Genomic DNA, 56,319 nt, shown 5'->3' with positions numbered 1-56,319 from the left:
CCCTCCAGCATGTTCGGCAGGCGTACCAGCACCAGCACCGCGACCACCGCGCCGATGCCGCTGAACAGGCCGAGCCAGCCGTAGGCCTTGCCGCGCGCGCGGTCGCGCACGTAGTCGGCGGTGATCGCGGACATGGTGACGTTCAGCGCGGCGATCCCCAGGGCGAACACGACGCGCAGGGCGACCAGGACGGCGACGTTGCCCGCGAACGGGTAGAGCGCCGCGCCGAGCGCGCACAGCAGCAGCCCCGCCACGGCGACCGGCCGCCGGCCGATCCGGTCGGCGAGCGCGCCGTACCAGGCCAGGCTCAGGATGAGCGCCGCCTCCGCGGCGACCTGGAGGTAGCCGGTCGTGCGGCCCAGGTCGTCGCCGGACAACCCCAGCGCGTCGGTGAGCAGGTACGGCTGGGCGGCCGGCAGGAACGTGATGACCGCCGTGCCGAGGAGCCCGAGCCCCATGCATGCCCAGAGGTTGGTCCTGCTGATGCCCGCCGCGGGGTCGAGACCTAACATGGCAGAGATCATCCCAACGTCAGCCCTAGATCGTCTAGGTTTGGCACATGATGAGTGACCGAGTCCCGCCGGGCGTCAGCGCCGCGGTGCCCAACGTGGCGCGGATGTACGACTACTACCTCGGCGGGAAGGACAACTTCGCGTCCGACCGGGCCGCCGCGGAGAAGGTGCTGTCGATCATCCCCGAGATCAGGGGCGACGCCCGCAACAGCCGGGCCTTCCTGCAGCGCGCCGTGCGCCACCTGCGGCAGGCGGGCGTCGACCAGTTCCTCGACATCGGGTCGGGGCTGCCGACCGCGGGCCACGTGCACGAGGTGATCGACGGCGCCAAGATCGTCTACGTGGACAACGACTCGGTCGTGCTCACCCACTCCCGCGCCCTGCTCGGCCACTCGCCCGACGTCACCGTCCAGGAGGGCGACCTGCGGCGGCCGGAGGCCGTCATGGAACGGGCGGCGGAGGTGCTGGACTTCTCCCGGCCGATCGCGCTGCTGGTGGTCTCGCTGCTGCACTTCGTCACCGACGACGAGGACCCGGTGGGCGTCGTCCACCGCTACCGCGACCTGCTGCCCGCCGGCAGCCACATCGTGCTGACGCACGTCGCCCCCGACACCATGCCGAGCAAGGCCGACGACGTCAGCGCCGTCTACCGCAACGCGACCTCGCCGTTCACGGCCCGCAGGCGGTCGGTGTTCGCCTCCATGCTGGACGGCTTCGACCTCCTGGAGCCGGGCATCGTCAACACCCGCGAGTGGCGTCCCGACGCCGACACCGACCCGTCCCCGATCGACGGCGACTACCACCTGTGCGCGGTGGGCCGCAAGCGCTCCTGACCCGCGCGGCTCCGCTCCGGCCTGGCCCATCACCCTCCGGGTGGTGGGCCATACGTGTGCCGGTCGCCACACCGTTTCGAACATGTGATCCAAAACTTGTGGGTTTCCGTCGCCGGTCGTGCTTACGATCTTGGTGTTCGCCGGCCGGGTCGTCCGGCCGGCCCTACCGGACGGAGAGATGTCCTTGAGGCGTGCAATGATCACGTCGGCCGCCGCGCTGAGCCTGCTGGCCCCCGTCGTCGTGGCCGGGCCCGCACGGGCGGCCACCGTCGCGACGGTCCCGCTGGCCACCGTCGTGGACAAGGCCAGGGAGGTGGCCGGGTTCTGGCTCGCCGACGACGCGGCCAACCTGCGGGCCGCCACGCCGTACACCGTGCCGGCCGCGGCGACGGGGGGCGAACGCCTGTCCACCGGCGTCGTCCCGGACGGGCCCGCGGTCAGCACCCCGCCGATCGGGGCCGAGAACCCGCCGCCTGGCGACGAGGTCGTGACGTCCGGCAAGGTGTTCTTCATCGGCAGCGACGGCCTGCCCCACTGGTGCACCGGCACCTCGGTGCAGTCGGCCTACCGCAACCTGGTGGCCACCGCGGGCCACTGCGTGTTCGACATCGAGGCCCCGATGGGCGCGCTCGGCAAGTGGGTCTTCGTCCCGGCCTACTCCGACGGCGCCACCCCCTACGGCCTGTACGTCGGCAAGCAGGGCGTCACTCACTACGACTTCGAGGACCTGCACGACTTCGACCGGGACTACGCCTTCGCCACCGTCCACAGCGGCGTCGTCCTGTCCGCCCCGGGCACGCTGACCACGGTCGGCCGCCTCGGCGACAACGTCGGCGGCCTCGGGATCGCGGCCAACCAGCCGCTCCCGCCCGCGGCCGACGTCTTCGGCCACCCCTCCGGGCCGCACCCCGACGGCTCGAGCCCGTACGGGGGCGGGGGCCTCGAACGCTCGACCGGGCCGACGTTCGCGGTGAAGCCCTCCGGCCTGCGCGTGGACCGGCCCGTCGGCGTGGACTCGCCGTTCACGGCCTCGCCCGGGGCGGCGTGGGTGACCGGCTACGACGCCGGGACCCGGGCCGGCTACCTGAACGGCCTGACGATCAGCGTCGCCGACACCGACGCCGACGGGCGGTACGACACCGGCGTCTCCCCGTACTTCGACACCGGGCTGTTCCAGGTCTACCGGGACGCGGCCAACCGCTGGACCGGCTCCATCACCTACGTCTCCGGCTGACGGGAGCCGCCGGGCCGGCTGGTCGGGCGTCAGGAGCTCGCGGCCGGGACCGCGCCGGCGTCCGGCAGGCCGTGGGCCTCGGCGGACAGGTCCTGCCAGTCGTCCCACATCTTGAGCCGGTCGGCGTACGCCTTCTGGACCATCGGGTAGAAGCCCTGGCCGAACAGCACGCGCAGGGGCGGGTTCTCGGCGTCGACGAGCTTGAGCAGGGCCCGGGCGGCGGCCTTGGGGTCGCCGGCCGGCTGCTTGCCCGTCATCGCGGCCAGACGTCGGCGCAGGTCGTCGTAGGCCGGGTCCGGCGTGGCCAGGTGGCCGTTGGCGAGCGGGTCGGGGTTCTTGCCGTTCCTGGTGGCGAAGCCGCCGGGCTCGATGATGGTCACCTTGACGCCGAACTCGGCGACCTCGCCGGCGAGCGCCTCGTTCAGCCCTTCCAGGGCCCACTTGGAGGCGTGGTAGGCGCCGCCGAGGGGGACGGCGATGAGCCCGGCGGCCGAGGACAGCTGGATGATGTGGCCGCTGCCCTGGGCGCGCAGGTGGGGCAGGACGGCCTGGATCACCCACACCGCGCCGAACAGGTTGGTCTCCAGCTGGTCGCGCAGGTCCTGCTCGGTCAGCTCCTCGACCGCGCCGACCTGGGCGTAACCGGCGTTGTTGACGACGACGTCCAGGCGGCCGAAGTGGCCGACGGCCCGCCGCACCGCCTCGGCGACGGCGGCCCTGTCCGTGACGTCCATCGCCAGCGGGAGTATCGCCTCGCCGTGGGCGGCCACCAGGTCCTGGAGGTCGTCGGCGCGGCGCGCGGTGGCGGCCACCCTGTCGCCGCGGGAGAGCGCGGCCTCGACGAACTCGCGGCCCAGGCCGCGGGATGAACCGGTGACGAACCAGATCTTGCTCATGGTGACCTTCTGTCCTTCCGTTGCTGGGTGCCGGGCACGGGACATCGATTTCTCGGTTGTGCATTGATTGCACTCCCGTGCAGCGACTGCACATAGATATACTCAGCTCGCGAGTGGTCGTCAACACGGCCGCGCACCGAACAGACCGGCGGCCCAAAGGAGTGACAGACGGCATCATGACCAGTGACGATCCGGTCCGCGGCGGCGGACGAGAAGCGCAGCGCCGCCGCACCCGCAAGGCGATCATCGACGCGGCGATCCGGCTGAGCGCCGGGGGCGCCACCCCGTCCATCGACGAGGTGGCGGCCGCCGCCGACGTGTCCCGCCGCACGGTCTACACGTACTTCCCGACGCTGGACCACCTGCTGATCGACGCGACCGCGGGGGCGATCAACGATCCGCCGGTCGAGCAGGCGCTGGCCGACCCCGCGCTGGCCGGCGACCCCGCCGCCCGCGTCGACGCCCTCATCAGGACCCTGCTGGAGCACTCCCCGCAGTCGCTGCCCCTCGGGCGCCGGCTGATCCGCCTGACCGTCGACCCGCCGGTGGGCGGCTCGCCAGGGGCGACCGGCCCGCGCCGCACCCAGCGGCGGGTGGGCTGGCTGGAGCAGGCCTGCGCGCCGCTGCGTGACACCCTGAGCGAGGAGGCGTTCCAGCGGCTGATCTCGGCGCTGACCGTCGTGGTCGGCTGGGAGGCGCAGATCGCCCTGCGTGACGTCCGCGGCCTGGACGCCGAGGCCGAACGGGAGACCGTCCGCTGGGCCGCGCGTGCCCTGGTGAACGCGGCCATCAGCGAGAACGGCCGCGGTCCCGGCGCGACCGCCTGAGCCCGCGCCGGCCGTCTCGGGGACGGCCGGCGCCGGGCCCTCGTCCTCCGCCTGGTGGCGGCCGTGCGAAGATCAGGCTCCCTTGTGTGTGCGGGTCATGGAGGCGACGCGGTGCTGAACGAGCGGGAGCGGACGCGAGGCGGCCGGACGGCGTTACGTCCGAGGCTGGTGGCGGCCGGCTGGGACTACCTCGTGATCGCCGCCTGGCTGACGGTGCTGGCCGGAGTGTTCGTCCCGCTGAGCCGCGCGGGAGCGGGGTTCGGCGGGCTCGGCGCCCTGGGCACCGACCTGCTGATCACCGCGCTGAGCGTGCTGCCCCTCGGGGCGTACCTGGTCATCGGGGAGGCGGGGCGGCGGCAGGCCACGTGGGGCAAGCGGCGGGCGGGGCTCGTCGTGGCACTGGACGGCGGGGGCGGCCCGGCGTGGCGCGGATCGCAGCGCGCGCCCTGGTGAAGCTGCTTCCGTGGCAGTGCGCGCACATGGCGGTCTCCCGGCTGGTCCGCGACCCGGACTCGGCGATCGCCATGCCGCTTCTGATCGCGGCGTACGCCCTGGCCGGGGCCTCGGTCGTGCTGGTGCTGACCCGCCGCGACCGGGCCGCCCTGCACGACCTCGTGACGGCCACACGGGTGGTGCCGTCGCCCTGATCACACCTCCGGCAGGGAGGGGTCGGGCCGCCAGGGGCTCGGCGCGGTGATGGACCAGCGTTCGTGGTCGCGCCAGGCGCCGTCGATGTAGAGGTAGTCCGGCGACAGCCCCTCGTACCGGAAGCCCAGGCGCCGGGCCAGGGCCAGGGACGCCTTGTTCGCCGGCTGGATGTTGGCCTCCAGGCGGTGGAGCCGCAGGTCGTCGAACGCGTGCCGCAGGGCGAGGGTCAGCCCGTCGGTCATGTAGCCGCGCCCGGCGGACGGGGCGAAGGCCGCGTAGCCGAGGGACGCCCCCTGGTAGCGGCCCCGCGGGTGCAGCTCCACCCGTGACGGCATGTCGGACATGGGGCAACCTTAGGGCGTGCCGCGCGCGGCGTCGTCCCCGTCAGCTCGCCGTGGTGGTCCAGGAGCGGTGGGCCGTCTCGCGGATCTCCTCGTCGGCCGTCTGCTCCACCCGGGCCATCGCCGCGCGCAGGATGGGCGGCGTCATCAGCGAGGTGACGATCGCGACCAGCACCACCAGCGTGTACGCCTCGACGCTGAGGATGCCCAGCCGCAGGCCGACCATGGCCACCACGACCTCGATCACGCCGCGCGCGTTGAGCCCGGCGCCCAGGGCCAGCGCCTCCCAGCGGTTGAGCCGGCTCAGCCGGGCTCCGGCGTACGCGCCGGCGAACTTGCCGACGATCGCGACGGCCAGCACCGCGAGCCCGGCCAGCAGCACCGGCGGCCGGGTCAGCGCGGTCAGGTCCATCCGCAGCCCGGCGGTGGCGAAGAAGACGGGGGCGAAGCCGGACAGCGTCACGGTGCGCAGCGGCGCCAGCCGGGCCGGGTCCACCCGTCCCGCGCCGCCGATGAGCATGCCCATCACGAACGCGCCGAAGACCGACTCCAGGCCGAGCGCGTGCGTCCCGGCCGAGGCCAGCACGATCAGCATGATCGCCATGCCGACCGTCGGGCCCGCCTCGGGCGACCGGGCCGCCAGCCGCATCGCGCCGCGCACCAGCGGACGCCCGACGGTCAGGGCCGCCACGACGATGGCCACGAGGTAGGCCAGCGAGGTGAGCACGGTGCCGGTGCTGACCGCGTTGACGGCCATGGCGCTGACGATCGAGAGCATGAACCAGCCGAACGCGTCGTCGATCATCCCGGCGGTGAGCGTCAGCTGGCCGATGTTGCGGTGCAGCAGGCGCATGTCCATCAGCGTCTTGGCCAGCACGGGGATCGCGCTCACGCACATCGCCACGCCCATGAACAGCGCGAACACCGTCCCGTCGGTGCCGTCGGGCACGATCATCCGGGGCAGCAGGAACCCGGTGGCGATGCCGAGCCCGAGCGGGATGACCAGGCCGCCCACGCTGATCCCGGCCGCGGTGGCCGCCCGCCGGCGCACCAGGTTCAGGTCCATGTGGATGCCGGTCAGGCCGACCAGCAGCAGCACGCCGACCTGCCCGACGGCGTCCAGGAGGTGGAACTGGCCGGGGTCGGCGGGGAAGAGCCAGCGCTGGAGGCCCGGCGCGACGTGCGCCAGGATCGACGGCCCGAGCACGACGCCGGCGAACAGCTCGCCCACCACGGCGGGCAGCCGGAACCGGGCCGCCAGCGCCCCGAGCCCCAGGGCCAGGCCGAGCAGCACTCCGATCTGCAACAGGAACACGAGCATGCCGTGCGCGCCGATGGGGGCGATGGGCGTCTGCATGAATACCCCTGGAGGTCGATCCTGGTTTCCGAACCTGGATATTCAGCAAAGAACGCCCGGCGCGGGCGCCGCAACGGGCCCGTTCACATGCGGCAATCTCCGAGAAAGCAGCCCATGAAGATCCGCAATCACGGAGAAACCGGCGGAGCTCAGCCGACGGAGCTCAGCCGGTGGCGCGCGGGCCGAGCAGCACCGGCAGGGCGCGCACGCCGTTGTCCAGCAGCGAGGTGAGCCGGGGCAGGTCGTCCAGCGGCCCGGCGGCCCGGATGCCGGGGAACGTCGCGAACAGGGCCGGCAGCGCCACCTCGGCCTGCAGCCGGGCCAGCGGCGCGCCCAGGCAGAAGTGCGGCCCGTGCCCGAACGCCAGATGCGGCACGGCCGGCCTGGTCACGTCGAAGTCGGCGGCGTTCTCGCCGAACCGCTCGGGGTCACGGCCGGCGGCGGAGAAGCAGGCCAGCACCGCCTCGCCCGCCCGCAGCCGGACGCCCTCGATCTCCAGGTCCTCCATGGCGTAGCGCATCGGGAAGTAGGCGTTGGGCGACTCCCAGCGCAGCGCCTCCTCCACCGCCGCGCTCCACGGCACGGCCCCCGAGCGCAGCAGTTCGAGCTGCTCGGGCCGTTCGAGCAGGGCGCGCACGGCGTGCGCGATGAGGTTGATCGTCGTGACGTGGCCGGCGATCAGCAGCACCTGCACGGTGTCCCGCAGCTCGGCGTCGTCCAGCCGGCCCTGGGCGTGCAGCGCGATCAGCTCGCTCGTCAGGTCCTCGCCGGGCGTGCCGCGCCGCACCTCGATGATCTCGCCGACCAGCTCGAACAACGCCCTGCGCCCCTCCGGGCTGTCCGGCGGGCTCTGGTCGAGCTGCACCACCTCGTCGGTGAGCGCGCGCAGGCGCTCGCGGTGGGACTCGGGCACGCCCAGCATCTCGACGATGACGCGCAACGGCAGCGGGTAGGCGTACTCGGCGCGCAGGTCGACCGGCTCGCCCGGCGGCCGGGCCGCCAGGTCCTCCAGCAGGTCGCCGACGATGGAGGTGATCCACGGCTCCATCCGCTGCACCTGGCGCGCGCTGAACAGCTTGACCAGCGGGCCGCGCAGCCGCCGGTGGTCCTCGCCGTCGGCGTTGAGCATGGACGCGTCGGTGACGAGCCGCATCAGCGACGTGCCCTGCGGGGCCGCGGCGCGGGCCGCCGGGTCCCAGTACCGGATGTCGCGCGTCATCGCCGGGTGCGACAGCACCGCCTCCAGCGTCGCGTGGCTGGTGGCGGCCCAGGCCAGCACCCCCTCGACCCGTACCGGGACGAGCGGGCCGGCCCGGCGCAGCCGCTCGTCGCTGTCGTGCAGGTCGAGGGTGGCCGGGTCGAGGACGAACTCGGGTTCCATGGTCATCCTGTCTGTCTGGTGCGGTCGGGCGGTCATCGGCTCGACGTCGCCCCGCTGTAGCGGCGGGGGAGGACCATGACCGGGTTGTCGTCGAGGATCACGTCCGGCGGCCCGAAGCGTTCGGCCACCCGGCGGATCTCGGGGTCGTCGAGCAGCAGCAGCCGGCCGTCGAGGACGAGCGGCTCGTCGTCGGCGTACAGGGTGGGCCGGTCGACCTGGCAGTCGCAGTGGGCGAAACCGGGCGCGGTGGTGACGGCCACGCCGTCGGTGAGCGCGTCGAGCCCGCAGTAGAACGCGCCGGCGTGCTTCTCCCGCTCGAACTGGCTGCCGCCCGCCACCCGCACCTTCGGGTTCAGCCCGATCAGGGCGTGCCGCAGGTAGAAGCCGCCGGGGGAGAAGCGGCGCAGCCGGTCGGCGTCCGCCCCGCCCTCGATCTTCTGCACGACGTTGCCGGCCAGGTGGACGCTCAGCGGCTCCTCGGGCACGCCGGTCACCGTGCAGTCCTCGACGACGAGCACGCCCTCGGTGTCGGCGGGCCAGAAGTTGACGCCCCCGTACGGGAAGGGCCGCCACTGGCCGGGGCCCGGCGGCTCGGCGTCCGGCATGAGGGTCAGCCCGGACAGCGTCAGGTCCGTGCCGGCCGTCGAGGTGACCCGGATCCTGCTGGTCGCGGCCAGCTTCTCCAGCGTGCGGTGCGCCAGGGCGTAGAAGACCTCGTTGGGCAGGCGGGCGCCGGTGAGCAGCGCCCCGGCCGTGGCGCTCATGTGCAGGGACGCGAACCTGACCGGCAGGGCGGCGATCTCGTCGAAGAACAGCGGCGCGGTGTGCACCTCGCCCCACCAGGTGCAGGCGATGACGACGTCGGACGCCCCGACGGCGGCCCGCTCGACGTGGTGCCCGGCCCCGCTGTCCCAGCCGCCCGGGCTGAACGGCGCCACCGACAGGATGTGCACGTCGGCGTCCCGGTAGGCCGCCGCGGCCGCGATGGCCTGGACGACCACCGGGTCGACGGTGTGCTCGGCCAGCACCAGCACCCGCTCGCCCGGCGCCACCCGCAGGTAGTGCACCAGGTTGCGGGCGCCGGGCATGAGCTCGACGATCGAGTACGGCGCGGCCGTCGGCTCGGCCGCGTAGCCGAAGGGCGCAGTGGCGTACGGATTCGTGGTCATCGTTGTCTCCCCCGGTGCCGGTCGTACCCGCTGCCGTGCCAACCCGCGGCAACGCCACGCCTCGATCACGGAAAGGATGCGGCGTCGGCGCGGGCGGCACCACTGCGGGCGCGGTGTCAGCGCGAGCGCCGCCGCGACCCGGCCGACAGCTCGATCGGGTCGAAGCCGAACGCGTCCGCCGGGTCGTGGCCCAGGTACAGGTCACGGACCAGCTCGCCGGCCGCCGGGGCGTTGCACAGCCCGTGGCCGGAGAACCCGGTGGCGTACAGGAACGCCGGCGATCCGGGCAGCCGGCCGATGAAGGCCGACCGGTCGGGGCTGGCGTCCCTGGGGCCGCGCACCGCCGTCTCCAGCCCGGACAGGTCCAGGCCGGGGTAGGTGGTGGCGAGCTGCGCCCTGGCCTTGACGAACCAGGCGTCCCGGTCGGTGCCGGGGTTGCCCATGCCGATCAGGACCCGGTCGCCGCGCCGGCGGATCAGCAGCCCGCTGGCGGCGTGCAGGGTGACCGGGATGTCCGGCACCTCGGGCAGCGGGCCGGTGGTGAGCAGCTCCTGCACCGCCGGGCCGGTCAGCGGCAGGTCCACGCCCGCCGCCGAGGCGATCCAGCCCGACCAGGCCCCGGCCGCGCACACGATCGCCTGCGCGGTGAGCGTGCCGTCCGCGGTCTCGACCCGCCCGGTGGCCGGATCGACGGCGGTGACCGGGCAGCCGGTGCGCAGCGAGGCCCCCGCCCGCGCCGCCCCCTCCGCGTACGCCTCCACGATGGCGGCCGTGTCGCTCACGAACGCCTGCGGCGACCACGCGGCCGCCAGCAGCGACGGCTCCTCGACCAGCGGGTTGAGCCGCCGGGCCTCCTCGGCGCCGATCAGCGACACGTCCACGCCCGCGGCCCGCTGCGCCGGCAGCTCGTCCTCGAACCTGTTCACCTGCTCCCGTTCGGTGAACAGCACGAGGTAGCCGACCTGCCGCATCGGCAGCTCGACGCCGGGCCAGCGCGGGAACGACTGGTACGCCGACAGGCTGCGCACCGCCATCGCGGAGCTGACCGGGTCGCCGGAGAAGTAGGCGCGCAGCACGTCCGCGGTGGCCCGCGAGGCGCCGGAGGCCAGGTCGTCGCGTTCCAGGACGACGGTCTCCACCCCCGCCTCGGCCAGGTGGGCCGCGATCGACAGGCCGATCACGCCGCCGCCGATGACCACCACCTCGGCCCGGTCGGCCTGGCTCATGCCGGCGCCACCGTCCCGCCCTCGAAGGGAGTCAGCATCGAGCCGGAGATCGGGGCCACCGAGCCGTCCGCGCGCAGGTGCTCGTCGACCTGCCACGGGAAGAGCTGGAGGTTCCAGGCGCCCAGGCAGTTGACGTACAGGGCCATGTGGCTCATGAGCGCGACGAAGTCCTCGCGGTCCTGGAGCTGGTCGGCGACCTCCAGGGCGCGCTCGGTGAACTGGTGCAGCTTGTTCAGCCCGCAGTAGCCGAGGAACTCGGCCGGGGTGGCGGCCATGATGCGCGCCATCTGCTGCAGGAACTCCAGCGGGAGCTGTTGTTGCTGGGCGGCCCTGACCAGGCCGGAGTAGCAGCAGTAGCCCAGCGGGCGGGTCTCGCCGTTGACGAACAGCATCGTGGTCAGCGTGGTGCCGAAGCTGCCCGCGCCCGAGGCGATCCGGCCCTCGTGCAGGTCGACCAGCTCCTGGGGCGGGTCGAGCCAGATGCGCTCGATCTCCTCGTGCAGCTCGGCGAGGAGCTGCTCGGCCTCGGCGTGCCGGGCCGTCGGGCGCCGCAGCTGGTGTCCGCCGCCGTCGCCGGCCCTGCGCACCTCGACGATCACGGGCTCGCCGCCGGAGTACACCGACTGCCACACCGCCTGCCCGGCCTCGGCGAGCGCGTCGAGGTCCTCCTCGCGGACGGTGCCGATGGGCGTGGCGGGCATGGGCTCGCTCAGCGGGCCGTACTTGATGCCGAGGTGCTGGAGGCGGGAGCAGAACACCGATCCGTCGGGCGCGATCCGCCGGTCGATCTTGTGGACGCCCGGGACGTGCAGCAACTCGGGCATCGGGGCCAGGTGGTAGAGATGGTGGCCCGCCACGAGGGCGTGGCCTTGCAGGCTGCGGTAGGGCAGGGTCCGCCACAACGCGTCGGCGAGGTCGCGGTTGCGTCCGTCAAGGTCTGCTGTGACCGATACGCCGATGGTGGGCCAGAGAATTTCGATCTGCCGCTCAGTGGCCGATTTGTTCATAACGCGGACAGTAACACAGCCGTTACGACACGTAATTGAGGGGGCGGGCGGCACCCCGAAGGGGAATTGCCCGAAAATGTGGCCCTATGGGCGGCCGGTGCGCACGCCGGCGGAAGAAGTTTTGGCGCCCCAGTCGCTTCCGACTGGGGCGATGCCCACATTAGGGCGTTTTGTCTGTTTTGTATAGGTTCTTTTACGCGAACGTGCGGGCCGCGCCTGGACGCGGCCCGCACGCGGATCGGCTCACCCGCCGTCAGCGGCCGATCAGAAGACGTTCACCCCGTAGGCGCTCAGCGCCTCGGTGACCGGCTGGAAGAACGTCGTCCCGCCGCTGGAGCAGTTGCCGCTGCCGCCGGAGGTCAGGCCGAGCGCGACGCCGCCGGAGAACAGCGCGCCGCCGCTGTCGCCGCCCTCGGCGCAGACGTTGGTCTTGATCATCTGGCGTACGGTGCCCTCGGCGTAGTTCACGGTGGCGTTGAGCGCCGTCACCGAGCCGCTGTGCACGTGCGTCGTGCTGCCGCTGCGCTGCACGGACTGGCCGACGTAGGCGTTGCCCGCGCTGGTGATGTCGCGCGAGCCGCTGTAGAGGTCCACGCCGCCCGGGTGGGCGATGCTGGTGTTGGTGTACTTGACGATCGCGTAGTCGTTGCCCGGGAAGCTGGACCCCGTCGTGTTGCCCAGGGTCGTAGTCTTCGCGGAGTTGGCGTACCACGTGGAGGCGATGTTGCCGCAGTGACCGGCGGTCAGGAAGTAGTAGGTCGAACCGCTGACCACGTTGAAGCCCAGCGAGCAGCGGTACTGGCCGCCGTAGATCGCGTCGCCGCCCTGGATGAAGAGGCTGAACCTGCCGGGCTCGTTCTCGACGCGCACCGCGGGCGTGGCCGCCTCGGCGCTCTGGCCCTGCGCCGCGGCCGCCTGGGTGTTGGCCTGCTGGACCGCGATCTGGACCTTGGTGCGCGCGCTGCTCGCGACGGTGCTGTCCACCCAGACGACGACCTGGTTGGAGGCCGGGTCGACGGCCCACGCGGTGCCGGGGACGGCGGCCGTGCGGTCGAGGAAGGACATGATGGCCTCAAGTGCGGGGCCGCTGCGGGACACGACCCGCGGCACGGCGCCCGAGGCGGTGATGGCCTCGGCGTCGGCCGGATCGGTGGTGGTGACCACCATCTTGCCCTGTGCCTGGTCGAAGTAGGAGCCGGCGGTGCGGGCGCCGAGCTGCCCCTCCAGCCTGGCCGCGGCGGCGGCCGGGTCGGCGGCGGGCTGGGCCGGCGCGGGCGATGCCTGGGCCGGTACGCCCGTGACCGCGCCGGTGAGGAGTCCGGCGGTGGCGACGATCAGTGCGGCGCGCCGGATCCGTAAGCCATGGATGCTCACTGGAGCCTCCTGAGGGTGGGGTGACTTGCCCGCAAATATGAACAAAATCCCTAAGGAGGGCAAGGGGCTGTCATACTGATTTTTTGACCGGGAGTAATAGATCAAGGAAGGGGCGTCGCCGCTTCAGGTGCGCCGCTGACCTGGCCTTACGTCCCGGAGAATGAGATCGCATCGGCCCGAGCAGGACTCATGAAAAGTTCGACCCGGCAGTTTCGGCGATGTCAAGAAAGTTGTTTGTGCCGTGCAGGAACGTCTCGGCGAAGGCGTCCCGGCCCAGCACGGCGACGGCGGACGCGGTGATCCGCTCCACGTCGCCGCGTTCGGCGTCCGGCAGCCGGGCGCCCACGCTGCCGCGCAGCCCGTCGGCCGCGCCGAGCAGCAGCGCGGCCCGGTCCGCCGCCCCCACCAGCGCCGCCGCTCCGGCCAGCCCCTCCAGGGAGAGCGCCAGGGGCCGCGGCTCACCGGTCGAGCGGGCGATCTCCAGGCCGCGCCGGTGGCGGGCGGCGGCCGACTCGTGATCGCCGCGCAGCTCGGCCACGAACCCCAGCTCGGCGTGGACCAGGTGCGCGCCCGCGGGTGAGGAGGGATAGACGTCGCGCAGCCGGCCAGGAAGGACTCGGCGGCGTCGAGATCCCCGGACCGCCGCGCGCCCAGGGCCAGGCCCATCACCGCGTGCACCTCGCCGTAGAGGTGGCCCTGCCGCGCGGCCAGGTCCCGCGCGCGCTCGTGCAGGTCGCGGGCCAGCCCTGGCCCGGCCCGCTGCCCGCCGACGGCGGCCGGCGCGAGGCGGAACGGCTGCTCGACGCGGGCGCCGACCTGGTGTCGCTGGGACGCGCCTTCCTGGCCAACCCTGACCTGCCCGACAGTCTGGCCGCCGGGGCCCCGCTGAACCCCGTCCGCATCGAGCACTGGTACGGCGGCGACCACACCGGCTACACCGACTACCCGGCCCTGCGCCGGCCTGCTCTGGCCTGAGACCACCTCCTCGCACCGGCGGCGTGGCCGCGGCTCCCAGCTGCGGTCACGCCGCCTTTTCGCGTCTCCGACCTGCGGTGACATCCCCGATCTCGCTCCTCACGCGGCCTTCCGGACGGTTCTCCCCGGGTCCGGACGGCGGTCTTGACAGACGGTCTCTTTGCCTTCAAATTAGGCAAGGCTTACCTAACTAAAGCATTCGGGGAGGACGTGCCGCAATGGACGGGATCGACGGCGGGATCGCCTTGGTGACCGGCGCGGCCCGCGGCATCGGGGCGGCCGTCTGCGCCGCCCTGGCCGGGGCCGGGGCCGTGGTCGCCGCGACCGACCTGCGACCGGTGACCGGCGGCGACGGGCGGCCGTACCGCGTGGACGTGCGCGACCCCCACGACGTCGAGCACGTCGTCGCGGCGGTCGAGCGGGACCTCGGCCCGATCGCGATCCTCGTCAACACCGCCGGCGTGCTGCTGCCCGGCGAGGTGGACGGCACCGGCGACGACCACTGGAGGCAGAGCTTCGCCGTCAACGCCGACGGCGTCTTCCACGTCTCGCGCGCCGTCGCCCGGCGCATGACGCCGCGGCGGCGGGGCGTGATCGTCACCGTCGGCTCCAACGCGGCCGGCGTGCCGCGCGTCGGCATGGCCGCCTACGCCGCCTCCAAGGCGGCGGCCCGGATGTTCACCCGCTGCCTCGGCCTGGAGGTCGCCAGGCACGGCATCAGGTGCAACGTCGTCTCACCCGGCTCCACCGACACCGCCATGCTGCGCACCCTGTGGGACGGCGCCGACCCCGACGAGGCGCTGTCGGCCACCCTGCACGGCGACCCGGCCGCCTTCCGCGTCGGCATCCCGCTCGGCCGGGTGGCCGACCCGGCCGACGTGGCCGACGCGGTGCTGTTCCTGTGCTCGGAACGCGCCAGGCACATCACCATGCACGACCTCCTCGTGGACGGCGGCGCCACCCTCCGCGCCTGACCCGTCCCTCCTGCCCGCGGCCTCCCGACCCGGACGGCCCGGCGTCGGGCCGAACCAGATGGGCCGAACCAGATGGACCGACCGAGATTGGACCGATCGAGATTGGACCTCCCTTGCATCTGCTGACAACCGCGGCGGATCCGCTCGCGGGCTACGACCGCGCGGAGTCGGTGCTGTTCGCCTCCGCCCGCGGCACGCTGCTCACCCGCGGGGTGCGCGGCGTCGCCGCCGGCGACCTGGCCACGCTGGCCGGCAGGGTGGACGGCCCGGCAGCCGGGGCCATCGGCTTCGACGGCACGGCCCACCTGATCCTGCCCGAGTCCGAGACCTGGTCGCCGCCGCTGCCGCCGGGCGCCGCCCCCCTGGTCAGCGGCGGCTGGTGGAGCAGGCGGGTGCCCGAGCCGGCCGCGTACGCCGCCGCGGTGCGCCGGGCCCTGGCCGAGCTGGAGCGCGGCGGCCTGGCCAAGGTGGTGCTCGCCAGGACCGTGGAGCTGCGCTCGGACGAGCCGATCGACCTGCCGGGGCTGCTGCGTCCGCTGCTCGGGCACGGCTACTCCTTCGCCGCGCCGCTGCCCGGCGGCCGCACGCTCACCGGCGCCAGCCCCGAGCTGCTGGTCTCCCGTCACGGACGGGCCGTGGTCAGCAACCCGCTGGCCGGCTCGGCGGCCCGCTGCGCCGACCCCGCCGAGGACCGGCGCAGGGCCGCCGCGCTGGCCGCCTCCGCCAAGGACCTGCGCGAGCACCGGCTGGTCGTGGAGGCCGTCGCAGACGCGCTCGCGCCGTACTGCGCGGGCCTGGAGGTGCCCGGCACGCCTGAGCTGACCTCCACCGAGACCATGTGGCACCTGTCCACCCGCGTCACCGGCACGCTGCGCGACCCCGACACCCGCGTGCTCGCGCTGGCCGCCGCCCTGCATCCGACGCCCGCCGTCTGCGGCACGCCCGAGGCGGGGGCGCGCCGGATGATCGAGGAGCTGGAGCCGTTCGACCGCGGCTTCTACGCCGGGCTGGCCGGCTGGACCGACGCCGCGGGCGACGGCGAGTGGGCCGTGGCGATCCGCTGCGCCGAGGTGGCCGAGCACACCCTGCGCCTGTACGCCGGCGCCGGCATCGTCACCGGCTCCGACCCCGAGGCCGAGCTGGCCGAGACCGCCGCCAAGTTCCGCACCATGCTGCGCGCCCTGGGGGTCTCCGATGCACTGGCCTGAGCAGGAGGCCGCGCGCTACCGGGCGGCCGGTTACTGGCGCGGCGAGACGTTCGGCGGCCTGCTGCGCGACCTGGCCGCCGCGCACGGCCCCCGCCCCGCCCTGATCTCACCCACCGCCCGCTGGACCTTCCGCGACCTGGACGAGCGCGCCGACCGCCTGGCCGCCGGGCTGCGGGCGAGCGGCATCCGCCGCGGCGACCGCGTCGTGGTGCAGCTCCCCAACGTGCCCGAGTTCCACCAGGTGTGCTTCGCGCTGTTCCGGATCGGCGCCTGGCCGGTGTTCGCGCTGCCCGCCCACCGCTCGGCCGAGATCTCCTACTTCTGCTCCTTCACCGAGGCCGCCGCCTACATCTGCCCCGACGACGAGCACCGGGCCTTCGCCCCCGGCACGCCCGCGCACGTCCTCGGCGAGCTCCCCGAGACCGAGCCGGACGAGGACGGCCCGGACGAGGACGGCCCGGACGAGGACGGCCCGGACGAGGAAGACCCCGGCGGCCCGCACCGCCCCGCGCCCGGCGACGTCGCGTTCCTGCAGCTCTCCGGCGGCAGCACCGGCCTGCCCAAGCTCATCCCGCGCACCCACGACGACTACATCTACAGCTTCCGCGCCAGCGCCGAGATCTGCGCGCTGCGGCCGGACAGCGTCTACCTGTGCGCGCTGCCCGCCGCGCACAACTTCCCGATGAGCTCGCCCGGCGTGTTCGGGGCGCTGAGCGCCGGGGCCGCGTCCGTGCTGGCCCCCGATCCCAGCCCCGGCACCTGCTTCCCGCTCGTCGAGCGCGAGCGCGTCACGATCGCGGCCCTCGTCCCGCCGCTCGCCCTGGTCTGGCTGGACGCCGCCGCCACCACCGGCCACGACCTGTCCAGCCTGGAGGTGCTCCAGGTCGGCGGCGCCAAGTTCAGCCGGGAGGCGGCCAGACGCGTGCGGCCCGAGCTCGGCTGCACGCTCCAGCAGGTGTTCGGCATGGCCGAGGGCCTGGTCAACTACACCCGCCTGGACGACGACGAGGAGACCATCGTCACCACCCAGGGACGTCCCATCTCGCCCGACGACGAGATCCGCGTCCTGGACGACGACGGCCGCGACAGCGACCACGGCCACCTGCTGACCCGCGGCCCGTACACCATCCGCGGCTACTGGCGGGCCGAGGAGCACAACAGGACCGCCTTCACCGACGACGGCTTCTACCGCACCGGCGACATCGTCCGCCGCACCCCCACCGGCCACCTGATCGTCGAGGGACGCGCCAAGGACCAGATCAACCGGGGCGGCGAGAAGATCGCGGGCGAGGAGGTCGAGAACCACCTCCTGGCCCACCCGGCGGTCCACGACGCCAGCGTGGTCGCCGTGCCCGACCCCTACCTGGGGGAGCGGGCCTGCGCCTACGTCATCTGCCGCGGCGACCCGCCCAGCAGGGCCGAGCTGCGCGCGTTCCTGCGCGGGCGCGGCATCGCCGTCTTCAAGATCCCTGACCGGTTCGAGTTCGTCGACGCCTTCCCGCAGACCGCGGTCGGCAAGGTCAGCAAGCGCCACCTCCGCGAAAGGACATGACATGCCGATCCCCAGGATCGAACCGTACGCCATGCCGTCCGAGCTCCCGGCCAACCGGGTCGACTGGCGGCCCGACCCGCGCCGGGCCGTGCTCCTCGTGCACGACATGCAGAACTACTTCCTGCGCGCCTTCACCCCCGGCCGCTCGCCGATGGTCGAGCTGATGGCCAACGTGCTGGCGCTGCGCGAGCGGTGCGCCGAGCTGGGCGTGCCCGTCGTCTACTCGGCCCAGCCCGGCGCCCAGAGCGCCGAGCAGCGCGGCCTGCTGCTGGACTTCTGGGGCACCGGCATCGGCGCCGACCCGCGCGAGGCCGCGATCGCCGACGAGCTGACGCCCGGCGACGGCGACGTGCTGCTCACCAAGTGGCGCTACAGCGCCTACCAGCGCACCGGGCTCGCCGAGCTGATGGCCGGGCAGGGCCGCGACCAGCTCGTCATCTGCGGCGTGTACGCCCACATCGGCGTGCTGATGACCGCCTGCGAGGCGTTCATGCGGGACGTGCAGGCGTTCGTGGTCGCCGACGCCGTCGCCGACTTCTCCCGGCAGCACCACGAGATGGCCCTCACCTACGCCGCCGAGCGGTGCGCCGTCACCACCACGACCACGCGCGTCAGCCGCGCCCTGTCGGGGGCGGTGGCCGGTGTCTGAGGCCGAGGAGCGCCTGCGCGCCCAGATCGCCGGCCTGCTGTACGTCGAGCCCGCCGAGCTCGGCCCGCACGACGACCTGCTGGACGCCGGCCTGGACTCCATCAGGGTGATGACGCTCATCGAGGCGTGGAGGCGGGAGGGCCGCGACATCGGCTTCCCCGACCTCGTGGACCGGCCCACCATCGCGGCCTGGGCGGAGCTGCTCACGTGACCGTGCAGACCAGGCCGCTCACGGGCGCCCAGGCCGGGATCTGGCTCGCCCAGCGCCTGGACCCCGAGAACCCCGTCTACAACGCCGCGGACCGCATCGACCTGCGCGGCCCGCTCGACCCCGCCCTCTTCGCGCGGGCGCTGGAACGCTGCCTGGCCGAGGCCGAGCCGCTGCGCCTGCGCTTCACCGCCGAACCCGCCCAGTACCTGCCGGACTACGACTCGCTGCGTGGCTGCCTCACCGTGCTGGACCTGCGCGGCGAGCCCGACCCCGAGGCCGCGGCCGACGCCTGGATGCGGGCCGACCTGGCCGCGCCCGTGGACGTCGTCACCGGCCCCCTGTCGCGGCACGCGCTGCTGCGCCTGGCCGGCGACCACCACGTCTGGTACCTGCGGGCCCACCACATCCTCATCGACGCCTACGCCCTGTCGATGCTGGTCGGCCGGACCGCCGACATCTACACGGCGCTGGCCGACGGGATGGCCCCGGGGGCGGGGCCGTTCGGGTCGATGGCGGCGGTGCTGGCCGAGGAGGAAGCGTACCTGGCCTCGGAACGGCGGGCCGGCGACCGGGCGTACTGGCTGGAGCGGCTGGCCGGCGCCCCCGAGCCCGCCGGGCTCGCCGGGACGCCCGCGCTGCCGGCCCGCGAGGTCGTACGGCGCCGCGCCGCCCTGCCGCCCCTGCCCCGGTGGGACGACCTGGCCCGCGCCGCCCGCGCCACCTGGGCCGACGTCGCCGCCGCCGGCCTGGCCTGCTACGTCGGACGGCTCACCGGCAGCACCGACGTGCTGGTCGGGCTGCCGCTGATGAACCGCGCCGGAGCCGCCGTCCGGGTGCCGTGCCTGACGGTCAACGTGCTGCCGGTCCGGCTGGACGTCCGGCCCGGCCGCACGGTCGGCGACCTGGTCGGCCAGGCCGCCCGCCGGATCACCGAGGCCCGCCGCCACGGCCGCTACCGCATCGAGGACCTGCGCCGCGACCTGGGACTCGGCGGGACGTCACGGGCCCTGTTCGGCCCGCTGCTCAACATCAAGCCGTTCCCGACGGAGACGAAGTTCGGCAACGCGACCGGCACCGTCACCAACCTGGCCGCCGGCCCGGTGGACGACCTGGCCGTGGCGCTCCTGCCCGACGGCGACCGCCTCACCCTGGAACTCGACGGCAACGCCGCCCACTACGACCCGCCCGCCCTGGCCGCCCACACCCGGCGCCTGGCCGGCTTCCTCACCACCCTGACCGGCGCCTCCCCGGACACCCCCCTCGGCCGCCTCCCCCTCCTCACCGACGAGGACCGCGCGGCCCTCCCCACCTGGCCCGCCCCGCGGACCGGCCGCGCCACCGGACAGACCGACGGGCGGACTGACGGGCGGACCGCCGAGCGGACCGAGAGGCGGGCCGGCGGGCGGACAGTGGTGGACGCCTTCCTGGAACGGGTCCGGCTGACGCCCGCCGAGACGGCCCTGGTGTGCGACGGCGACAGGCTCACCTACGAGGAGCTGGGCGCCCGGGTGGACCGGCTGGCCCGGCGGCTGGCCGCCGGCGGCGCGGGCCGGGAGCGGGTCGTGGCCGTCGTCCTGCCGCGCTCGGCCGAGCTGGTGGTGGCGCTGCTGGCGGTGCTGCGCAGCGGCGCGGCCTTCCTGCCGGTGGACCCCTCCTACCCGGCGGAGCGGCGCGCCCTCATGCTGGCCGACGCAGCCCCGTCCGTGGTGCTCACCCCCGGCTGGGCCGGGGACGCGCCCGGCACGCCGGACGCGCCGCCCCTTCCCGGGCCGGGCGACGCCGCGTACGTCATCTACACCTCCGGCTCCACCGGCCGGCCCAAGGGCGTCGTGGGCACCCACGGCGGGCTCGCCGCCCTCCTGGACTCCCACCGCGAGCGCCTGTTCCCGGACGGCGGGCGGCTGCGCGTCGCGCACACCGCGTCGTTCTCGTTCGACGCCTCCCTGGACCCGCTGCTGTGGATGATCGGCGGCCACGAGCTGCACCTGCTGGGCGAGGACCGCTACCGCGACCCGGAGGCCCTGACCGCCTACGTCCGCGAGCACGGCGTCGACTACCTGGACCTGACGCCGTCCCACCTGAAGGAGCTGCCCGGCCTGCTGGCCGAGCCGCCGCGCGTCGTCGTGGTCGGCGGCGAGGCCGTGCCCGGCCCGCTGTGGCGGACCCTGCGCGAGCGCACGTTCGCCGTCAACCACTACGGCCCCACCGAGGCCACCGTCGACGCCTACACCTGGCTCGGCGACGGCTCGGAAGGGCCCACCGCGGGCTCGTCGGCGCACGTGCTCGACCACGCGCTGCAACCGGCGCCACCGGGCGCCGCCGGCGAGCTGTACCTGGCGGGGGAGGGGCTGGCCCGCGGCTACCTCGGGCGTCCCGACCTGACGGCCGAACGGTTCGTCGCCGGCCCCGGCGGGTCGCGGCTGTACCGGACGGGCGACCGCGCCCGCTGGGCCGCCCCCGGACGGCTGGAGCTGCTGGGCCGGGCCGACGACCAGGTCAAGGTGCGCGGCGTGCGGATCGAGCCGGCCGAGGTCGAGGCGGTGCTGGAGGAGCACCCGTCGGTGGCCGGTGCCGCGGTCGCCGCCCACACCGGCCGCCTGGTCGCCTACATCGTCCCCACCCGGCCCGGTGGCGACCTGCGTACCGGTGGGGAGGTGCTGCGGTTCGCCGCCGCGCGGCTGCCCGCCGGGATGACGCCCGCCCAGGTCGTCAGCCTGGAGGCGCTGCCCCGCACGCCCAACGGCAAGCTCGACCGCGCCGCGCTCCCCGCCCCCGAGGCCGGGCCCGCCACCGGCCGGGCGCCCGCGAACGCCGCCGAGGAGAGCATGTGCGCCCTGTTCGCCGAGGTCCTGAACCTTCCGGCGGCGGGTCCCGAGGACGGCTTCTTCGACCTGGGCGGCCACTCGCTGCTGGCCGCCCGCCTCACCGTGCGGATCAGGGAGACCTTCGGCGCCGCCGTGCCGATCAGGGCCGTGTTCGACGCCCCCACCCCGGCCGGGCTCGCGGCCCGGCTCGGCGTCACCGCCGCCCCCCGGCCGCCCCTGCTCCCGTCCCTGAAGAGCGGGCCGCGGCCCGACCCGGTGCCGCTGTCGTCCGCGCAGGCCAGGCTCTGGTTCCTGTACCGGATGGAGGGACCCGATCCGACGTACAACATCCCGCTGGCGCTGCGGCTCGGCGGCGACGTGGACCGCGCCGCCCTGCGGGCCGCGCTCGACGACGTCGTGGCCCGGCACGAGATCCTGCGCACGGTCTTCCCCGACCGCGACGGCGTCCCCTGCCAGCGGATCCTGGACCGGTACAGCGTTCCGATGCCCGTCTGGCAGCCGGCCGAGCCCGCCGCGGCCATGCGGCGGATCGCCCGCCGCGGCTTCGACCTGGCCGCCGAGCCGCCCTTCCGCGCCCACCTGCTGCGGCTCGGCCGCGACGAGCACGTGCTGATGCTCGTCCTGCACCACATCGCGGGCGACGGCTGGTCGGCGGGGCCGCTGGTCGGTGACCTGAGGGTGGCCTACGAGGCCCGCCGGAGCGGGCGGGCGCCGGCGTTCGGGCCGCCGCCCGTCCAGTACGCCGACTACACCCTGTGGCAGCGCGACCTGCCACTGACCGGGCTGGAACACTGGCGGGCCACGCTGGCCGGCCTGCCCGACCGGCTCGACCTGCCCCTCGACCGGCCACGGCCCGCCGTGCTGGGCGGCGATGGCGGCACGGTCCCCGTGGCGTTCCCGCCCGTCCTCATGGCCGAGGTCGAGGCGCTCGCCCGCCGCGCCCGCGCCAGCGTCTTCATGGTGCTGCACGCCGCCCTCGCCGCCCTGCTCACCCGGCTCGGCGCGGGCACCGACATCCCGATCGGCACGCCCGTCGCGGGCCGCGGCCACAGCGCCCTGGACGGCAGCGTCGGCTTCTACGTCAACACCGTCGTGCTGCGCGCCGACACCTCGGGCGACCCGTCGTTCGCCGAGCTGCTGGACCGGGTCAAGGCCGCCGACCTGACCGCGTTCGACCACGCCGAGCTGCCCTTCGACCGGCTCGTCGAGGCGCTCAACCCGCCCAGGTCGCGCGACCGGCACCCGCTGTTCCAGGTCATGCTCGTCCACCAGGACGCCGCCGAGCCGCCCGGCGTCGAGGTCGTCCACACCGGGACGGCGAAGTTCGACCTCACCCTGAACGTCGGCCCGTCCGGCGCCGGCTTCCTGGAGTACAACAGCGACCTGTTCGACCGGGCCACCGCCCACACCCTCGCCGGCCGGCTGACCCGGCTGCTGGAACAGGCCATGGCCGACCCGGACCGGCCGCTCGGCGGGTACGACCTGCTCGACGCCGCCGAACGCCGCACCCTGATCGAGGAGTGGAACGGCGACCTGGTCAGCGAGCCCGGCGGCACCCTGCCCGGCCTGTTCGAGGCCCAGGCCCGCCGCACCCCGGACGCCGTCGCCGTGGACGCCTGGACCTACGCCGAGCTGAACGCGCGCGCCAACCGGCTGGCGCACCGGCTCATCGCCCACGGCGCCCGGCCCGGCGCCGTCGTCGCGCTGTCGCTGCCCCGCTCGCCCGACCTGGTGGCGGCGCTGCTCGCGGTGGTCAAGACGGGCGCGGCCTACCTGCCGCTCGACCCGTCCCACCCGGCCGCCAGGACCGACCACATGATCGCCGACGCCGGGCCGGTGTGCGTCGTGGACGCGTCCTGGCTGGGTGACCTCGGCGACTGGCCGGACCACGACCCGGCGCGCGACCTGCGTCCCGGCGACGCCGCGTACGTCATCTACACCAGCGGCTCCACCGGACGGCCCAAGGGCGTGGTCGTCACCCACCACAACGTCGTCCGGCTGCTGTCGGCCACCGACGCCTGGTTCGGGTTCGGCCCCGGCGACGTGTGGACGCTGTTCCACTCCTACGCCTTCGACTTCTCGGTGTGGGAGCTGTGGGGCGCCCTGCTGTACGGCGGCCGCCTGGTCGTGGTGCCGTACGGGACCAGCCGGTCCCCGGGTGACCTGCTCGCCCTGCTGGAACGCGAGCGGGTCACCGTGCTCAACCAGACGCCGTCGGCGTTCTACCAGCTCATCGCCGCCGACGACGGCCGCGACCTGGCCCTGCGGTACGTGATCTTCGGCGGCGAGGCGCTGGAGCCGGCCCGGCTGGCGCCCTGGCGGGCCCGCCGCCCGGACCTGCCGCGCCTGGTCAACATGTACGGCATCACCGAGACGACCGTGCACGTCACCCACCACGTGCTGCCGCCCGGCGAGCAGCACGGCAGCCCCATCGGGCGCGGCATCCCCGACCTGCGGGTCTACGTCCTGGACGACCGCCTGCGGCCGGTGCCGCCCGGCGTGGTCGGCGAGCTGTACGTCGCCGGGGACGGCCTGGCCCGCGGCTACCTCGGCCGGCCCGGCCTGACCGCCGAACGGTTCGTCGCCGACCCCTTCGGACGGCCCGGCACCCGCATGTACCGCTCCGGCGACCTGGCCAGGTGGCGCGCCGACGGCACGCTCGACTACGCGGGCCGCGCCGACCAGCAGGTCAAGGTGCGCGGCTTCCGCATCGAGCCGGGCGAGGTCGAGGCGGCCCTGCTGCGGCACCCGTCGGTCGCCCAGGCCGCCGTGATCGTCCGCGAGGACCGGCCCGGCGACCAGCGCCTCACCGCCTACGTCGTCCCACCCGCCGGGACCGCCTCCGCCGGGACCGCCTCCGCCGGGACCGCCTCCGCCGGGACCGCCCTCGACAGGGATGCCCTCGACCGGGGCGCCTCCGGAGGCGGCCACTCCGACACGGAGGTCGACGTGGGGGAGGTGCGGGCGTTCGTGGCGCGGGCGCTGCCCGGCTACATGGTGCCGGCCGCCGTCGTCCGGGTGCCCGCGCTGCAGCTCACCGTGAACGGCAAGCTCGACCGCGCCGCCCTGCCCGCCCCCGAGGCCCCCACCGGCGGCGGCCGGCTGCCGGACGGGCCGCGCGAGGAGGCGATGTGCGCGCTGTTCGCCGAGGTGCTCGGCCTGCCCCGGGTCGGCGTGGACGACGGCTTCTTCGACCTCGGCGGTCACTCGCTGCTCGCGGTCCGGCTGGTGGCCAGGGTCAAGGAGGTGTTCGGCGCCGAGGTGTCCGTCGGCGCGCTGTTCGAGGCGCCGACCGCCGCCGCGCTCACCGCCCTGGCGCAGGGCGGCGCGCGCACCGACCCGCTGCGCACGCTGCTGCCGCTGCGCGAGTCCGGCTCCCGGCCGCCGCTGTTCTGCGTGCATCCGGCGGGCGGGCTGAGCTGGTGCTACGGCGGCCTCCTCCGGCACGTCCAGGATCGCCCGATCTACGGGCTGCAGGCCCGCCGCGACCACCTGCCCACCTCGCTGCGCCGCCTGGCCGCCGACTACGTGGCCCAACTCAGGCTGGTGCGCCCGCGCGGGCCCTACCACCTGCTGGGCTGGTCCACCGGCGGGATCATCGCCCAGGAGATGGCGGTGCAGCTCCGGCTGGCCGGGCAGGAGGTCGCGCTGCTGGCCGTCCTGGACGCCTACCCCGCCGAGGGCATGCGCGACCTGCCGCCCTCGGACGAGGCCGAGGCGCTGGAGGCGCTGCTCACGATGGCCGGCTTCGCCCCCGACGCCGCCCTCACGCTGGAGCGGGTGGCGGAGATCCTGCGCCGCGAGTCCAGCCCGCTGGCCGGGCTGTCGGCCGGGACGCTGGCCCAGCTGAAGGACCTCTACCTCAACACCAACCGCCTCGTCCGCGCCCTCGACACCCGCCGCTTCGACGGCGACGTGCTGTTCTTCCGCGCCACCGTCGACACCGTGGACGACACCCTGACCGCGGACGCCTGGCGCCCGCACGTCGGCGGCACGATCGAGACGCACGACGTGGCCTGCAGCCACAAGGACATGACCCAGCCGGGCCCGATCGCCGAGATCGCCGCGATCGTCGCCGCCCGTCTCGACCATCTCGACGGAATCGACCACCTCGACCACCTCGACGGAATCGACCGGCCCGGCGGCCCCGGCCCCCTCGGCGCCGTCGCCAAGACCCAGGAGCACACCCCGTGAACCCCTTCGACGACCCGGACGGCCAGTTCCTCGTCCTGGCCAACGACGAGGACCAGCACTGCCTGTGGCCCTCCTTCGCCGCCGTCCCGGACGGCTGGTCGGTGCGCTTCGGGCCGGACGGCCGGGCCGCCTGCCTGGCCTACGTCCAGGCGTCCTGGACCGACCTGCGCCCCCACAGCCTGCGCCGGTGAGGGGCCGCGTACTGGCCGCCTATGTCACGGCGATGTGCGTGAGCGGCCTGGACGCGACGATCGTCAACCCGGCGCTGTTCGCCATCGCCGCCGACCTGGGCGTGCCGCCCGCCGCGGCGAACGCCGTGGAGTCGGCGTTCCTGGCCAGCCTCGCGATCGCCATGCCGGTCGCCGGATGGCTGTGCGACCGGTACGGCGCGTCCCGCGTCTTCCTGGCCGCGCTCGCCGCGTTCACGGCGGCCTCCGGGCTGTGCGCGCTGTCGTGGGACCTGGGGGCGCTGGTGTGCTTCCGGGTGCTGCAGGGCGCGGCGGGCGGCGTGCTGACGCCCGCCGGGATGGCCATGTTGTTCGCCGCTTACGCCCCCGAGGAGCGCATGCGGCTGTCCCGGCACATCGTGGTGCCCACCGCGCTCGCGCCCGCGCTCGGCCCGGTGCTCGGCGGCCTGCTGGCCGACACGCTCTCGTGGCGCTGGGCGTTCCTGGTCAACCTGCCGCTCGGCGCGGCGGCCCTGCTCGCCGGCGCCGCCGCCCCGCGGCCCGCCTTCGCCCCCGTCACGGGCGGCGGGACGGGCAGGGGCGGGGGCACGGGCGGCGGGACGGGCAGGGGCACCGGGCCCGGCGGGGGCACGGGCAGGGGCGGGGGCCGGTTGGACGTGCGCGGCCTGCTGCTGGCCGGCGCCGGGTCCGGTCTGCTGATGTACGGGCTGAACCAGGCCGCCGCCGGCATGTCGCCGCTCGCCTGGGCGGCGCTGCCCGCCGGAGCCGCCCTGGTGTGGGCGCTGGCCAGGTCGGCGCGCCGCACCGAGCTGCCGCTGCTGGACCTCGGGCTGCTGGCCGATCGCGGTTTCCTGCGCGGCGCAACCACCGCCACGTTGTCGGCCGCCGGGCTGCTCGGCATGCTGTTCGCCTTCCCCGTGATGTACCAGGACGCGCTGGCGGCCACGGCCACCGACGCCGGTCTCGTCGTCTTCCCGGAGGCGCTGGGGCTCATGGCCGCCGGGTTCCTGGTGGACCGCGCCTGCGCCCGCTGGGGCGAGCGGCGGGTGGTGGCGGCCGGGCTGCTCGGCGGCGCGGCGCTGTTCGCGTTCCTCGCGCTGGCCGAGCCGGGGCCCTGGACGCTGCGGGCCGTCATGTTCGCGGTGGGCCTGGTGCTCGGGCAGGCCGTGACGGCGGTGCAGGTGTCGGCGTTCACGACGATCGGGCCGCAGGTGATGGGCCGGGCCATGACCCTGTTCCAGTCGCTGCGCATGCTCGGCGGCGGGCTCGGCGTGGGCGTGTGCGCCGCGGCGGCGGCCCTGGCCGGGTACCGCGCCGCACTGCTGGCCGCGGCGGCGTTCCTGCTGGCCGCCTACGGCACCGCGGCGCTGCTCCGCCCCGCCCCGGCCGCCACGCGGCCGCACGAGGCTACCGGGTGAGCCCCGGGGCGTCGGCCGTGCGGGAGGCCGGGGCTACCGGGTGAGTGCCAGGTCGGCGGCCGTCAGGGCGAGCAGGACGGCCGCCTGCGCCAGCGCGTGGTCGGCCGCCGGGGCCGCCGCGGCGGCGGCGAACGCCGGCTCGTGCGGCGCGGCCCCGCCCGCCCCGATGTCCAGCATGGGATGGACGGCCGGCACGACGTGCGACACGTTCCCCATGTCCGTCACCGCGAACGGCTCACGCTCCACCGGCGCCGGACGGCCCAGCGCGGCGGCGTTGGCCGCGTATAGACCGGCCAGCGCGGCGTCGTCGCGGAAGTCCAGGTAGTCGGGCTCCGGCCGGGTCAGCCGCAGTTCGCAGCCGGTCGCCGTCGCCGCGCCGCGGAAGCAGGACTCCACCCGCGCCCGCAGCTCGACCAGGTCCCGCGCGGCGGCGGCCCTGATCTCGTAGGAGGCCGTGGACCTGGCCGGGATGACGTTGGGGGCCTCGCCCGCCGAGGTGACCACGCCGTGCACGCGCAGGTCGCGCGGGAGCTGCTGGCGCAGCAGGCCGATCGCCACCTGGGCCAGCGTCACCGCGTCGGCCGCGTTGCGGCCCTCGTGCGGGGCGAGGGTGGCGTGCGCGGCCCGTCCGGTGTACTCGGCGTCCAGGGTGCCGAGCGCGAACGAGCGGAACCGGACGGTCTCGAACGGCCCCGGGTGCACCATCATGGCGGCGTCCACGCCGTCGAACACCCCGGCCTCCAGCAGCAGCGCCTTGCCGCCGCCGCGTTCCTCGGCCGGGGTGCCGACGACCTTCACGGTCAGCCCCAGCTCGTCGGCGAACGGGGCCAGCGCCAGGGCCGCGCCGGTCGAGGCGGCGGCGATCACGTTGTGGCCGCAGGCGTGGCCGAGGCCGGGCAGCGCGTCGTACTCGGCGCAGAAGGCCACGGTCAGGGGGCCGGTGCCGCGGGAGGCGGAGAAGGCCGTCGGCAGGCCGCCCGCGCCCGCCGTCACGTCGAAGCCGCCCGCTTCGAGCAGGCCCGCGGTCCAGGCGGCCGCCCGGTGCTCCTCGAACGCGGTCTCGGGATGGGCGTGGATCCGGTGGCTGAGCGCGACCAGCTCGGGGGCGAGCGCCTCGGCGCGGCGGCGGATCGCGTCCCTGACGTTCACAGCCAACCGGCCGCGAGGTCGGTGAGGCCGTCGGCCAGGCCGCCGAGCCAGCAGGCCGGGTCGTGGCCGCCGTTGTACTCGGTGTAGCTCACCTCGTACCCCTGGGCGGCCAGGGTGCGGGCGAAGCGGCGGTTCTCCTCCAGCAGCATCCACTCCAGCCGGCCGGCCTCGACGTGGAAGCGCACCGGCAGCCTCGGGACGGCGGCGTACCGGCGGGTCAGCCGTTCCGGATCCTCGTCGGGCCACCAGTACGACCCCGACTGCGACAGGACGTTGCCGAACCGTCCCGGCGCGAGGAGCGCGGCGTAGGACGCGGTCAGCCCGCCGAGGCTCTGCCCCGCGATCACGGTCAGCCCCGGATCGCCCGTCGCCCCGTACGTGCGCCCGGCCCACGGCAGCAGGTCGTCGGCCAGGTAGCGGACGAACGGCTCGTGGCAGGCCAGCTCCCGCAGCCGGGTCGGCCGGTCCACCGAGTCGGGCATCAGCACGACGAGCGGCGGCAGGCGGCCCTCGTTCACCAGGTTGTCCAGGGTGGGCGCGACGCGTCCGGCCCACACCTCGCCGTCCAGCAGCACGACGACGGGAAGGGGACCGGCGGCCGGGCCGGGCGGCGTGTAGACCCACACCCGCCGCCCGCCCGACCGCGCCTGGCCGACCCGGCCGCGCGGCACGCCCGGCCGGCGCTCCCGGTACGGCTGCGGCGGCGCCTGCGGCAGCTCCAGCAGCGAGGACGCACGCCGGTCCGGCGGGCCGGGCACGGTGAGCGGGTTGCCCGGATCCGGCACGGCCGCGCGCATGACCTGGAGCCAGGAGTCCCGGTCGGTGCCCGGCAGCCGGTCGCAGGGCAGGATCTGGTAGCCGGCCCGCAGGTCGGCGTCGAGCTCGTAGGTCAGGTGAAGCAGGTCGCTGCCGGGACGGCGGGTCATGACATGTCGGCTGATGTCGCCCGCGTGCCGGTCGCGGTCGGTCATCGTGTTGATCAGCACGACCGCCTGCTCGCCGCGCGACCTGGGCCGCCACAGGAACGTCACCTTGCACCGGCCGGGCGTGCCGGCGGGCTCGACGATCGGGGTGGTCACGGGTGTCATGTCACGGCCTCCGGTCCGACAGCAGGGTCCACAGCAGGAAGGGGCCGCCCAGGATGCTGGTCACGACGCCCACGGGGATCTCGGCGCCGTCGGCGGCCACGCGGCCGGCCGTGTCGGCGATCACGACCAGCGCCGCGCCGGTGAGCGGCGCGCCGACCAGGGGCAGCCGGGCCGGTCCCGCCAGCCGGGCGGCGACGACGGGCGCGGCCAGGGCCACGAACGCGACCGGCCCCGCCACCCCTGCCGCCAGCCCGGCCAGCACGACGGCGAGCGCCAGCAGGGCGATCCTGGTCCGGCCTGGATCGACGCCGAGCCCGGCGCTGACGTCCTCGTCGAAGCGCAGCACGGCCACCCGGCGGGCCAGCGCGAGCGCGGCCGGGACCAGCACCGCCAGCCCGGCGGCCACGGGCAGGGCGACGGGGTAGCCGCGCCCGGCCAGGCTGCCCACGCTCCAGGAGTGCACCGCCGTGGCCGAGCCGAGCCCCTGCCAGGCCAGCAGCGACTGGGTGAGCGCGCCGGCCAGCGTGGTCAGCGCCAGCCCCGTCACGATGAACCGGTATCCCTGCCGGCCGACGCCGCCCGAGACGGCGAACACCGCCACGGCGGCGGCCAGCGCGCCCACGGGGCCGATCCACCAGTGGGCGAACAGCGTGCCCGAGGCGGACAGCATCCCGGCGACCATGATGGCGATCACCGCGCCCTGGTTGATGCCCAGCATGTCGGGGGTGGCCAGCCGGTTGCGCGCCAGCGCCTGGGTCAGGCAGCCGGACAGCCCGAGCGCCGCCCCGGCCACCAGCCCCGCCACCACCCGCGGCAGCCTGATCTCCTGGACGAGCAGCACGTGCCCGCCCTCACCCGCGCCCGCCAGGGCACTCAGCGCCTGCCCGGCCGTCATGCCCGACTGCCCGGCCGCGACCGCCGCCACGACGGCCACCGCGGTGACCGCCAGCAGCGCCGCCGCCGCCACGGACGACCGTACGGGCACCAGCACCGACCAGCCCCGCCCCCGCAGCACCCGCGCGCCGGAGGGCGACAGCCCGCCCGCCCGCGCGGTCCTGCGGGCGGGCCACCGCGACGGCCGCGGCGCGCCGGACGGGACGAGGTCGCCGGGCCCGGCGGCCACCGCCCGCGACCGGGCCACCACGACCAGCACCGGCGCCCCCAGCACGGCGACCAGCAGCGCCACGGGCGCCTCGTACGGCCGCACGACCATCCGGGCCAGCACGTCGGCCCCCAGCAGCACCACCGCCCCGGCCAGCCCGGACAACACGATCCGCGACCCCACCCGCCCCCCGCCCAGGGACCTGGACAGGTAACCGGCCAGCAGGCCGAGGAAGCCGATCGGGCCGGCCACCGCGACCGCCGCGGCGCTGAGCAGCGTCACCGCCACCGTCACCCACAGCCGCGTGCGCCCCGGCCGGTGCCCGAGCGCGACGGCCAGGTCGTCGCCGAGCGCCAGCGCCGCCAGCGGCCGGGCCGCGACCGCCGCCATGACCAGCCCCGCCGCGACCGCCGGCGCGATCGCCAGCACCCGGTCCATGGGGATCCCGGCCAGCGAGCCGAGGATCCAGTACCGGTACTGGTCGAACGTCACCGGGTCGGCCACCAGCACGGCCGTGGTGATCCCGGTGAGCGTGGCCGACAGGGCGGCCCCGGCCAGCACCAGCTTCAGCGGCGAGAGCCGGGCCCCGATCGCGAGCACGACCCCGGTGGCCGGCAGCGCGCCGCCGAGCGCCCAGCCCAGGTACGCGCCGCCGGTCTGCGCGCCGGCGGTGACGATCCCGGTCACGACGCCGAGCGCGGCGCCCGCGTTCACGCCGAGCAGCCCGGTCTCGGCCAGCGGGTTGCGGGTGACCGACTGCAGCAGCATGCCCGAGACCCCGAGCGCGGCGCCGACGACGAGGGCGGCCAGCGTCCGGGGCAGCCGCAGCGTGTCCACCACCATGCGCAGGTGGCCGTCACCGCCGCCGCCGAGCAGGTAGTCGAGGACCTGCCCGGGGGCGACCCGGCCCGCGCCGGTGAGCATGGACGCCGCGCACAGGGCCAGCAGCGCGGCGGCGCCGAGCCAGAAGGCGCGGGCTTGCGTAAACATAAGGTAAGGCTAACCTAAAAAAGGTAAGGCTTTCCTAATTTCTCAGCCCGGGAGCTCGAATGGCCCCTCTCCGCAGGCTCGGCGGACTGCTCGTCGTCGCCGCCGCCGCCGTCCTGACCGCCGTGGCGTGCGGCGCGTCCTCCGCACCCGCCGCGCCGGGCGCGTCCGCCGCCGCGCCGGCCGTCCGGGAGGTCAAGGACGCCACCGGCGCCCTGATCAAGGTGCCGGTCGAGCCCAAGCGCGTGGTCACCCTCACCCAGGAGGACCTGGACGCCGTCCTCGCCCTCGGCGTGACCCCGGTGGGCATCACCAACGGCCAGGGCATCGACACGCCGCCCGCCTACCTGGCCGACAAGGTCAAGGGCGTCCCGGTCGTTGGCAACCTGCTGCAGCCGGTCATCGACAAGGTCGTCGAGGCCCGGCCGGACCTCGTCCTCGCCGGCGACCTGCAGGACCAGCAAGTGCTCGACCAGCTCCGCAAGGTCACCCCGGCCACCGTGGTGACGATGGCCCCGACCGACGACTGGAAACTGTCGTTCATGGGCGTCGGCAACGCGCTCAACAAACTGGACGCGGCCAGGAAGGTGATGGCGGACTACGACGCCCGCGTCGCCGCGGCCAAGGCCAGGATCAAGCCGGCCGAGGTGAGCATCGTGCGCTGGAACCCGCAGGGCCCGAGCTGGATGGAGAAGCGGCAGTTCGCCGGCTTCGTCGCCACCGACCTCGGCCTGACCCGTCCCGCCGCCCAGGACAAGGACGGCACCGCCCACTCCATGCCGCTCAGCCTGGAGGCGCTGTCGGACATCGACGGCGAATGGCTGTTCGTCTCCACCCTGACCGCCGACGGCGAGAAGACGCTGGAGGAGGTGCGGCGGACGCCCGCGTTCAAGGAGCTGAAAGCGGTCAAGGCGGGGCACGTGGTGCCGGTGAACGGCTCGGTCTGGAGCACCCGCGGCGCCCCGCTGGCCGCCGGCGTCGTCCTCGACGACCTGGTCAAGGCCCTCAGCGCGGCCTGAACGAGCCTGGAAGGGGAATTTACCGGCCGCGGCGCGGGTTGGCGGGGACGATCGTCGCCATCTGATGAGGAGAACCCATGAACGACCACCCCGACGCCCCGGCCGTCCGACAGCTCCGGCTGGTCGTCGAGGCGGAGGACTACGAGGCGGCGCTGGCCTTCTACCGCGACGTGCTCGGCCTGCCCGAGGAGGCCGCCTACTCCTCCGGCGACGGCGCCCGCGTGGCCATCCTCGACGCGGGCCGGGCCACCCTGGAGATCGCCAACCCGGCCCAGAAGAAGATGATCGACGACGTCGAGGTGGGGCGGCAGGTGGCGCCCAAGCTCCGGGTCGCCTTCGAGGTGGACGACTCCCGTGCGACCACCGCCCGCCTGGTGGCGGCCGGCGCGGACGAGGTGGCCCCGCCCACGCTCACCCCCTGGCAGTCGCTCAACGCCCGCCTCGACGCGCCCGGCGGCCTGCACATCACCGTCTTCCAGGAGCTCGCCACCCCGGAGGAGCGCGAGAAGCTGGACGGCTTCGGCACCTCCTGACCGGCGCCTCCCGGACGGCGGCTCATCGGGCTGCGGTTCATCGGGCTGCGGTTCATCGGGCTGCGGTTCATCGGGTGGTGGGGCGGGCGCGCACGTGCAGGCGCTCGCCCTGCGGGCCGAACAGGGCGAGCACCTCCGTGAGATCGGGGCCGGGATTGGCGAACGCGTGCGGCACGCGGGTGTCGAACTCGGCCACCTCGCCCGCCGTCAGCACCACGTCGTGCTCGCCGAGCAGCAGGCGCAGCCGCCCGGACAGGACGTAGAGCCACTCGTAGCCCTCGTGGGCCCGCTGCTCGTACTCGCCGTGCGGCCAGCCCGGCGGGTAGATGTGCTTGTACGCCTGGATCCCGCCCGGACGCCGGCTCAGCGGGATGTAGGTCATGCCGTGCCGCGACACCGGCCGCAGGTGCACCCGCGGATCGCCGGTCGGCGGCACGTCGATCAGCTCGTCCAGCGGCACCTGGTGGGCGCGCGCCAGCGACAGCAGCAACTCCAGCGTGGGCCGGCGGCCGCCCGACTCCAGCCGCGACAGCGTGCTGACCGAGATGCCCGTGACCTCGGCGAGCTGGGTCAGCGTCACGCCCCGCCGCTGCCGCAACGCCCGCAGCCGCGGCCCCACCGCCCGCAGGACCTCGTCGAGATCCGGTGTCTCGTCCATGCGGCCCAGCTTGCCATTTCGGCAACGACATTTGTCAACCTGGCCGCGCGGGACGCACAGTGTGCCATCGGCACATCTCTGGAGGAACACGATGGACGACAAGTACGACGTGGTGGTCGTCGGCGGCGGGGCCGCCGGGCTCAGCGGCGCCCTGACCCTGAGCAGGGCCCGCCGCCGGGTGCTGGTGATCGACGAGGGCCGGCCGCGCAACGCGCCGGCCGACGGCGTGCACACCTACCTGGGCCGGGAGGGCACCCCGCCGCTCGACCTCTTGGCCGCCGGCCGCGAGGAGGTGACCGGGTACGGCGGCGAGCTCGTCACCGGCTCGGCCGTGGCGGCCGAACGCCTGGACGCCAGCGGTTTCCGCGTCCGGCTGGCCGACGGGTCCGCGGTCGTGGCGGACCGGCTGCTGGTCACCACGGGCCTGGTGGACGAGCTGCCCGACCTGCCCGGCGTGGCCGAACGGTGGGGCCGGGAGGTGCTGCACTGCCCGTACTGCCACGGGTGGGAGGTGCGCGACCAGCCGATCGGCGTGCTGGCCGCCGGCTCGATCGCCGCCCACCAGGCGCTGCTGTGGCGGCAGTGGAGCGACGACGTGACGCTCTTCACGCACACCGCCCCCCCGCTCGGCGAGGAGGACCGGGCCAGGCTGGCCGCGCGCGGCGTCACCGTCGTCGAAGGGCGGGTCGCCGGCCTGTCGCCGGACTCCGGCCCGCTCACCGGCGTCACCCTGGAGAACGGCGACGTCGTCCCGTGCCGGGCCTTCGTGGTCGCCCCGCGCTTCACCGCCCGCTCGGCCCTGCTGGCCGGGCTCGGCGTCGAGACGGCCGAGCAGCTCATGAACGGGCACGTCATGGGCGTCCACGTGCCCGCCGACCCGGCCGGCGCGACCGGCGTCCCCGGTGTGTGGGTGGCCGGGAACGTGGCCAACCTGGGCGAGAACGTCATCGGCGCCGCCGCCGCCGGGGTCAGGGCGGCCGCGGCGATCAACGCCGACCTGATCGAGGAGGAGACCTGCCGCGCGGTGGCGGCCGCCGCGGGCCCGCCGCTCTCCGGCGAACAGTTCTGGGACGGCCGCTACGGGCAGGCCGACCGGATCTGGAGCGGCAACCCCAACGCGCGCCTGGTCGAGGAGGTCGCCGACCTGGCCCCCGGCACCGCGCTGGAACTGGGCTGCGGCGAGGGCGCCGACGCCGTGTGGCTGGCCCGCCGCGGCTGGCGGGTCACCGCCGCCGACATCTCCGGCGTGGCCCTGGCCCGCGCCGCCGCCCACGCCGCGGACGCGGGCGTGGCCGAGCGCATCGAGTGGCAGCGCCACGACCTGGCCGAGTCCTTCCCCGAGGGCGAGTACGACCTGGTCACCGCGAGCTACCTGCACTCGCCCGCCGAACTGTCGCGCGAGAAGGTCCTGCGCGCCGCCGCCGCGGCCGTCGCGCCCGGCGGCCAGCTCCTGGTGCTCGGGCACGCCGGCCCCCCGCCGTGGGAGCCCGAGGCCCGCGTCGAGCTGCCCACCCCGCAGCAGGTGCTGGACGCTCTGGAGCTGGCCGAGGGGGAGTGGGAGGTGCTGCGGGCCGAGGAGTTCGACCGCGCCCAGACCGCCCCGGGCGGCACGCCGGCCGTCCGCGTCGACAACGTGCTGAGGATCCGGCGGCGCGGCTGACCCGGGCGCTCAGCGGCGGCGCTCGCGCAGGGCGACGGCCACGTTGATCACGGTGAGGGCGACCAGCATGACGATCGCGGCGATCAGCCCGTCCGGCCGGCCCACCAGCGCGATCGTCCCGCCCACACCGAAGATCACCGAGAAGTAGGCCAGGCCCGCGGACATCCCCCGGTGACTGCTGTCCTGGGGGGCGGGAGGCGTCAGTCGAGGGCCGTCGTCAGCGGGCCGCGGGCGGCCTGTTCCAGCAGGGCGACGGTGCCGGCCAGGTCGGGGAAGGCGTCGATGAAGGCGTCGACCGGGTGCGGGGCGAAGTCGGCGGGCCTGCGCAGCCCGCTCTGCATGCAGGCGACGAACCGCAGGCCCGCGCCGGTGGCCGCCGCCGCGTCGGTGGGGGAGTCGCCCACGTAGAGGCATTCATCGGGGGCCAGGCCGGTGGCGGCCAGCAGCTCGTCGAAGGCGCGCGGGTCGGGCTTGCCGAAGCGGGTGTTGCCGGCGTGGTAGACGGCCGCGATCCGGCCGTCGAGCGCGTGGCCCGGCGCCATCAGGTGCTCCATCTCGGCCTCGTCGCGCGAGGTCAGCAGCATGACCGCGCGCCCGGCCGCGCTGAGCTCGTCGATCGCGCGCAGGTTCTCCCCCGGGACGACGTCGACCAGCCCGGCCGCCACGTACTCGCGCAGCACCGCGTGATGCAGGGGCAGGTAGGCGGCCAGGTCGAGGCCGGGCGAGCGCAGCGGCATGGCCTCGTGCAGCGGCCGGCCCCAGGTCGCCACGTGCACCGCCCTGGACATGGGCCCGTGGCCGAGCCGCCCCAGGACCTCGTTCTCCAGCTCGAAGCACGCGGCCTCGGTGAGGCACAGGGTGTCGTCGACATCAACCACCACGGCACGGATCACAGGCCACACCATAACCGGTGGCCGCCTCAGGAGCCGACGGCGGCGGCGCGCAGCGCGCCCGCCAGGTCCGCGACCGGCCCGGGGAGAGGGCCGGGGAGGCGGGCCAGCAGCAGCCGCCGCTGCTCGCGCGGGCCGCCCCGCACCGGCAGCACCCGTACGCCCTCCGGCACGGCCGCGCCCATCGACGCCGGCACCGTGGTCAGCCCGCAGCCGGCCGCCACGAGGGCGAGCTTGGCCAGCCAGTCGCGGACGACGAACACCGTCTCCGGCCGCTCGTCCAGGCCCGGCCACACGCCCAGGGTGGGGCTCTCGCCCGGCGGGGCGGCCGGGCCGGCGATCCAGGGGCGGCCGTGCAGGTCGGCGACGTCCACGTACTCGCCCCTGGCCAGCGGGTGCCCGGCGGGGACGGCCACGCGCAGGCCGCGCTCGGTGAGGATCTCGATCTCCAGCGGCGGCGTCTCGGCGTCCGGGGCGCGGAACGGCGGGGCCGAGCTGAGCAGGGCCACGTCCAGCGTGCCGGCCCGCAACGCGCGCACCAGCGCCGAGCTGCCGTCCTCCCGCCCGGTGACCGCGATGGACGGACGCGTGCGGCGCAGCTCGGCCAGCGCGCGGGGCACCAGCGCGGCCCCCGCGGAGGCGAACCAGCCGAACCGCACGGTCGCCGGCTCGCCGGGCAGCCCGGCCAGCTCCCTGGCCGCGGCGTCGACCTCGTCCACGACGGCCGCGGCGCGGCGCAGCACGAGCCGTCCTGCGGCGGTCAGGCGCACGCCGTCGTGCCGCCGCTCCAGCAGGCGGGCCCCGGCGGCGCGTTCGAGCGCGGCGACCTGCCGGGACACGGCGGACTGCGTGTAGCCGAGTGCGGTGGCCGCCGCGGTGAGCGTGCCCCGCTCGGCGACCTCGCGGAAGACCCGCAGGGCGGTGAGCGACGCGTCGGTGAAGGCCATGACGATCACGCATACCGGACTTGAGGAACTTTCGCTACCCGAATGCCCCCGGCCGCTCCTAACCTGGCCGGTGCCGGGAGCGCGCACCGGCTCGCAGAACCATTCCCCGAAGGAGCACCCATGAGCACCACCCCGAAGGTCGCCCTGGTGACCGGCGCGACGCAGGGGCTCGGACTGGCCCTCGTCGAAGGGCTGGCCCGCCGGATGACGCCGGACGACACCGTCTACCTCACCGGGCGCGACGCCGCCCGCGTGGCCGCGGCCGTGGCGGCGATGCCGGCGACCGGCGCCCGGGTCCGCGGCGAGCTGTTCGACGTGGCCGACCCGCGGGCCGCCGCCGAGTTCGCCGGCCTGCTGCGCGAGCGGCACGGCGGCGTGGACGTCGTCGCCGGCAACGCCGTCATGCGCGTCGGCCCGGACGACGACATGCGCGCCCTCATCGACGCCTACACCGAGGTGAACAACTTCGGCACCACCCGGCTCCTGCGCGCCTTCGCCCCGCTGGTCCGGGACGGCGGCAGGTTCCTGGTGGTCGGCAGCTCGCTGGGCACGCTGCACCACGTGGCCCCCGTCCTGCACGACCGCTTCGACGGGCTGACCACCCTGGAGGAGGTGGACGCGCAGGTGGCCGCCTGGCGCGACGCGGTCAAGGACGGGAGCGCCCGCGCCCAGTCCTGGCCGGGGTTCGTCAACATCCCGTCCAAGGTCTGGCAGGTCGCCGCGGTGCGGGCGCTGGCCGGACGGCGGCGGGAGGAGGACGCCCGCCGCGGGATCCTGCTGGCGGCCGTCTGCCCCGGGATGATCAACACGCCGACGTCCGGCCTGTGGTGGGACGTCAGCGGCGCGCCTTCGCCGGAGCAGGCCGCCGTCCCCCTGCTCGACCTGGCCCTCGGCCCGGTGGACCCCGGCCACTACGGGGAACTCGTCCGGTTCGGACGGGTTCTCCCGTGGCGGCCGGAGTGGCGGCCGGAGCGGCGGGCGGCTAGTTGATCGTGACGATCGTCCCGGCGCCGTTGGGGTACTCGACGTAGCCGGTGTTGACGCGCTGGGTCGCGCCCGTCCAGGACGCGGTCAGCGTGAACGGCGTGCCGGCGGTCACCTTCGGGCGGGCCGGCGTCACGGTGAGCGCGCCACGCGCGTGGCCCGCCTCCACGATGTCGGCCTGGGTGGTGAACGCCGTGGACGCCGTCCCGGGCAGGTCACCGAGGCTGAGCACGATCAAGGTGTGCCTGCCGGGCCGCGGGCGGGAGAGCGCGGCGCGGTGGTCGCCGTCCGGGCTGGACAGCCAGGCCTCGAACTCGCGCCCGCCGGCGCCCTCGTAGACGAGCAGGCCGCCCACCTGGGCGTCCGGGTTCGCCGCCTTGATGCGGAACGCGGCGGCCCTGGCGCCCTCGGGCACCGTGATCGGGATCTCGCGGCCCCACACCTCGTCCTGGCTCACCGTGCCGGGCGTCTCGGCTCCCGAGACCGGCCCGTACGGGGTGACCTGGAACTTCTTCAGCCCCGGCGTCACCTCGAAGGAGAGCGAGCCGGCCGCGCCCGAGCCGCGCACCTCGGCGGGCGCCCTGGCGCTCAGCGGCGTGGCCACGATCGCGCTGCGCACGCTGATGCCCGCCCCGGTCCAGGTGAGCCGCCCGGCGGCGGTCCCGCCGGTGGCCTCGGGCAGCGTCTCCAGCGTGACGGTGAACTCCCTGGCCTGGCCGGCCTCCTTGAACACCAGCGTGGACGGCTTGACCCTCGCCCTGAACCCGGGCACCTCGATCGAGGCGTGGTAGACGCCCGGCGTGAGCGCTGTCACCCGGCGGGTGACCGTGCGCGAGCCGAACAGCTCGGCCACCGCGATCGTCGGGTAGTTCAGGTCGGAGGCGGCCAGCGGCGCCACGCCGGTGCCGGTGGCCACGCCGAGGCCCTCCAGGAACCCGTACCAGTCCTTCGGCCCGGCGTCGTAGACCAGGCCGGGGGTGAACATGCGGGACGGGTCCACGTGCCCGGCGCCCTGGGCGAAGACGTCCGGGGTCCTGGTGTCGTAGGCGGTGGTCATCATGGCCGACTTGATCGCCATCGGCGACAGCTGGGGATGCCGGCCGAGGTAGAGGGCGGCCAGGCCGGCGATGTGCGGGGTGGCCATCGAGGTGCCGGAGTAGAAGTCGAAGTCCTTGCCGTCGTTGCCGGGCGGCGCCACGGCGGCCAGGATCGCCGCGCCGGGGGCGGTGACGTCCGGCTTGAGCAGGTCGCCCTTGGCGGACAGGGCGGGGCCGCGCGAGGAGAAGCTGGTCACCTCGGGGTAGGCCACGCCGTCGGCGGGGGCCGGGAGCAGGGTGGCCGTCGCGCCCGGCGTGGCCGCGTACGCCGCGATCCTCCCGGCGTCGGGCGCGTCCACGTGCACGGTCGGCACGGCGTGCAGGTCGGCGTCGGTGGACTGCGGGGTCGGGTTGCCCAGCACCATGCCCACGCCGCCGGCCCGCCTGACCTCGGCCGACTTCTCCACGCGGGCCGTCGTCCCGCGCGCGCAGTAGACGATCTTCCCGGCGGCCCTGGCCGGGTCGAGCGAGCCGGCCGCGCACACCTCGGCGTCGGCGTCGGCCGCCTGGCCGGCCTTCACCGACACGGCGGCGACCAGCGGCAAGGGGCCGAGCGGCGCGACGACCGAGGTGCTGATGCCCCGGTAGGCGGCGCCGTCGCCGAGCCGGACCTCGCCCCGGCGGGGCGCGATCGTGCCGGCGGCGACGGTCGTCGTCCAGGGCGCGGTGTTGTCCAGCGTGGAGGCGTCGGGGCCGGAGTTGCCGCCGGCGGTCGCGACGAAGACGCCGGCCTGGGCGGCGGCCAGGAAGGCGAGCTGGATCGGGTCGTCGGCGGGCGATTCCGACATCGCGCTGCCGATCGAGTAGTTGATCACGTCCACGCCATCGGCCACCGCCTGGTCGATGGCCGCGATGAGGTCGGAGCTGAAGCCGCCCGTCGTGCCGCCGTCCTTGCCCTGCCACAGCGCCTTGTAGACGGCGATCGCCGCGCCCGGCGCGACGCCGGACACCGTGCCGAAGTCGATGCCGTTCGCGGCGGCCGGGACGCCGTGGTTGCCCGCCGCGGTCCCGGCGGTGTGCGAGCCGTGGCCCTGGGCGTCGCGCGGTGAGGCGAAGTCGTCGCGCTGCTGCGGCGGGGTCTGCCGCAGCCACTGCTCGCCGAAGTAGCGGGCGCTGACCAGCTTGCCGTTGCACAGGTCGGCGGTGAAGCGCTCCCCGGTCTGGCAGCTGCCGGTGAACGTTCCGCCGTCGGCCTTCCGCATGACCGTGGCGCCGTCCTTGAGATAGGGACGGTACGGGTCGGCGCCGCCGGGCGGCTCGGTGCCGAGGGCGGGGCCGGCGAAGGACGGGTTCTCCGGCCAGATGCCGGTGTCGACGACGCCGACGACCACGCCCTTGCCCGCCTTGCCGGTGCCGCCGAGGGCGGCCCACAGGCCGCGGTCGCCGGACAGGCGCAGGAAGTCGGTGGAGTTCCGGTCGTCCAGGGCCTTGTGCAGGACGTCCGGCGTGACCGAGAGCACGCCCCGGGTGGCGTGCAGCCGCAGGGCCTGGGCCGGGGTGAGGTCGGCGGTGAAGCTGTTGGAGGCGACCACGTGGTGGGCGGTGGCGGACGCGCCGACGCTGCGGGCCACCTCGTCCTGCCGGGCGGTCAGGCGGTCGCGGTAGCGCCTGGCGTGGGGGCTGGTGGTGTCCACCTTCCTGCCCTTGCCGCCCTTGGTGGGCGCGATGCCGGTGACGCCGCCGTCGTAGGTGGCCAAAGGCGACTCGGTCAGGGTGACGACGTAGGGGGACGGGCCGGGGGAGGGGGCGGCGGGCGGGGCGGCTGCCGCTGCGGGCCCGGCCACGGCCGGGACGGCGGCGGTGACCGCCAGCGCGGCGGCCAGTGCCAGTGCGCGGTGAACGCGGGTGTTGCGGGACATTGCTCCTCAAGGGGGACGAGCCTGGTCACCCGTCCGGGGAGGATCACCGGAGGGCCGCCATGGAGTCAAGCGTCCAGTGGAGATCAGTGTCGAGATATAGTGCTGACATTTTCGGCCACGTGACCAAAAACGACATTTTCGGAAGGTGCTTTGTGGCGGACGGCTCTGTGCTCGGCGCGGTGGGCCTGTCGGACTTCGACGAGCGGCTGTACCGGCTGCTGCTGCGCGGGCCCGGCCTGCGCACGTCCCAGGCCGCGGCCGCGCTGGAGACCGGCCCCGCCCGCGTGCGCGCCGGGCTGGCCCGTCTGGCCGACGCCGGGCTGCTGCGCCGCACCGGACCCGGCCGGTACGAGGCCGTGCCGCCGGAGGCGGCGATCGAGTGGCTGGTGGACCGCCGGCGCCTGGAGACCGAGGCGCGCCTCGCGGCGGTCCGGACGGTCGTGTCGGACTTCGCCCAGCTCTACCACTCCGGCCGGATGGGCTCGGGGCCCGCAGGCGTGGTCGAGGTGCTGGCCGGTGAGGAGGCCGTCAAGCGGGTGATCACCGAGTTGCAGCGGACGGTCGGCGTGGAGCTGCTCGGCTTCGACCGTCCGCCCTATGTGGGCCGCCCCGACGACTCCCACGACACCAACGAGTCGGAGCTGGCCGGCACCCGGCAGCTGCTGGCGCGCGGCGTGGACATCCGGGTGGTCTACTGCGCCGAGTCCCTGGACCGGCCCGGCCGTCTGGAGACGCTGATCCGGCTGGCCGAGGAGGGCGAGCGGTCCAGGTTCGTCGCGCACCTGCCGTTCAAGCTGCGCATCGCCGACCGCAGGATCGGCCTGTTCCCGCTGGTGGACGGCGTCTACGACAACATCGCCCTGCTGCACCCCTCGCGGCTGCTGGACGCCCTGGTCGAGCTGTTCGACGTCTATTGGGAGCGCGGCCGGCCGCTGGCCGGGCTGCCGCAGGCGGCGCAGGAACGCCCGGCGGAGGCGGACCTGCTCGTGCTGCGCCTGCTCAACGCCGGGCTCAAGGACGAGGCCATCGGCCGTCACCTCGGCGTCAGCCCCAGGACGGCCACCCGCAAGATCGCCGCCGTGGTGGAGAGCCTCGGCGTGACCAGCCGCTTCCAGGCGGGCGCGGAGGCGGCCGCCCGCGGCTGGCTCTGATTTCATACCGCCTTCCATATCGCCGCACTTCGCTCGATCTTCGCTTACTGTGCATCTCGGGGGGTGCGCTGCGGGAGAATGATCCTCGCCGCGCGCCGGTGCACGGCCGGCGGGGGAACAACGGGGGAACACGGAGGATGACGTCGAGGATGAGTGCTCAGACGCAGGAGCATCTCGGCCCTTACCGGGTGATCAGGAAGATCGGCGAAGGCGGCATGGGGGTCGCCCACCTCGGTCTCGACGGCGCGGGCCGCCAGGTCGCGATCAAGGTGCTGCATCCGCACGTCGCCGCCGACCTCAAGGCGCGCGACCGCCTGGTGCGCGAGGTGGAGACCATGCGCCGGGTGCGCAGCCGGTACGTCGCCGAGGTCGTCGACGCCGAGTTCGACGCCCCCCGGCCCTACGTCGTGACGCGCTTCGCCGACGGGCGCACGCTGGAGCAGGCCGTCCTGACCGACGGCCCCCTGGAGCCCCACGCGGTCGTCAGGCTCGCGCGCGGGCTGTGCCAGGCGCTGGTCGACATCCACGCGGCCGGCGTGATCCACCGCGACCTCAAACCGGCCAACGTCATGCTGGTCGGCGGCGAGCCGCTGGTCATCGACTTCGGCATCGCCCACCTGGTCGACGCGGCCCGCCTGACGCAGTCGGGCATGTTCGTCGGCACGCCCGGCTACCTGGCGCCGGAGATCATCCGGGCCTCGCAGGTCACCCCGGCGGCCGACGTGCACGCGCTGGCCTCGACGGTGTTCTTCGCGGCCACGGGGCTGCCGCCGTTCGGCACCGGGTCGTTCGAGGCCGTCTGCTTCAACACCATGGAGGGACGGGCGCGGCTCGACGAGGCCCCCGCGTGGCTGCGCGGCTGGCTGGCCGGCGCGCTGCGCGTCGACCCGGCGGCCCGGCCCGTCGCCCGGGAGCTGCTGCGGCAGGCCGGTGCGCTCGACCCCGGCGGCCGCCCGCTCGCGCCCGAACCGCCCGGCGCCAGCACGCTCACCATGGACGCCGTCTCCGCCCTGCTCCCGCCGGTCGAGTACGCGCCGCGCGGCCACCACGAGCAGCCGGCGCCGCCCGCCCCCACCGTCCACGCCGACCGGCAGTGGGAACGCCCGCGGCCCGCCCCCGAGCCCGCCGCCCCCGCCGAGCCGTTCGACCTGCGGCGCTTCGTGACCAGCAGCGCGTTCGTCGGCGTGCTGGCGCTGGTGACGCTGTCGGCCACGACCGTCGTCACGCCGGTCGTCGGCGGCCTGCTGGCGGTGGCGCTCTCGCTGGCGCTGCGCGTCGCCGACCACTTCCTGTCCGAGGAGCGGCCGACGCCGTCCCGCGCCGCGCTCGTGGGCATGGGGAGCCTGCTGCTGTCGCTGGCCTGCGGCCTGGGCGTGGCCGGCCTGCTGGAGGCGGCCGGATCGAGCACCAGCCACGCCGAGGCCCTGGCGGCGGGCGCGTTCACGCTGGGGCTGTTCGTGCTGCCCGGCGCAGGGCCCGCGCGGCGCAGGGCAGCACGCGTGCTGGCCCGCCTGCTGCCCGGCCGCAGCGCGACCGTGGTGACGGTGGCCGTCATGGGCCCGATCGCGCTGCTGGCGACGATCGCCGCGCTCCTCCAGAGCTGACCGGCCTCAGCCGCCGGTGACTCCGGGCAGGTCCCGCAGCAGCGCCAGGTCGTGCAGGTCGTGTGCCCTCGGCTCGTACCCCTGGTGGAAGGCGAGCTGCTGGGCCGCCGACAGGCACGGCACGCGCCGCCCGGCGGCCGTGCCCGAGGCGAAGGCGGCCGCCGGGTAGAAGAGCGCGCCGCCCCGGTCGTCGAGGTCCTGCACGGCCGAGCCGTCCGCGGCGAAGCGGAGCGGATGCAGGTCGAGCTCGCGGCCGAGGTCGTCGGCCATGACGAATCGGGCCGGCCGGCCGGGCACCGCGCCGTCCCGCTCGGTGTAGCCGAGCGCCTCCAGCGCCCCGATCACGCGCGGCTCCTGCTCGGCCCGGTGCAGCAGGTCGAGGTCGTGGTGGTCGCGGGTGGCCCGGCCGACGAGGGCGTCGACGCCCCAGCCGCCGGCGATCCACACCTCGCAGCCGGCCGCGCGCAGCGCCGCGCGCACCCGCAGCAGCTCCCCGGCATCGAAGATCATTCGGGGTAGCGTACGGCTGGACACCGCGCCGGTCAACGTGCTCAGAATGGGCCTCGTGACGCCTTCGACCGGGCACGTCGTCAGGAACCCGCGCACCGGGCGCGCCGAGCGGCCGCTCGCGCCCGTCGGCCCCGGCCGGCTGGCGGAGATCGCGGCCGGGCTGCGCGCGATGGCCCCCGCCTGGCGGGCCCCCGACCGGGCCGCCGACCGGGGCGAGGTGCTGGCCGCGTTCGGCCGGGCGCTGGCGGCCGACGACGAGCTGCTGGCCGCGCTGGTGGCCGACACGGGCCGGGAGGCCGAGTCCAGGCTGGAACGGCAGCTCACCGCCGGGCTCGCCGAACGCTGGGCGCGCCAGGCCCCCGCCCTGCTCGCGCCCCCGCCCGAACGGCCGGCCGCGCTGCCGGGCATCGCCGTGGGCGGCGACGCGGTGCCGTACGAGCTGGCCGGGGTGATCAGCCCCTGGAACTTCCCGCTGCTGCTCGCCCTGATCGACGCGCTGCCCGCGCTGGCGGCCGGCTGCGCGGTGCTGGTCAAGCCGAGCGAGGTGACGCCGCGCTTCATCGAGCCGCTGATGCGGCTGGTCCCGGCCGGGCTGCCGCTGCGGCTGGTCGAGGGGGCCGCCGAGACCGGCGAACGGCTCGTCGGGCTGGTGGACACCGTCGTGTTCACCGGCAGCGTGCCGACCGGCCGCCGGGTGGCCGAGGCCGCGGCGCGCGCGTTCGTCCCCGCCCACCTGGAGCTGGGCGGCAAGGACCCGGCGATCGTGCTGGCGGGCGCCGACCTGGAACGGGCGGCCGAGGCCGTCCTGTGGGGCGGCACGGCCAACGCCGGGCAGTCCTGCCAGTCGATCGAACGCGTCTACGTCGAGCGCGACGCCTGCGACGCCTTCCTCGGCCTGCTCGCCGACGGGGCCGCGCAAACCCGGCTGACCTGCGAGGGCGGCCCCATCGGGCCGATCATCGACCCCGCGCAGGCCGGCGTGATCGCGGCCCACCTGGCCGACGCCGCCGCCAAGGGCGCGCTGACCCACACGGGGGGCGCGATCGAGCGGCACGGCGGCGGGCTGTGGTGCCGTCCCACCGTGTTGTCGCGGGTGCGGCACGACATGCTGGTCATGACCGAGGAGACGTTCGGGCCGGTGCTGCCGGTCATGGCCGTCTCCGGGGCGGAGGAGGCGGTGGAGCTGGCCAACGACAGCGCGTACGGGCTGTCGGCCGCCGTGTTCGCCGCCACCGAGAAGGAGGCGCTGGCCGTCGCGGCCCGGCTGAACGCCGGTGCGGTCAGCGTCAACGACGCCGCGCTGACCGCGCTCGTCCACGAGGGCGAGAAGAACTCCTTCGGCCTGTCGGGGCTCGGCGGCTCGCGCATGGGCGCCGCCTCGATCGGCCGGTTCCTGCGCCGCAGGGCGTACCTGATCAACCGGTCCGGCGCCGCCGACCCGTGGTGGCACCCCAGGGAGGGATAGAGCATGGGACTGCGTGCCGAGATGCCGCTGCTGGCCCGCCACGAGGGCGAATGGGCCGGCGAGTACGTGCACGTCGACAAGGACGGCGCCGTGATCGACCGCCACCACGTCGAGATGACCTGCGCGATCGTCGACGACACCGGCTACCACCAGACCAACCGCTACCGCTGGGACGACGGCCGCACCGAGGTGCACGAGTTCCCCGGCACGTACCTGGGCGGCGGCCGGTGCGCGTTCGACACCGACCGGCTGACCGGCCAGTTCTGGGAGCTCGACGACAACACCATCTACCTGACCTGGCGCTTCAAGGCCGAGGGCGACGACCTGCGGCTGTTCGAGCTGATCGTGCTGAGCCCGGACGGCGACTCCCGCAGCCGCACCTGGCAGTGGATCAGGAACGGCGAGTGTGTCCGGCGCACCCTGATCGACGAGCACAGGACCGCCTGACATGACCGCCTGCACCGCCCTGGCGCTCCAGATCGCGGCCAGGGCCGTCACCGACCGCGCCGACCTGGCCGCCGCCGTCGGGCGGGTGGCGGAGCGCGTCGGCGGCAGCAAGGCGTGGCTCGGCCCCGCCCTGCGGCTGGTGGTGCTGCCGGAGTACGTCCTGACCGGCTTCCCCGCCGGGCAGGGCCCGGCCGAGTGGCGCGAGAAGGCCGCACTCGACGTGGACGGGCCCGAGTACCGGGCGCTGGCCGCGATCGCCGCCGACAACGACGTGTTCCTGTGCGTCAACGCCTACGAGCGCGACGAGCACTTCCCCGGCCTGTACTTCCAGGCGTGCGTGATCCTCTCCCCGGCGGGGGAGGCGGTGTTGCGCTACCGGCGGCTGCACTCGCTGTTCACGCCCACGCCGTACGACGTGTGGGAACGCTACCTCGACCGGTACGGCCTCGACGGCGTGCTGCCGGTCGCGCGCACCGAGATCGGCAACCTGGCCGCGCTCGCCTCGGAGGAGATCCTGGTGCCCGAGCTGGCCAGGGCGCTGGCGCTGCGCGGCGCGGAGGTGTTCTGCAACCCGACCTCCGAGGCGTACTCGCCCGCCCTGACGCCCAAGGCCGTCGCCCGCCGCGCCCGTGCGGTGGAGAACCTGGCCTTCGTCGTCTCGGCCAACACCGCGGGGTTGTCCGGCATCGCGATCCCGGGCGACTCGGTCAACGGCGGCTCGGAGGTGATCGACCACGAGGGCCGCGCGCTGGCCCAGGCGGGGCCGGGGGAGACGCTGGTCGCCGCCGCCGAGCTGGACCTGGCCGCGCTGCGCCGCGCCCGCCGCCGGCCTGGCATGGCGAACCTGCCCAGCCGGGTCAAGACCGGGCTGTGGGCGCGCGAGTACGCCGCGCACGACGTCGAACGGCCCGCCGACCTGGACACCGCCCCGGACCGCGGCTTCCACCTCGCCCGGCAACGCGAGGTCATCGAACGCCTGCACGGCCGGGGCTGAGCGTCAGGCGCGGGCGTAGCGGCGCAGCAGCCCCCGCTCGGCCGCCAGGAAGATCGAGTTGAGCGCCACGCCGAGCACGCCCAGCAGCACGATGCCGGCCCACATGGCCGGGATGTCGAACTGGCTCTGCGCCTCCAGCAGCCGGTGGCCGATGCCCTCGCTGCTGCCGTACAGCTCGGAGATCACCATCATGATCAGCGCCAGCGACACGCTGAGCCGCAGCCCGGCCAGGATCTTCGGCGCGGCGGCGGGCAGGACGACGTGGAACAGGCGGGTGGCCGCCGACAGGCGGAAGACCCGGCCGGTGTCGAGGTAGCCGCGGTCGACGTGGCGGCCGCCGTCCATCGAGTTGATCAGTACGGGCCACACGACCCCGTACACGATCGAGGCGAGCTGCATCGGGGTGCCGATCTTGAACAGCAGCAGGAACACCGGCAGCAGTGCCGCGGGCGGCACCGAGCGGCCGAGATGCAGCAGCGGCTCGGCCAGCGCCGCCAGCCACTCCAGGCGGCCCAGGGCCAGGCCCAGCGCCACCCCCGCCAGCGCGGCCAGCGCCCAGCCCGCCACCAGCCGCCCGAGGCTGGGCAGCAGGTCGGCGACCGCCTCGTCGGTCAGGAACAGCCGGCCCGGCGAGCCGGAGAACCACATCTCGCGCAGCCGCGCCAGGATCGTGCTGGGCGGCGGGAAGTAGACGGCCGCCGCCTGCCGGGCGACCAGCTCCCACAACACCGCCACCACGGGCAGCAGCCAGTGGCGGCGCGCCCGCCGCCAGACGGTCGCCACGGCCCCGCCCGGCCCCGGCCGGGTCACGCCGCGCCCTGCGCGCGGGCGTGGTGCCAGCGGAACAGCCGCCGCTCGGCCGTGGTGACCAGCAGGTTGGCCGCCAGCCCGAGCAGGCCCGCCCACAGCGTGCCGGCCAGCACCCGGTCGACGTGGTTGGCGCTGCCGGCCTGGAGCAGGAACGTGCCGATGCCGTCGCCGCCCGCGATGAGCTCCACGCTGACGGCGACGATGAGGGTGACCCCGACGGAGATGCGCACGCCGGTGGCGACGAACGGCGCGGCGCTCGGCAGCGAGACCCGCAGCACGACCGCCAGCGGGCCGAAGCCGAAGCTGCGCAGCGTCTCCTTGGCCTGCGGGTCGACGTCGGACAGGCCGTACATGGTGTTGACCAGCAGCGGCCAGCAGCAGGTGTAGACGATCAGCGAGGTCTTGGCGTCGGCGCTGTCGGGGAACAGGAACATGGCCAGCGGGATCAGCGACACCGACGGGATCGGCCGCAGGAACTCCACCAGCGGCCGCGCCGAGCGTTCCACCACCGGCACCGTGCCGAGCAGCAGCCCGGCCGGCACCGCCACCGCGATCGCGATCAGCAGGCCGGCCGCGCACGCGCCGAGCGTGGCCAGCACCTGCGCGTGGAAGGCGCCGTCAGCCGCCAGCCCGGCCGCGGCGGCCAGGACGTCGGAGGCGTACGGCAGCACCCCGGGGTCGATGAGCCCGGCTCGGCCCGCGGCCTCGGTCAGGACCAGCGCCCCGGCGACCCCGGCCGCTCCCAGAACCAGCCGCCCGCCTCGCGTGATCATTCCAGGCCGGTCGCGATCTGCGTGCCGACGTCGGGCCTGCTCTTCAGGTAGCCGTAGCCGACGAGCAGGTCGGCCAGCTTCTGGAAGCCCTCCCGGGGCGGCTCCATCGAGAAGACGCCGAGCTTCATGGCCGCCGCGCTCGCCGCGTCGATCTGCGTGTACGTCGGGATGACCTCGTCGATCGCCTTGCGGTCGGCGGCGGCGACGCCCTGGGCCTTGGCCAGGGCGCGGTGGAAGGCGGCGGCGGTGCGGGGGTTGGCGGCCAGCCAGGACTCGGACACGCCCCAGCCGTCGATCGGGATGCCCGCGGTGGGGCCCGACATGGTGTCGATCACCTCGGTGCCGCCCGCCTTCTTGGCGGCGGTCAGGAACGGCTCGACCAGCCAGGCGGCGTCGACCTTGCCCGAGGCCAGCGCGCCTAGCTGCTCGTTGAACGGCATCGCCACGTACTTGACGTCGTCGGGGGCGAGCCCGGCCTGCTGGAGGTGGGCGTTGGTGACCGTCTGGCCCAGCGCCTTGAGCACGTTGACCGCGACCGTCTTGCCCTTCAGGTCGGTGGCGGATCTGACCGGCGACCCCTTGGGCACGACGACGGACGCGACTCCGGGGGCCGACTCCTGGCTGTGCTGGAACAGTTTGAGCTTGGCCGCGCCGGAATCGTTGATGGACAGCAGCGAGACGTAGGAGGTCAGGAACGCGTCCATGCTGCCGTTGAGAATTTTCGGCATGACCGCCTGAGGGGCCTGGATGATCTCGGTCTTGACCGTCAGCCCCTCGGCTTTGAAGAAACCGCGTTTCTCGGCGATGAACAGTGGCGCCGCCGACGGCACCGGCACCACGCCGACGAGGAGCTGGGTCTTCTCCAGCCCGCCGGAACTCCCCGAGCCGCTGGTGGGTGGAGGGGCCGGGGCGCCGCCGCAGGCCGCGAGGCCCGTGACGAGGGCCAGCGCGGCGGCGGCGTGTGCGATCTTCACGATGCTCTCTCCTGACGGCCGGCGCGATCTCTGGCCGGGCAAGGGGATGATCGCGGCGCGCACGGACGGGCGTGGGCCCGAATCGCCCGAACCCCCGACACATTCGGCGCCACCGGAAAGCCCCGCTGCCACGAATGGTGATCGTACAGCAGGATCCGCGGCGGCCGCCATGAATTGAATCGGGCATTTGTATTGACGAACCTGACGGTCGGTATAAGTCACGGTAAATCGGTTATTCGTGTATATCCCTTGCCATTGCGGGATCAATTGCTGAACTGCGCAGCGCCGCCGACGAGGTCATTGCCGCTCCTTGGGCGTGCCATGAGAGCCGGGTTGAGAGCATGTGGGCGGCAGGAGTCCCGGGCGAGACCGGTGAGGGGGTGGGGGCCCTGCGGTCGCTCCGGCTCTCGGTCCAGGCGCGTCTCATCCTGGCGACCGCCGTGTTGTCGCTCGTCGTCTGCGCGGCGATCGGCGTCGCCCTCGACCTGCTGATCCGCGACAGGATCCGGCAGGACGTCTTCGCCGACACCCAGCGGGCCACCACCGAGTGGATCGGCTCGATGGGCACCACCTTCCCACCCCCGGTCACCACGTCCTACGTCGACCTCATCCAGCTCGTGGACGCCCGCGGCCAGGTGGTCGCGGCCAGCCGCGCCGCTCGGAGCAGGCCGCCCATCAGCACACTCTGGCCGCCCTCCGACGACCGTATCCGGCACGGCGTGGCCTGCCGGGGGGACGAGTGCCTGATGTTCACCGCCACCCGGCCCTCGCCGCAGGAGGAGCGGTTCCTGTGGCGCGGCGCGCCCCACGTCGTCTACGCCGCCCGGGTGGAGCCGCCGCTGCTGTCCACCCACCGCCTGGAGCTGATCATCGTCGCCGGGGGCCTGGCCGTCAGCGCGTTGATCACCTGGATCGCCGCGTTCCTGATCGGGCGTACGCTGCGGCCGGTCGAGGCGATGCGGGCCAGGATGGCCGAGATCACCGTCACCGACCTGAGCAAGCGGGTGCCCGAGCCGCCCGGCGGCGACGCGGTGGCCGAGCTCGCGCGTACCGCCAACAGGACGCTGGCCCGCCTGGAGGAGGCGGTCGAGCAGCAGCGCAACTTCTCCTCCATGGTCTCCCACGAGCTGCGCACGCCGCTGACCGGCCTGCGCGCCCGGCTGGAGGAGGCGCTGACCTACCCCGACGTGGACCCCCGCGCCGCCCTGAGCGACGCGCTGTCCACCGCCGACCGGTTCCAGGTGATCATCGAGGAGATGCTGCTGCTGGCCCGCGTCCGCACGGCCTCCCCGCACGACCGGGAGCCGGTGCGGCTCGGCGAGCTGGTCCGGGAGGAGGTCGCCGGCCGGCGGGCGGGGCTGCTGATCCGGGTGCACGTCGAGGAGGACCTCCAGGTGCTGGGCAACCGCGTCCAGCTCGGCGAGGTGCTGACGAACCTGCTGGTCAACGCCCAGCGGCACACCCGCACGGTGGTCGAGGTCCGGGTGGAGCGCCGCGACGGCCAAGCGGTGGTCTCGGTCCGCGACGACGGCGCGGGCGTCGCGCCCGACGACCGCGAGCGGGTGTTCGACCCCTTCGTCCGCCTGTCGGAGGGACGCCGGCGCGATCCCGGGGGCAGCGGGCTGGGCCTGGCCATCTCCCGCGCCATTGCCCGCGCCCACCAGGGCGACCTGGAGATCGAGGACACCCCGGACGGCCCCTGCTTCGCCCTGCGCCTCCCGCTGCCCGCCCCCGGCCCGGACGGCCGGCCGCGCTAGGCGACCGGTTTCGGCGGCCGGGCGGCGGGCAGTCGGGCGGGACCCCGAGACGAGGAGGAACACCGTGCCGACCGCACGAGAGATCATGACCCCGCACGCGGAGTGCGTCAGCGCCGAGGATTCCGTGCTGGTGGCCGCCGAGAAGATGGCCCGCATGGACGTCGGCTCGCTGCCCATCTGCGGCTCCGACGACCGCCTCAAGGGCATGCTCACCGACCGCGACATCGTGGTGAAGGTGCTGGCCGCGGGCAAGGACCCGGCCCAGTGCCGGGCGGGCGAGCTGGCCCAGGGCGAGGCCGTCACCGTCGGCGCCGACGACGACGCCCGCGAGATCCTGCGCACCATGGCCGGCCACCGCGTGCGGCGCCTGCCGGTCATCGACGGGCACCGGCTCGTCGGGATCGTCGCGCTCGCCGAAGTGGCCAAGTCCGTGCCCGACGCCAAAGTGGGCGACCTGCTCGACGCCCTCACCACGGACTGACCCGGCGCCACGAAGCGCCCGGGAATGGTCTGACTCTTCCCATTCCGGCATCGGAACCGCGGGCCGCTCGATGGCTGGAGCCCGTCACTCCGCCATGAGGTCGTACGGGCTGGAGCGGGCGAGGCCGGCGAGGGTGGCCAAGGCGTGGGACAGCGTTGGGATGGAGGGGGAGGCGAGGCCGAGGCGGACGGCGTTGGACGCGTTGGTGCCACTGACGGCGAAGGCGGCGGCGGGGGTGACGGCGATGCCGTGCCTGGCGGCGGCTGCCACGAACGTGTCGGTTCGCCACGGCGGCGGGAGCTCCCACCAGCAGTAGTAGGAGCACGGGTCGCTCTGTATCGCGAAGCCGTCGAGGTGACGGGCGGCCAGCGCTTGGCGCGTGGCGGCATCCTGCCGCTTGGCCTGGGCGATCGACCGCACCGTGTCGTCGGTCAGCCACCGGGTGGCCGACTCCAGCGCGAACCGCATCGGCGTCCACCCCCCGGAGCGCAGGGCCGCCGCCACGCCTGCGACGGCGGGGCCCGGCATGTGGGCGAAGCCGAGCGACAGGCCGGCTGCGAGCCGTTTGGACAGGCTGTCCACGAGGATCGTCCGCTCGGGTGCGAAAGCGGCCAGGGGCGGCAGGTCCTCGCGGAGGAAGGACCAGATCGAGTCTTCGATCGCGGGTAGGTCCAGGCGCGCGAGGACAGCCGCGAGCTCGGCCCTGCGCTCCACGGGCATGCTGAACGACAGCGGGTTGTGCAACGTCGGCTGCAGGTAGACGGCCTTGAGCGGCCCCGCGGCCTCGACGGCCGCCGGGTCGAGGCCGGCCCCGTCGATGCGCAACGGGACGAGCGTGACGCCGAGGCGGGCGGCGATCGCCTTGAGTACGGGGTAGGTGAGCTCTTCCACGCCGAGCCGCCCGCCCGGAGGGACGATCGCGGCGATGGCGGCGGCGATCGCCTGGCGGCCGTTGCCCGCGAACAGCACCCGATCCGGATCAGGACGCCATTCCGCCCGGGTGAGCAGGTCGGCGACGGCGCCGCGCGCCTGCGGGGTGCCCGCGGCGCCGACCGGCCGCATGGCCGACTCCAGCACGTCGGGCCGCAACAACGGGCCGATGCCGTCGGCGAGCAGCTTCGCCTGCCCGGGCACGACGGGGTAGTTGAGTTCGAGGTCGATCGTGCTGGTCGCAGGCTCGGTCAGGGCCAGTCCCTGCTGCGGCGTCGCGGCCCGTACGAACGTGCCGCGGCCGACCTCTCCGACGGTGAGGCCGCGGCGCGTGAGTTCCTGGTAGACGCGGGCGGCGGTGGAGTTGGCGATGCCGTGCCGGCGCGCGAAGACCCGTTGCGGCGGCAACCGGTCGCCCGGGCGCAGTCTCCCCGTCTCGATCTCGGTGGCGATGGCGTCGGCGACCTGCCGGAAGTCCTCCATATCGGTCATCCAATCAAAAAATCGCTCCGAGTACAATTTTTCCTATTGTACCGATATTGCCGCACGGATAGCTTCATGCCCGTGATTGAACAGAGTGCGGTGCTCGGCGTGGTGTCCGTGGCGCTCGGAATGGTGCTGTCCCCGGGCCCCAACATGATGTATCTCGTCTCCAGGAGCACCAGTCAGGGCCGGTCGGCCGGGATCATCTCCCTGGCCGGCGTCGCGACGGGCTTCCTCGTCTACCTGCTGGGGGCGAATCTCGGATTGGCGGTGCTGTTCGCCGCGGTCCCCGAACTGTTGACCGCCATCAGGATCGCGGGAGCCGCCTACCTGCTGTGGCTGGCCTGGAAGACGCTCAAACCGGGCGGCGTCTCCGTCTTCGCGGTGGGCCGCGTGCTGCCGGACTCCCCGCGGCGGCTCTTCATGATGGGTCTGATGACCAACCTGCTCAACCCGAAGATCGCCATCCTCTACGTGTCGATCATCCCGCAGTTCATCGATCTCGATCAGGGGAACGTCCTGCTCCAGGGCGTCATCCTCGGCTGCATCCAGATCGCCGTCGCGCTCCTGGTCAACCTGTCGATCGTGCTGGCCGCCGGGAGCATCGCCGGCTTCCTGGCCGCCCATCCCTCCTGGCTGCGTACGCAACGTCTCGCCATGGGCTCACTGCTCGCCGTGCTGGCCGTCACCCTGGCCGTCACCTGAGCCTCCGGTCAAAACGGGTGAACCACTCCACAGTTGTTGTGTGAGCCTCTGCCCGGGCACCATGAACACCAAGGTGGGAACGTTCCATATGCGAGGCCTGCCGGACCTGTCCTACCGTCTTCGGCAGCGGGCCCGCACCCATCGTCGGTATCCACAGAGAGGTTCTCCATGACCATCCTTGTGACCGGAGCGACCGGCACCGTGGGCAGGCACGTGGTCGATCGGCTCGTCGCGGCCGGACGGCCCGTCCGGGCACTCAGCCGCAACCCCGAGGACGCCGGGCTGCCCGACGGGGTCGACGTCGTGCAGGGCGACCTGAACCGTCCAGGCGACCTGTCGTTCGACGGGGTGCAGGGCGTGTTCCTCATCGCCGGCCTCTTCGACCCGGAGCATGCGACCGTCCTGGCGCGGGTCTTCGTCAACCGCGCCGTGGCGGCCGGGGTGAGCCGGATCGTGTGCATGTCCGGCGCTGCCGTCACGGTACAGCGGGCCGGGAGCTTCGAGATGCTGCACGCCGTGGAACGGATCGTCGAGGACTCCGGGGCGACCTGGACCCACATACGTCCCGGCGAGTTCGCCGTCAACAAGCTCGATGTCTGGGGTGAGTCCATCCGCAAGGAGGACGTGGTCCGCAACGCCTACCCCGACGGCGTCGGCGTCCCCGTCCATGAAGAGGACATCGCCGAGGTCGCGGCGATCGCCCTGCTGCAGGACGGCCACGCGGGCCGGGCCTACGACCTGACCGGGCCCGAGGCGCTCACTCACCGGCAGCAGGCAGAGGCGATCAGCGCCGGGCTCGGCCGCCCGATCGCGTTCGAAGGGCTGACGTTCGGGCAGGCCCGCCAGGCCTACATCAAGGCCGGGCTCCCCATGGAGATCGCCGAGTACGTCCTGTGCTACCAGGCCGAGTACGCCGACGAGCCACCGTCCGTCTCACCCGCCTTCGAGCAGATCGCCGGCAGGAAGGGTCGCACGCTCGCGCAGTGGGCGGCCGACCATGCCGACGAATTCGCCCCAGCCACCTGACGTCCTACGACATGCGGCGGGCGATGTCGCCAGGCCCCGCCTGCCGCATGTCGTAGGCACCACCCGCCAGTTCTGCCCGTGATCCCCGGCACTCTTGTCCCGGGCGCTGTCGCTCCCCAACCAGCCGTGAACTTCGGAGAAGGTCCTGGCGGGCGCGGGTGATGCGCATGCACCCCCCTCCGACGAAAGGCACTTTCGAGGCTCGACGCTGACCTCATCGGCCTGTGGCGCCCTGGCTCACAAACGACACGGGGCCGGCATGACGGTCTCCATGTCGCAGGTTGAGCGGGAAACGATCTCCATGAGTTCGGGAAGCGATCTTGCGATGGCCCCTTCCACTCCAGGTCGGCCGTACTCGTGAACACCCCGACGACCAGAAGGCACAAGGGCGTCGCCCATGCCGAAACGGCCTGGACATCCCGTGGCCGTTTCGGGTCGCCGGTGTCGGCCTGCGTGCAGGACTCATCCGGGGTGGCCGTAGGCGCCGATCAGTTGGCCATGTCGGTGAACATGCCGGGCTGGTAGGAACCCCCGGGCTTGCGCACGATCACGTTGAGCCGGTTGTTGGCGTTGATCATGGCGACCAGCGAGACCAGCGCGACGGTCTGGTCGTCGTCGTAGTGCTTGCGCACCTCGGCCCAGGTCTCATCCGACACGCCGTGGTGGCCGTCGGCGATCCGGGTGCCCTCCTCGGCGAGCGCCAATGCGGCCCGCTCGGCGTCGGTGAACGCCGTCGACTCGCGCCAGGCGGCGACCAGGTGGAGGCGGGTCGCGCTCTCGCCCGCCACCGCGGCGTCCTTGGTGTGGTAGTCGACGCAGAAGCCGCAGCCGTTGATCTGGCTGGCGCGTAGCATCACCAGATCCTGAGTCGCCTTGGGCAGCGGCGACTTCTCGATCAGTACGGCGACGTTGTAGATCCGCTTGGCGATCTTGGCGCCCAGCTCGTTGGTCAGCAGGTCGAAGCGCTCCATGGCAAAGTCCTCACTCGCGGGGTGGTGTGTCGTTCGGTCGGTGCTGTGGATCGTCACTGGGCGGGCTGGTACGCCCCGCCCCGCTGCCGGTTGATCACGGCGAAGCGGTTGGTGGCGTTGATGAGGGCGATGAACGCCACCAGGGCGGCGAGCTGGTCGTCGTCGTAGTGCTCGGCGGCGTTCGCCCAGGCCTCGTCGGTGATGCCGCCGGCGCCGTCGGCGATGCGGGTGCCCTGCTCGGTCAGCTCCAGGGCGGCGCGCTCGGC

General features: G+C 74.5%; 50 protein-coding genes and 2 pseudogenes (1 of these 52 only partly in view). 27 read left to right on the top strand and 25 right to left on the bottom strand.

Annotation, left to right across the window (positions count from 1 at the left end; translation table 11 throughout):
• Positions 1-512 carry the 5' end (the start) of an MFS transporter gene (locus AB0J71_RS35435; protein ID WP_364418282.1) on the bottom strand. The gene continues 826 nt to the left of window position 1, outside the view, so only the first 512 of its 1,338 coding nucleotides appear in the window; the start codon lies at positions 510-512; its stop codon lies off the left edge, out of view.
• 47 nt (positions 513-559) lie between these two features.
• Between AB0J71_RS35435 and AB0J71_RS35430 the strand changes: the two genes are divergently transcribed.
• Both AB0J71_RS35430 and AB0J71_RS35425 read left to right on the top strand, forming a co-directional pair.
• On the top strand, positions 560-1,345 hold the full coding sequence (locus AB0J71_RS35430) for an SAM-dependent methyltransferase (protein ID WP_364418280.1): 786 nt from the start codon (positions 560-562) through the stop codon (positions 1,343-1,345).
• Between the two features lie 178 nt (positions 1,346-1,523).
• Positions 1,524-2,579 carry a hypothetical protein gene (locus AB0J71_RS35425; protein ID WP_364418278.1) on the top strand — a complete coding sequence of 352 codons (1,056 nt, stop codon included), beginning with the start codon at positions 1,524-1,526 and terminating at the stop codon, positions 2,577-2,579.
• A gap of 29 nt (positions 2,580-2,608) precedes the next feature.
• On the opposite strand, the gene AB0J71_RS35420 is transcribed toward AB0J71_RS35425, so the two are convergent.
• Positions 2,609-3,475 carry an SDR family NAD(P)-dependent oxidoreductase gene (locus tag AB0J71_RS35420; RefSeq protein WP_364391942.1) on the bottom strand — a complete coding sequence of 289 codons (867 nt, stop codon included), beginning with the start codon at positions 3,473-3,475 and terminating at the stop codon, positions 2,609-2,611.
• 176 nt (positions 3,476-3,651) lie between these two features.
• On the opposite strand from AB0J71_RS35420, the gene AB0J71_RS35415 reads away from it, so the two are divergent.
• The 3 genes from AB0J71_RS35415 (at position 3,652) to AB0J71_RS35405 (ending at position 4,949) form a co-directional block, all read left to right on the top strand.
• Positions 3,652-4,302 carry a TetR/AcrR family transcriptional regulator gene (locus tag AB0J71_RS35415; RefSeq protein ID WP_352331495.1) on the top strand — a complete coding sequence of 217 codons (651 nt, stop codon included), beginning with the start codon at positions 3,652-3,654 and terminating at the stop codon, positions 4,300-4,302.
• Between the two features lie 111 nt (positions 4,303-4,413).
• Positions 4,414-4,755, top strand: a complete 342-nt coding sequence (locus AB0J71_RS35410) for an RDD family protein (RefSeq protein WP_364418276.1) — start codon at positions 4,414-4,416, stop codon at positions 4,753-4,755.
• The gene (locus AB0J71_RS35405; protein WP_364418274.1) at positions 4,752-4,949 is read left to right on the top strand and encodes a hypothetical protein; all 198 of its coding nucleotides are present in this window, start codon (positions 4,752-4,754) and stop codon (positions 4,947-4,949) included. The genes AB0J71_RS35410 and AB0J71_RS35405 overlap by 4 nt, the downstream gene beginning before the upstream one ends.
• Here AB0J71_RS35405 and AB0J71_RS35400 read toward each other — a convergent pair whose 3' ends face one another.
• The 8 genes from AB0J71_RS35400 to AB0J71_RS35365 form a co-directional block, all read right to left on the bottom strand.
• Positions 4,950-5,294 (bottom strand): GNAT family protein, encoded by a 345-nt coding sequence (locus AB0J71_RS35400; protein WP_364418272.1) that lies wholly within the window; start codon positions 5,292-5,294, stop codon positions 4,950-4,952.
• 40 nt (positions 5,295-5,334) lie between these two features.
• On the bottom strand, positions 5,335-6,648 hold the full coding sequence (locus AB0J71_RS35395) for a cation:proton antiporter (RefSeq protein WP_364418270.1): 1,314 nt from the start codon (positions 6,646-6,648) through the stop codon (positions 5,335-5,337).
• Positions 6,649-6,811: 163 nt separating this feature from the next.
• Entirely contained in the window at positions 6,812-8,029 is a 1,218-nt protein-coding gene (locus AB0J71_RS35390) for a cytochrome P450 (protein ID WP_352328978.1), read from the bottom strand.
• A gap of 32 nt (positions 8,030-8,061) precedes the next feature.
• Complete coding sequence (locus tag AB0J71_RS35385; protein WP_364418268.1) at positions 8,062-9,198, bottom strand: hypothetical protein; 1,137 nt, start codon at positions 9,196-9,198, stop codon at positions 8,062-8,064.
• Positions 9,199-9,314: 116 nt separating this feature from the next.
• A complete protein-coding gene (locus AB0J71_RS35380; protein ID WP_352328974.1) occupies positions 9,315-10,424 on the bottom strand; it encodes an FAD-dependent oxidoreductase in 1,110 nt (369 codons plus the stop codon).
• Complete coding sequence (locus AB0J71_RS35375) at positions 10,421-11,431, bottom strand: hypothetical protein (protein ID WP_352328972.1); 1,011 nt, start codon at positions 11,429-11,431, stop codon at positions 10,421-10,423. Before AB0J71_RS35375 ends, AB0J71_RS35380 begins: the two co-directional genes overlap by 4 nt.
• Before the next feature lie 264 nt (positions 11,432-11,695).
• Complete coding sequence (locus AB0J71_RS35370) at positions 11,696-12,805, bottom strand: S1 family peptidase (protein ID WP_352330681.1); 1,110 nt, start codon at positions 12,803-12,805, stop codon at positions 11,696-11,698.
• 187 nt (positions 12,806-12,992) lie between these two features.
• Complete coding sequence (locus AB0J71_RS35365) at positions 12,993-13,343, bottom strand: hypothetical protein (RefSeq protein WP_364418265.1); 351 nt, start codon at positions 13,341-13,343, stop codon at positions 12,993-12,995.
• Positions 13,344-13,558: 215 nt separating this feature from the next.
• Between AB0J71_RS35365 and AB0J71_RS35360 the strand changes: the two are divergent.
• From AB0J71_RS35360 to AB0J71_RS35320, 9 genes and pseudogenes are all read left to right on the top strand, one after another.
• Positions 13,559-13,780: pseudogene (locus AB0J71_RS35360) on the top strand (alkene reductase); the annotation flags it as partial.
• 218 nt (positions 13,781-13,998) lie between these two features.
• Positions 13,999-14,754, top strand: a complete 756-nt coding sequence (locus tag AB0J71_RS35355; protein ID WP_364418263.1) for a 2,3-dihydro-2,3-dihydroxybenzoate dehydrogenase — start codon at positions 13,999-14,001, stop codon at positions 14,752-14,754.
• 113 nt (positions 14,755-14,867) lie between these two features.
• Complete coding sequence (locus AB0J71_RS35350; RefSeq protein WP_364391933.1) at positions 14,868-15,962, top strand: isochorismate synthase; 1,095 nt, start codon at positions 14,868-14,870, stop codon at positions 15,960-15,962.
• Positions 15,949-17,514: an AMP-binding protein gene (locus tag AB0J71_RS35345; RefSeq protein WP_364418261.1), complete on the top strand. Its 1,566-nt coding sequence runs from the start codon at positions 15,949-15,951 to the stop codon at positions 17,512-17,514. Before AB0J71_RS35350 ends, AB0J71_RS35345 begins: the two co-directional genes overlap by 14 nt.
• Before the next feature lies 1 nt (position 17,515).
• On the top strand, positions 17,516-18,163 hold the full coding sequence (locus tag AB0J71_RS35340; RefSeq protein WP_352329906.1) for an isochorismatase family protein: 648 nt from the start codon (positions 17,516-17,518) through the stop codon (positions 18,161-18,163).
• A complete protein-coding gene (locus AB0J71_RS35335) occupies positions 18,156-18,374 on the top strand; it encodes a phosphopantetheine-binding protein (protein ID WP_352329905.1) in 219 nt (72 codons plus the stop codon). The genes AB0J71_RS35340 and AB0J71_RS35335 overlap by 8 nt, the downstream gene beginning before the upstream one ends.
• Positions 18,371-25,393: an amino acid adenylation domain-containing protein gene (locus tag AB0J71_RS35330; protein ID WP_364418259.1), complete on the top strand. Its 7,023-nt coding sequence runs from the start codon at positions 18,371-18,373 to the stop codon at positions 25,391-25,393. The genes AB0J71_RS35335 and AB0J71_RS35330 overlap by 4 nt, the downstream gene beginning before the upstream one ends.
• Positions 25,390-25,584 (top strand): MbtH family protein, encoded by a 195-nt coding sequence (locus tag AB0J71_RS35325; RefSeq protein ID WP_364418257.1) that lies wholly within the window; start codon positions 25,390-25,392, stop codon positions 25,582-25,584. Before AB0J71_RS35330 ends, AB0J71_RS35325 begins: the two co-directional genes overlap by 4 nt.
• Positions 25,581-26,999: an MFS transporter gene (locus AB0J71_RS35320; protein WP_364418255.1), complete on the top strand. Its 1,419-nt coding sequence runs from the start codon at positions 25,581-25,583 to the stop codon at positions 26,997-26,999. Before AB0J71_RS35325 ends, AB0J71_RS35320 begins: the two co-directional genes overlap by 4 nt.
• Positions 27,000-27,032: 33 nt before the next feature.
• Here the strand turns inward: AB0J71_RS35320 and AB0J71_RS35315 are convergent, their stop codons facing one another.
• Genes AB0J71_RS35315 through AB0J71_RS35305 form a run of 3 tightly spaced genes read right to left on the bottom strand, consistent with a single transcriptional unit; the run spans position 27,033 to position 31,328 of the window.
• Complete coding sequence (locus AB0J71_RS35315) at positions 27,033-28,148, bottom strand: amidohydrolase (RefSeq protein WP_364418253.1); 1,116 nt, start codon at positions 28,146-28,148, stop codon at positions 27,033-27,035.
• The gene (gene fes, locus AB0J71_RS35310; RefSeq protein ID WP_364418251.1) at positions 28,145-29,227 is read right to left on the bottom strand and encodes an enterochelin esterase; all 1,083 of its coding nucleotides are present in this window, start codon (positions 29,225-29,227) and stop codon (positions 28,145-28,147) included. The genes AB0J71_RS35315 and fes overlap by 4 nt, the downstream gene beginning before the upstream one ends.
• Positions 29,228-29,237: 10 nt before the next feature.
• Complete coding sequence (locus AB0J71_RS35305; protein WP_364418249.1) at positions 29,238-31,328, bottom strand: iron chelate uptake ABC transporter family permease subunit; 2,091 nt, start codon at positions 31,326-31,328, stop codon at positions 29,238-29,240.
• Between the two features lie 59 nt (positions 31,329-31,387).
• On the opposite strand from AB0J71_RS35305, the gene AB0J71_RS35300 reads away from it, so the two are divergent.
• Together AB0J71_RS35300 and AB0J71_RS35295 are read left to right on the top strand one after the other, a co-directional pair.
• A complete protein-coding gene (locus tag AB0J71_RS35300) occupies positions 31,388-32,344 on the top strand; it encodes an ABC transporter substrate-binding protein (RefSeq protein WP_364418247.1) in 957 nt (318 codons plus the stop codon).
• A 77-nt stretch (positions 32,345-32,421) separates the two neighbouring features.
• Positions 32,422-32,877: a VOC family protein gene (locus AB0J71_RS35295; RefSeq protein WP_364418245.1), complete on the top strand. Its 456-nt coding sequence runs from the start codon at positions 32,422-32,424 to the stop codon at positions 32,875-32,877.
• Between the two features lie 67 nt (positions 32,878-32,944).
• Here AB0J71_RS35295 and AB0J71_RS35290 read toward each other — a convergent pair whose 3' ends face one another.
• The gene (locus AB0J71_RS35290; RefSeq protein ID WP_352326458.1) at positions 32,945-33,535 is read right to left on the bottom strand and encodes a helix-turn-helix domain-containing protein; all 591 of its coding nucleotides are present in this window, start codon (positions 33,533-33,535) and stop codon (positions 32,945-32,947) included.
• A gap of 91 nt (positions 33,536-33,626) precedes the next feature.
• Here AB0J71_RS35290 and AB0J71_RS35285 point away from each other — a divergent pair, with 91 nt between their 5' ends.
• On the top strand, positions 33,627-35,195 hold the full coding sequence (locus AB0J71_RS35285) for an FAD-dependent oxidoreductase (protein ID WP_364418243.1): 1,569 nt from the start codon (positions 33,627-33,629) through the stop codon (positions 35,193-35,195).
• A 9-nt stretch (positions 35,196-35,204) separates the two neighbouring features.
• On the opposite strand, the gene AB0J71_RS35280 is transcribed toward AB0J71_RS35285, so the two are convergent.
• The 3 genes from AB0J71_RS35280 to AB0J71_RS35270 are packed head-to-tail and all read right to left on the bottom strand — an operon-like array spanning position 35,205 to position 37,032.
• Positions 35,205-35,360, bottom strand: coding sequence for a hypothetical protein (locus AB0J71_RS35280; RefSeq protein WP_364418241.1), 156 nt, complete (start codon positions 35,358-35,360; stop codon positions 35,205-35,207).
• A 35-nt stretch (positions 35,361-35,395) separates the two neighbouring features.
• A complete protein-coding gene (locus AB0J71_RS35275; RefSeq protein WP_364418239.1) occupies positions 35,396-36,088 on the bottom strand; it encodes an HAD-IA family hydrolase in 693 nt (230 codons plus the stop codon).
• 26 nt (positions 36,089-36,114) lie between these two features.
• Positions 36,115-37,032 carry a LysR family transcriptional regulator gene (locus AB0J71_RS35270; protein WP_364418237.1) on the bottom strand — a complete coding sequence of 306 codons (918 nt, stop codon included), beginning with the start codon at positions 37,030-37,032 and terminating at the stop codon, positions 36,115-36,117.
• Between the two features lie 120 nt (positions 37,033-37,152).
• On the opposite strand from AB0J71_RS35270, the gene AB0J71_RS35265 reads away from it, so the two are divergent.
• Positions 37,153-38,022 (top strand): SDR family NAD(P)-dependent oxidoreductase, encoded by an 870-nt coding sequence (locus AB0J71_RS35265; RefSeq protein WP_352326455.1) that lies wholly within the window; start codon positions 37,153-37,155, stop codon positions 38,020-38,022.
• Here the strand turns inward: AB0J71_RS35265 and AB0J71_RS35260 are convergent.
• The gene (locus AB0J71_RS35260; RefSeq protein WP_364418235.1) at positions 38,015-40,972 is read right to left on the bottom strand and encodes a S8 family serine peptidase; all 2,958 of its coding nucleotides are present in this window, start codon (positions 40,970-40,972) and stop codon (positions 38,015-38,017) included. The genes AB0J71_RS35265 and AB0J71_RS35260 overlap by 8 nt on opposite strands.
• A 152-nt stretch (positions 40,973-41,124) precedes the next feature.
• On the opposite strand from AB0J71_RS35260, the gene AB0J71_RS35255 reads away from it, so the two are divergent.
• Together AB0J71_RS35255 and AB0J71_RS35250 are read left to right on the top strand one after the other, a co-directional pair.
• A complete protein-coding gene (locus tag AB0J71_RS35255; RefSeq protein ID WP_352326451.1) occupies positions 41,125-42,123 on the top strand; it encodes a hypothetical protein in 999 nt (332 codons plus the stop codon).
• Positions 42,124-42,272: 149 nt separating this feature from the next.
• Positions 42,273-43,727, top strand: coding sequence for a serine/threonine-protein kinase (locus tag AB0J71_RS35250; protein WP_364391912.1), 1,455 nt, complete (start codon positions 42,273-42,275; stop codon positions 43,725-43,727).
• A gap of 6 nt (positions 43,728-43,733) precedes the next feature.
• Here AB0J71_RS35250 and AB0J71_RS35245 read toward each other — a convergent pair whose 3' ends face one another.
• Positions 43,734-44,237, bottom strand: coding sequence for a hypothetical protein (locus AB0J71_RS35245; protein WP_364418233.1), 504 nt, complete (start codon positions 44,235-44,237; stop codon positions 43,734-43,736).
• A gap of 55 nt (positions 44,238-44,292) precedes the next feature.
• Between AB0J71_RS35245 and AB0J71_RS35240 the strand changes: the two genes are divergently transcribed.
• From AB0J71_RS35240 to AB0J71_RS35230, 3 genes are read left to right on the top strand one after another with little or no spacing between them, the layout of a single operon-like run.
• Positions 44,293-45,702 carry an aldehyde dehydrogenase family protein gene (locus AB0J71_RS35240; RefSeq protein ID WP_364418231.1) on the top strand — a complete coding sequence of 470 codons (1,410 nt, stop codon included), beginning with the start codon at positions 44,293-44,295 and terminating at the stop codon, positions 45,700-45,702.
• A 3-nt stretch (positions 45,703-45,705) separates the two neighbouring features.
• Positions 45,706-46,149 carry a hypothetical protein gene (locus AB0J71_RS35235; protein ID WP_352327401.1) on the top strand — a complete coding sequence of 148 codons (444 nt, stop codon included), beginning with the start codon at positions 45,706-45,708 and terminating at the stop codon, positions 46,147-46,149.
• 1 nt (position 46,150) lies between these two features.
• The gene (locus tag AB0J71_RS35230) at positions 46,151-47,143 is read left to right on the top strand and encodes a nitrilase-related carbon-nitrogen hydrolase (RefSeq protein WP_352327402.1); all 993 of its coding nucleotides are present in this window, start codon (positions 46,151-46,153) and stop codon (positions 47,141-47,143) included.
• A gap of 3 nt (positions 47,144-47,146) precedes the next feature.
• Here the strand turns inward: AB0J71_RS35230 and AB0J71_RS35225 are convergent, their stop codons facing one another.
• Genes AB0J71_RS35225 through AB0J71_RS35215 form a run of 3 tightly spaced genes read right to left on the bottom strand, consistent with a single transcriptional unit; the run spans position 47,147 to position 49,700 of the window.
• Positions 47,147-47,953, bottom strand: coding sequence for an ABC transporter permease subunit (locus AB0J71_RS35225; protein ID WP_364391903.1), 807 nt, complete (start codon positions 47,951-47,953; stop codon positions 47,147-47,149).
• Positions 47,950-48,726, bottom strand: coding sequence for an ABC transporter permease (locus AB0J71_RS35220; protein ID WP_352327404.1), 777 nt, complete (start codon positions 48,724-48,726; stop codon positions 47,950-47,952). The genes AB0J71_RS35225 and AB0J71_RS35220 overlap by 4 nt, the downstream gene beginning before the upstream one ends.
• Complete coding sequence (locus AB0J71_RS35215) at positions 48,723-49,700, bottom strand: ABC transporter substrate-binding protein (protein WP_352327405.1); 978 nt, start codon at positions 49,698-49,700, stop codon at positions 48,723-48,725. The genes AB0J71_RS35220 and AB0J71_RS35215 overlap by 4 nt, the downstream gene beginning before the upstream one ends.
• A gap of 341 nt (positions 49,701-50,041) precedes the next feature.
• Between AB0J71_RS35215 and AB0J71_RS35210 the strand changes: the two genes are divergently transcribed.
• Positions 50,042-51,457, top strand: coding sequence for a HAMP domain-containing sensor histidine kinase (locus AB0J71_RS35210; RefSeq protein ID WP_364418229.1), 1,416 nt, complete (start codon positions 50,042-50,044; stop codon positions 51,455-51,457).
• 64 nt (positions 51,458-51,521) lie between these two features.
• Positions 51,522-51,938 (top strand): CBS domain-containing protein, encoded by a 417-nt coding sequence (locus AB0J71_RS35205; protein WP_352327407.1) that lies wholly within the window; start codon positions 51,522-51,524, stop codon positions 51,936-51,938.
• A gap of 84 nt (positions 51,939-52,022) precedes the next feature.
• Here AB0J71_RS35205 and AB0J71_RS35200 read toward each other — a convergent pair whose 3' ends face one another.
• Positions 52,023-53,360, bottom strand: a complete 1,338-nt coding sequence (locus tag AB0J71_RS35200; RefSeq protein WP_364418227.1) for a PLP-dependent aminotransferase family protein — start codon at positions 53,358-53,360, stop codon at positions 52,023-52,025.
• A 66-nt stretch (positions 53,361-53,426) separates the two neighbouring features.
• On the opposite strand from AB0J71_RS35200, the gene AB0J71_RS35195 reads away from it, so the two are divergent.
• Both AB0J71_RS35195 and AB0J71_RS35190 read left to right on the top strand, forming a co-directional pair.
• On the top strand, positions 53,427-54,056 hold the full coding sequence (locus AB0J71_RS35195) for a LysE family translocator (protein ID WP_364391897.1): 630 nt from the start codon (positions 53,427-53,429) through the stop codon (positions 54,054-54,056).
• Between the two features lie 168 nt (positions 54,057-54,224).
• A complete protein-coding gene (locus AB0J71_RS35190; RefSeq protein ID WP_352327410.1) occupies positions 54,225-55,082 on the top strand; it encodes an NAD(P)H-binding protein in 858 nt (285 codons plus the stop codon).
• A 488-nt stretch (positions 55,083-55,570) separates the two neighbouring features.
• Here AB0J71_RS35190 and AB0J71_RS35185 read toward each other — a convergent pair whose 3' ends face one another.
• Complete coding sequence (locus tag AB0J71_RS35185; RefSeq protein WP_364418225.1) at positions 55,571-56,053, bottom strand: carboxymuconolactone decarboxylase family protein; 483 nt, start codon at positions 56,051-56,053, stop codon at positions 55,571-55,573.
• A gap of 53 nt (positions 56,054-56,106) precedes the next feature.
• Positions 56,107-56,319 (bottom strand): annotated as a pseudogene (locus tag AB0J71_RS35180) (carboxymuconolactone decarboxylase family protein); the annotation flags it as partial.

The sequence above is a fragment of the Nonomuraea sp. NPDC049637 genome (assembly GCF_040675235.1).
Classification (GTDB): Bacteria; Actinomycetota; Actinomycetes; order Streptosporangiales; family Streptosporangiaceae; genus Nonomuraea.
Note: the sequence above shows the minus strand (reverse complement) of the source record. Positions and strands in the feature narration are given on the sequence as shown.

What these genes read in the sequence shown, in the direction of transcription:
- AB0J71_RS35190 (WP_352327410.1), top strand. Translation starts at nt 54,225, where the DNA reads ATGACCATCCTTGTGACCGGAGCGACCGGCACCGTGGGCAGGCACGTG.
- AB0J71_RS35340 (WP_352329906.1), top strand. Translation starts at nt 17,516, where the DNA reads ATGCCGATCCCCAGGATCGAACCGTACGCCATGCCGTCCGAGCTCCCG.
- AB0J71_RS35270 (WP_364418237.1), bottom strand. Translation starts at nt 37,032, where the DNA reads ATGGCCTTCACCGACGCGTCGCTCACCGCCCTGCGGGTCTTCCGCGAG.
- AB0J71_RS35400 (WP_364418272.1), bottom strand. Translation starts at nt 5,294, where the DNA reads ATGTCCGACATGCCGTCACGGGTGGAGCTGCACCCGCGGGGCCGCTAC.
- AB0J71_RS35345 (WP_364418261.1), top strand. Translation starts at nt 15,949, where the DNA reads ATGCACTGGCCTGAGCAGGAGGCCGCGCGCTACCGGGCGGCCGGTTAC.
- AB0J71_RS35305 (WP_364418249.1), bottom strand. Translation starts at nt 31,328, where the DNA reads ATGTTTACGCAAGCCCGCGCCTTCTGGCTCGGCGCCGCCGCGCTGCTG.
- AB0J71_RS35280 (WP_364418241.1), bottom strand. Translation starts at nt 35,360, where the DNA reads ATGTCCGCGGGCCTGGCCTACTTCTCGGTGATCTTCGGTGTGGGCGGG.
- AB0J71_RS35430 (WP_364418280.1), top strand. Translation starts at nt 560, where the DNA reads ATGATGAGTGACCGAGTCCCGCCGGGCGTCAGCGCCGCGGTGCCCAAC.
- AB0J71_RS35200 (WP_364418227.1), bottom strand. Translation starts at nt 53,360, where the DNA reads ATGACCGATATGGAGGACTTCCGGCAGGTCGCCGACGCCATCGCCACC.
- AB0J71_RS35300 (WP_364418247.1), top strand. Translation starts at nt 31,388, where the DNA reads ATGGCCCCTCTCCGCAGGCTCGGCGGACTGCTCGTCGTCGCCGCCGCC.
- AB0J71_RS35185 (WP_364418225.1), bottom strand. Translation starts at nt 56,053, where the DNA reads ATGGAGCGCTTCGACCTGCTGACCAACGAGCTGGGCGCCAAGATCGCC.
- AB0J71_RS35250 (WP_364391912.1), top strand. Translation starts at nt 42,273, where the DNA reads ATGAGTGCTCAGACGCAGGAGCATCTCGGCCCTTACCGGGTGATCAGG.
- AB0J71_RS35220 (WP_352327404.1), bottom strand. Translation starts at nt 48,726, where the DNA reads ATGATCACGCGAGGCGGGCGGCTGGTTCTGGGAGCGGCCGGGGTCGCC.
- AB0J71_RS35295 (WP_364418245.1), top strand. Translation starts at nt 32,422, where the DNA reads ATGAACGACCACCCCGACGCCCCGGCCGTCCGACAGCTCCGGCTGGTC.
- AB0J71_RS35380 (WP_352328974.1), bottom strand. Translation starts at nt 10,424, where the DNA reads ATGAGCCAGGCCGACCGGGCCGAGGTGGTGGTCATCGGCGGCGGCGTG.
- AB0J71_RS35395 (WP_364418270.1), bottom strand. Translation starts at nt 6,648, where the DNA reads ATGCAGACGCCCATCGCCCCCATCGGCGCGCACGGCATGCTCGTGTTC.
- AB0J71_RS35420 (WP_364391942.1), bottom strand. Translation starts at nt 3,475, where the DNA reads ATGAGCAAGATCTGGTTCGTCACCGGTTCATCCCGCGGCCTGGGCCGC.
- AB0J71_RS35390 (WP_352328978.1), bottom strand. Translation starts at nt 8,029, where the DNA reads ATGGAACCCGAGTTCGTCCTCGACCCGGCCACCCTCGACCTGCACGAC.
- AB0J71_RS35210 (WP_364418229.1), top strand. Translation starts at nt 50,042, where the DNA reads ATGTGGGCGGCAGGAGTCCCGGGCGAGACCGGTGAGGGGGTGGGGGCC.
- AB0J71_RS35355 (WP_364418263.1), top strand. Translation starts at nt 13,999, where the DNA reads ATGGACGGGATCGACGGCGGGATCGCCTTGGTGACCGGCGCGGCCCGC.
- AB0J71_RS35245 (WP_364418233.1), bottom strand. Translation starts at nt 44,237, where the DNA reads ATGATCTTCGATGCCGGGGAGCTGCTGCGGGTGCGCGCGGCGCTGCGC.
- AB0J71_RS35385 (WP_364418268.1), bottom strand. Translation starts at nt 9,198, where the DNA reads ATGACCACGAATCCGTACGCCACTGCGCCCTTCGGCTACGCGGCCGAG.
- AB0J71_RS35195 (WP_364391897.1), top strand. Translation starts at nt 53,427, where the DNA reads ATGCCCGTGATTGAACAGAGTGCGGTGCTCGGCGTGGTGTCCGTGGCG.
- AB0J71_RS35425 (WP_364418278.1), top strand. Translation starts at nt 1,524, where the DNA reads ATGTCCTTGAGGCGTGCAATGATCACGTCGGCCGCCGCGCTGAGCCTG.
- AB0J71_RS35375 (WP_352328972.1), bottom strand. Translation starts at nt 11,431, where the DNA reads ATGAACAAATCGGCCACTGAGCGGCAGATCGAAATTCTCTGGCCCACC.
- AB0J71_RS35265 (WP_352326455.1), top strand. Translation starts at nt 37,153, where the DNA reads ATGAGCACCACCCCGAAGGTCGCCCTGGTGACCGGCGCGACGCAGGGG.
- AB0J71_RS35235 (WP_352327401.1), top strand. Translation starts at nt 45,706, where the DNA reads ATGGGACTGCGTGCCGAGATGCCGCTGCTGGCCCGCCACGAGGGCGAA.
- AB0J71_RS35260 (WP_364418235.1), bottom strand. Translation starts at nt 40,972, where the DNA reads ATGTCCCGCAACACCCGCGTTCACCGCGCACTGGCACTGGCCGCCGCG.
- AB0J71_RS35285 (WP_364418243.1), top strand. Translation starts at nt 33,627, where the DNA reads ATGGACGACAAGTACGACGTGGTGGTCGTCGGCGGCGGGGCCGCCGGG.
- AB0J71_RS35415 (WP_352331495.1), top strand. Translation starts at nt 3,652, where the DNA reads ATGACCAGTGACGATCCGGTCCGCGGCGGCGGACGAGAAGCGCAGCGC.
- AB0J71_RS35230 (WP_352327402.1), top strand. Translation starts at nt 46,151, where the DNA reads ATGACCGCCTGCACCGCCCTGGCGCTCCAGATCGCGGCCAGGGCCGTC.
- AB0J71_RS35290 (WP_352326458.1), bottom strand. Translation starts at nt 33,535, where the DNA reads ATGGACGAGACACCGGATCTCGACGAGGTCCTGCGGGCGGTGGGGCCG.